This window comes from Erythrobacter sp. QSSC1-22B (assembly GCF_001678665.1).
Lineage (GTDB): Bacteria > Pseudomonadota > Alphaproteobacteria > Sphingomonadales > Sphingomonadaceae > Qipengyuania.
Genome location: NZ_LZRP01000004.1, coordinates 227,521 through 285,191, shown reverse-complemented (window position 1 = coordinate 285,191; position 57,671 = coordinate 227,521). Strand labels below are relative to the sequence as shown.

Here is a 57,671-nt window from a genome sequence, read left to right as displayed (position 1 = left end):
GCGACCGGTCACCCTACGTGGCTCGCCACCCGATCACGTACTTCTGCTCCTCAATGGCAAGCGTCGGCACCGCGCCGCTGTCGTGCAGATCGGCACCGGTCATGCCACAACTTCTGGGTCTCAAGGCCAAGATTTCAATGTGTTCCCGCCGATCGCCTTTGAAAGATTGGAGGTCTTGCGAGATGGCGCATCGGCGCAATATGGCTCCGACGCTATTGCGGGGGTCGTGAACGTAGTTCTGAAAGATGACACCAGCGGCGGCTCGGTTATGGCTCAGGCCGGTAAGTACTATGACGTTGGTGGCGAGACCTATGACGTGCAAGGTCATCTTGCCTTCGGCCTCGGAGAGACCGGCTATTTGAACGTCAGCGGTCAGTACACGCATCAAAACAAGACCTTCCTAGGCGGCAAGAATGTGGGTGCTGAGGCACTTCGGGAAATGGGGGTTGCGGACGTACCGGTTCATACCGCCGGCAATGGCGAACCGTTTTACGAAGCTATCAAGACCGTCTGGAACGCAGGTGTCGGACTGGGCGGAGACTTGGAGGCCTACTCGTTTGGCAACTACCTGAAGTCCGATAGCTCCGTGACCTTCTTCTATCGCCAATCGATGGCTGCTGGCGGGTTGCCAGCGCATTCCACATTCCGTGATTCAGCATTCGACAACACGCCGGCATATCCTGAAACCTTCGATCTGCGTTCGATCTACCCGGGCGGCTTCACCCCGGAATTTGCGGGCGAAACCGAGGATTTCAGCATCGTCGGAGGCCTTCGTGACGATGAAGGTGCTTTCAACTGGGACGTTTCGGCCCGTCTTGGTAACAATCACATTGACTATAGAATCTACAATACGATCAACCCTTCGTTGGGTGCGGCTTCACCGACGAGCTTTGATCCTGGCGGCCTGACGCAGCGAGAGTTCCAGCTCGAGGGGGATGTATCGTACGGGATCCCCAACGGTATCTTCGCGAGCGATATCCTCGTTTTTGGCGGTGCCAGCTATCGCAAGGAGACCTACGAAATTACCGCAGGCGAACCGGCCTCCTACGAGGTGGGCCCTTTGCGCGATCTGCCAGTGGGATCGAACGGCTTCCAAGGCTTCAGTCCCGACATCGCGGGCAGCTTCACCTCAGACAGCTTTGCCTTCTTTGCCGAGACCGACGTTGATCTAACTCAAGCATGGAATATCGGTCTCGCGGGGCGGTACGAAGACTATGAACAGTTCGGTAGCAACTTTAGCTACAAGCTTGCCTCACGGTTTGAGCTGTCGGATCTGCTAGCTGTACGTGGCTCGGTGAGCACGGGCTTCCGCGCCCCGGCTGCTGGTCAGTTGTTCGGCACGAGCCAGACGTCGCAGATCAATGCGCAGAATCAGTTTATTCTGGACGCTGTGCTAATCCCTGGTTCGCCCGCAGCTCAGATTTTCGGCTCACAGCCATTAATACCAGAGACCTCGTTCAACATGTCGGCTGGGATCGTGGTCACAGGGGATAGTGGCTTCACCACGACGCTGGATTTTTACCAGATCGATGTCGATGACCGCCTCCTGTTAACCCCTCCAATCACCACGACGGCTGCGCAGCGCGGGGAACTCGCGGCGATTGGATTTACGAATGGCGCGTCGGTTGAACAAGTGCGCTTCTTTCAAAACCGGTTGGACACGCGAGTACGTGGCTTCGACCTGATCACGACTTATGGTTTCGACTGGGGCCCCGCATTCGAAACCAACGTGAGCCTTGCCGTAAACTACAATGAACAGAAGCTACGCACCGATCCGACTGAATTCTTCGGTGCCGGAACGATAACCGAGTTTGAGCGCGGTCTTCCGCGGTGGCGCGGCAATCTGACCCTTAATAACGAGTTTGGCGACTTCCAGATAATGACGAGGGCAAATTACTATGGCAGCTGGCGACGCCGTAACGGGAACGAATTCCTTGAGCGCGAGCCTGCTGTTTTGTTCGACGCAGAGATTACCTATACTGGACTAGAAGTCGTAGACCTTAGTCTGGGGGCACGGAATCTCTTCAACAAATTTCCGCCTGATCGCGGAGAGGGCTTGAAGCGTGTTGGTCTTATTTACGATAATCACAGCGTATTCGGAGTTAGTGGAGGGTTCTACTACCTCAATGCAAAAATAGATTTTTAATCCTCGCGAAGGTCCAAGGCCCGATCGGTGAGGGGCATGATGTGAAATCATTCGTGCCCTTGCCGATCGGGAAATCCTGTGCGCATTATATCGCCTTTGCCGGGCCAGCAGAGCCGGCGAGTCTCTGCAAGACCGGATCAACGTCTCAGCGCTGTGGAGAAGAACTTGAGCACGGCAAAGAATGAACCGGCGGAATATCTGAGCGAAATCCGCGGGCCACGCCGCCGGCGGACGACGACTTTTCACCTCGGTGAACGCATCCGACAATTGCGGCGTGACCGTAAATTGACGCTCGAGGAAGCAGGCAAGCTCACCGAATTGGCTGCCTCGACCCTTTCAAAGATCGAAAACGACCAAATGTCGCCGACCTTCGACGTTGTCCAGAAGCTCGCGCACGGGTTCGACATCGACATCACCGATCTTTTCGAGAGTGACAATGGAAGCCGACCCGGCAGCCGCCGCAGCGTCACACTCAGCGGTACCGGGCGATTGATGGAGACTCCCGTCTATCACCATCGATTGCTGGCGTCGGAGCTGAGCCATAAAAAGATTCTGCCCTTCATCAGCAAAATTAAGGCGCGCGGTCTCGAAGAATTTTCTGACTGGGCCAGTCATGAAGGCGAAGAGTTCCTCTATGTCCTAGAGGGTGAGGTCTGTTTCCACACCGAACATTATGAGCCGGTCCGGCTGGGTAAGGGCGACAGTATCTACATTGACGCGAGCATGCGTCACGTCTGCTATTCCACGAGCGCAGAAGACGCGATGGTGATGTGGGTGAACACCGGCGAATAGCCTTCTTGCAATAAATTTCCCGATACGCTATTTCTTTGCCCATAGAAAAAACAGGTGAGGGAGATGCGCGATGGATAGACGGGGTTTCATTGGTTCTGGTCTTGCACTGGGGGTCTTGGCGGTTCCTGGGATGGCCGCCGCTGCATCGGAGCAGGGTGGCGCACCGACAGCGCGACCGCTGACCTTCGATGCGATGGGCGAAGTGCGGTTTAACTACTCACCCGAGCTGGTGCGCGAAATGCACGCCAGCGGGCTAGATGCGATCGCCGTGACGCTGTGCGATCCCAAACCTCGCGGGGACGCAGCCTATGACCTAGCAATGGATGCTGTGTTAGCGCACGATCGGCATATTGCTCAGCACCCTGAGCTGTTCCGCAAGGCGACGAGCGTCGCTGATATCGAGCGAGCGCGCGAAGCGGGCCAGATCGCAGTCTACTATCTTCTCCAAAATAGCACCCACTTTGGACCCGATCTCGACAATGTCGATGTTTTCTACAACCTTGGCGTTCGCACCTCCCAGATCACCTACAATCACCAGAACTGGGCTGGTTCCGGGTGCAAGGAATTGGGGTCAAATGGCCTGACCGTCTTTGGTCGCGAATTAGTTGAACGAATGAATGCGCGCGGAATGCTGATCGACCTGTCGCATTCCAACATGCGCACGATGGCCGACACGATCGAATATTCCAAGGTCCCGGTGGTCATTACGCACACTGCTTGCATGGCCGTGCACAGCAACGAGCGAAATACCACCGACGAGAATATGCGGCGCCTTGCGAACAAGGGCGGAGTGGTTGGTATCTGCCAGATCCGCCCGTTTCTCACTGACAAGCGTGAAGGTGCGCTGGCCGACTATTTTCGCCACATCGATCATGCAATCCGTGTGGCGGGTGTCGATCACGTGGCGATAGGTAGCGATCGCGATCACCGCCGGATCGAAATGTCCGACGAGTACATGGCCGAGCTTAAGCGAGAAGAAGGTGCAAATTTCAACCCAGCAGACTGGCCTCTCTTCATTGACGAACTGAATGGTCCGCGCCGTATGGAGGTAGTTTGGGACGGCGTCCGCAAGCTCGGCTATGGCGAGGCGGCGGTAGAGAAGGTGATGGGTGAAAACCTGCGCCGCATATACACCGAGGTGGTCGGATGAGCGCGCGGCTGTGCGCCGCATTCTCCGTACTTGCTTTAACGCTGTCGTCCACGTCGCTCGCACAGAGTCCGGTTCCTGCAGACACAGCTGCGGCTGGGTTTTGCCAACGCACTTTGATCGGCACGCCTTTGCGCACGCCAGACTTCTCGCCTGAACTGCGCGAACGGCTGGACCAGGATATCGCGATTGCAGAAGCCGCGTTGCGGATAGCACCCGATCGCGAGGAGAGTTTCTTCTGGCTGGGACGGAGGCTCGGTTATGCCGGGCGCTTTTGTGACGCTATCGATGTCTTTACGCAGGGTCTCGAACGCTTTCCAGATAGCTACCGTCTGTTGCGATATCGCGGACGACACCTGACGCGAGTCCGTCAGTTCGATTTTGGTCTAGCAGACTACGAGCGCGCAATGGAGCTAATGAGCGGCGAGCCCGACAGCTTCGAACCTGACGGCCTCCCCAACGCACTTGGTTTGACTCTCGGAACCTACAAGTCAAACATCATCTATTATCACGCGCAGACCAGCTTTGCGGTCGGTGATTATGACCGAATGGCGGAAGGTCTTGCTCGTGCATATGCGTTGGTGCCCGCATTCGCACGCGATGACATGCTGCCACCGACGGCATTTTGGACCTATCTTGCCTATCGGAAGATGGGCGAGGATGCGAAGGCGCGCCGTGCGGTGTCTGAAATTCCGGCCGACCTGAACCTTACGGAAAACCAAGAGTACCACCGTGCAGTGAAGCTTTTGCAGGGACGGTTGAAGCCTTCCGACCTCACAGAGGACGATGGCACCTTAGTCAAATTTGCGCTCGCGATGGAACGTCGCTTCACCGGTGAGGAAGCCGAAGCGGTCAGGCTATTGCGTGAGCTCGTGACAGAAAACGAGCAGGGCTTCTGGCCTGCTGAGGTGGAGCTGGCCGACCCACACCGCAAAAGTCGGCGATAGCGCCTTTGCGCCCTTGGGGCGCGGGTGTTTCCGATCTCCGACGATTTTAAACGAAGAGAGATATTGGCGATGAGCATAACTACTGGCGACCAGCCGCAATTCAGGTGGTCCTCGCGCCTCTCCTTTGTGTTCGCAGCAAGCGGCTTCGCGATCGGACTGGGGAATATCTGGCGTTTCCCTTACATGACCGGCGAGAATGGCGGCGCCGCCTTTCTGCTAATTTATCTAGTTTGTGCTTTCGGGATCGGAATGCCGCTTATTATGGCGGAGCTGATGCTTGGGCGACAGGGGAAGCGCGGAATTGTCGGATCGCTGCGCGCGGTAGCCGCGCAGAGTAGAGCAAGTCAGCGTTGGAGCTGGATTGGCGCGTTGGCCTTGCTCGCGACCTTCGCTATCCTTGCTTACTACGTCGTGATCGCAGGTTGGACGCTCGACTATGTGCTGCGGCTGGCTGAAGGCGAGTTCACTGGCGTCGAGCGGGAGGGCTCTACCGCGGTGTTTGCGTCGCTAATGGAAAGCCCATGGCGGATGCTTGCTTGGACTTTGGTCACCGTTGCCGTCACCGGCCTCGTCGTGGCACGCGGCATCAAGGGCGGAATCGAGAAAGTCACGAGCATCATGATGCCGGTGTTCTTCGTCGGACTCATCCTCCTCTCTTTTTACGCGCTGGTATTTGGCGACATGGCGAGCGCGCTCGAGTTTCTCTTCGTACCTGACTTCTCGAAGATCGACAGCACCGTTGTGGCAATGGCAGTGGGCCAAGCGTTCTTCTCGGTCGGTGTAGGGTTTGGTACGATGGTGAGCTTCGGCTCCTATCTGGACGAGGATGTTTCGATTGCCTCGACGGCAGGAATAATTGTTGCTGCAGATACAGCGGTGGCGCTCGTTGCCGGATTGACCATCTTCCCCTTCGTTTTTCAGTATGGACTTGAGGTGACCTCCGGTCCGGGCCTGGTTTTCGAGACGCTCCCCGTGGCCTTTGGCGCAATTCCGGCTGGCCAATTCGTGGGCGTGGTATTCTTCGCGTTGCTGTTCATCGCCGCAATTACGTCCTGCGTTGGGCTTCTCGAACCACTCGCCAAACGGGCAATGAACATGTTTAGCGTTCGCCTGCCGACGGCGGCGATTGTTGTGAGCGCGCTTATCGCTGTAGTCAGCGTGGGAACCGTACTTTCGTTCAATCACTGGGCCGATTTCCACCCACTTAATTCAATCGGCGTCCTAGCCGATGCAACGATCTATGTCGTCCAGGATTATATCGCAGTAAACATCCTCCTCCCATCGGCCGCGTTGCTAATCGCTTTGTTCGTCGGATGGGTTGCCCGGAAAGAAACATGGGAAGAGCAGTTGGCGACGAGCGGGCGTTTTGCTGCTTTGGCGTTCCTACCAATCATGCGCTATGTCGTGCCGCTCGCGATCGGCTCGATCCTAGTTCTCTCTATACTAAGCTGAAATTTGCTGCGTGCCATTCAGTGCCAGTCTAGATCCAAAGCGCAGGTCCAGCGGAGGTCGCATTCCGGCCGATGATCCGACCAAAGCACTTTGGCTAGGAAAAGGTCGTCGCACACAAACTAGCGCCTTTGGGTCGTCCGTGGGTCGCGCCGCGCAAAAGGATCCTCAGATGCATCAACCATCTGAAATATATTATTTTATCTCTCAGCTTACCCTTAATTCGTAATGATGGGGTCAGCAGTTCGAGTCTGCTAAGCGGCACCACCACTTCCAGTAGGATAATCCCAAGCTTCCAGCGGAAGGGCCGTTCGGCTGGTCGCGAGTTTGGGTCCTGTCTGGGGCGCTTTAGGTAGGAAACTTGGCTCCATCCACGCGAAAGCTACGCAAACCATGGCCTCTAAACTTTCTGAAGTTTGCCGCCTTTGAGCGGCAGCTTTTGGGATGCTGGAGTTGGACGCTGAATGACCGATACTGGGGTGGATAGCTTCCGGTCTCTTTTCAGGAGCCCGGCCCAACAAAGCTGTCATTGGGCCAACAGCATCCTCGGCAGCGACTCGCTCTCATCTCTGAGGTTTTCGGAGTCCGGGGAGCCTTGGATCCTCCGCCGAACCATAGGCAACGAAGCCCGGCCTGCAGCGGCAGGCCGGGCTCACGGGTGGTTTGGCTTAGGCCTTAGCGGCGCAGCTGGCCGCGGATCGCCCCGTTGGGATATTGGGCGGTGTGGACGTTGACGTAGAACGCCTGCGGATTGTCCTCGATACGATCTTGGGTCCATTCTGCGCCATCGGTGCAACCCTTGTAGCCGCCCTCATTGGTAGGGCGGAGGGGGAAGACCGGAGGGCCGTTGGTCCCAGCCGCGCCGACATGGATATGCGCAGCCGTTATCGGACCAATTCCGCTGATATCGTTGAGGTCCCAGCAGACCTGCCCGAAGCCGTCCGAGATCGAGATTTCCGCGCGGCCTGCGCCGTCAGGATCGCCGCCGCCGACTTCCTGCGCGCCGGTCAGTGTAGCGTAATAGGTATCAACCGTTTCTTCGGCGATGGTTTCTTCCAGCGTGGCACAGCCAGCCAGCGCGGCACTGCCGACCAAGGTCGCAAGTAATGGGAGCTTGTTCATTTTCATGACGGTTCCTCTCGGTTGTTGCGCTAAACGCGCGTCCCTCTTGGGGGCCCGAACCTTTATTGATGCCTTCGGGTTCCTCGCCTGCCCAAGCGTCTACGATATTTTGCTATTACAAGGAATGATCAGGTCTTTGGAACTTCGAGGGGCGCTCACGATTGGTTAGGTGAAAATATTCACCGTCAATCAGGAGTTTGCTCATGAAGAAGACAGCCGTTACCCTTTCACTTGCTGCCGCACTCGCCTCTACGGCCTGCACGACCTATGGCAACGATTCGTACGACGGCGCAGCCGCAGCCGATGCAATGGCAGGCGACCCCACGATGATTTCGGTCAATGTTGTAGAGACGATCGTCGCCTCGCCGAACCACACCACCCTGCAAAGCCTCGTTAAGAGCGCTGGATTGGTCGAAACCCTCTCAGGCGATGGCCCGTTCACTGTTTTTGCGCCAACCGACGCGGCTTTCGATCGAGTACCGTCGCAAACCGTAAATGCGCTCATGCAAGCATCCAATCGCGAAATGCTGCGCGGCGTTTTGACGTATCATGTCGTTCCGGGGCGCTACTCCGCGCAAGATTTGACGCAGCGCATCCGGAGCGGCGGCGGAACCGCCACGCTTACTTCCGTGCAAGGGACACAGCTAAGGGCGACCCTAGAAGGCAATAACGTGAAGATTACAGACGCAACCGGGGCATCCGCTTATGTAGAAAATGCAGACATCCTGAACTCGAATGGCATTATCCATTCCATCAACGGTGTTCTGATGCCTCGTAGCTGAGCTTCAGCACGATAGCGCAACTCAAGGCCGCGTCTGCAGAGGGCGCGGCCTTTTGGATCCAGGTCGGAGCGCAATCTTGGCATTTCCCGAGTTTCCTCGGCACGAGCCGGACCTATGGCGATTGTCGGCATCCCACTGTCGGCATCCCACCCAGTTTGAGCCATTCCCGGTAGTCGTCCACGATCCCAGGACCGGTCAGGCAGCTTCGGCCCGGATATTCCCAGAAGCCGCATTTCATTTGTTGACCCAGTTGTCGCCGCTCCCTGCGGCGAGTTCGATTCTCGAAACCTGCCATTCGAACCCCACGAACCCTTGAGGCAATGAGTTCCATGACATGTTGCTTCGGAACTTCGCGATCGTTCAAAACTCTATTGAAACTTTTTTGAAGGGAAACTATCTGTTAGCGGCGAGCCGGGCCCCTCTGGCGGACGATGTGTCGAAACGCATCGACCGTGATGTCGGATCGCTCCCTAGAAGGGGGGCTGATCGACTGGTGTTTACGTTTCACACATCAGAACCACCGCTCCCCCTTCGGATTGACATCGAAGGAGGTTTCTATGGAAAAAATTGTGCGACCGCACGGCAGGTTCTCTGTCACGGGCGTTCAGTACGACGCGGAATTGCGGAAGCATTTCACCGGCGTGTTTGCCTATATGGGTGGCAGTCTGGTCTTATCGGCAGCGATCGCTTTTGCCGTGGCGAATATTGCTCCTCTTGCCGCGATGATTTTCGGCACGCCGCTCAAATGGGTGGCCATCTTCGCTCCGTTGGCGCTCGTCATGTTCGCCTCTTTCCGGTTTGAGGAACTCTCGATGGGCGCGCTGCAGAGCCTGTTCTGGGGCTTTGCTGCGCTGATGGGTGTGTCCCTGGCCAGCGCGTTGCTGGTTTTCACGGGCGCAAGCATCGTCCAAGCATTCCTGAGCGCTGCGGTCATCTTTCTGGCGATGGCGCTGTGGGGCTACACGACCAAGCGCGACCTTTCAGGGTGGGGCAGTTTCCTGATGATCGGCCTAATCGGGGTGATCGGTGCATCAATTGTGAACCTGTTTCTGGCATCGGGTAACTTGTCCCTAATAGTATCGATCATCGGCGTGATCGTGTTCACCGGACTGACTGCGTGGGACATGCAGCGCCTTCGGAGCGAATATTTCGCCTATAGCGGGACGAATGCGGTCGCTGGGCAAGCCAGCCTGGGCAAGCTTCAGGTGATGGGAGCTCTCTCCCTCTACCTCAATTTCATCAACTTGTTTCAGATGCTGCTGAGCCTGTTCGGCCAGCGGCAGGAAGGATAAATAATGCGCATTCAGGAAACCGTCGCTTCGATGCTGTGCACGGTTTGCAGGACCGGCCTCTCCATGTCTGATCGTAGCGGTGTGGAGATCGACTTTTGCCCCTCGTGCCGGGGAGTCTGGCTCGACCGCGGCGAGCTAGACAAGATTATCGAACGAACCACTGCACCGCCCGTTCGTGAAACCGGTAGAGCGGCAAGCCCCGATCGGCGCAGTGGTCCCGGCGGGCTGATGGGAATGGCAGCGTCCATGCTTCAGGGCGAAGATGACCGGTACGATCGCAGCCGCGATGACCGATATGATGAACGGCGTCCTCGGAAGAAGAAGTCGCTATTGTCCGAATTTTTCGACTGATTTTGCGGTGGCCGGTTCTCCTGACAAGAGGATCGACCCCTCTTCCGCCAATGCAATCGCCGTGAGCTTGCGCATTCAAGGTCCATCTATGACCATACTATTCCTACTGCTCGACCTATCCATTGTCGCGGCGGCGTTTCTCTCCGGCATGTTCTGGTGGCTGGCCAGCCGGAAACGGCTGCGGCACATATGCCGCAGCGAGATACTCGACCACGCCGATTTCAACCGGATGGTAGTCGCTCACAACCGAACCCAGATTTTGAATGCGCGAGCGGCCGTCGCGACGGCCACCGCCGGGATATTGGCCGCAATTCGCCTGTCCGGAACCATGATTGCCGAGGTTATTATATGACCATTCTCCTTATAATTGTCGGGCTGGTCCTTCTTGCCGTTGGCGGCGATGTCCTTGTGCGAGGGGCTGTCGGCGTCTCAACACGGCTCGGTGTATCGCCCCTGCTTGCCGGATTGACCATTGTCGGGTTCGGCACCTCGACGCCCGAACTCGTTACCAGCCTGTTTGCCGCTTTCGACGGTGCGCCCGGTATTGCGGTGGGCAATATAGTTGGCTCCAACATTGCCAATATTCTGCTTATTCTGGGCGTGTCGGCGCTTATCCTGCCGCTGGCGATTGATCCGGCGGCATTCCGGCGCGACGGGCTCGCGCTGGCGGTGGCGACCTTGGCCTGCCTAGCGGTCGTGCTCCTCGGCTTTCTCAGCCGTCCGGTCGGCTTCGCGCTTCTGGCGCTGCTTGTGGGATATATTGTCTGGGCGTACCGTAGCGAACGCCGCCACCCCGATGCGGAATCGGTTATGCACGAACACGTCGCTGCGGACGTGACTTCACCCGGAATGAGCCTGATCGCCGCCCTTGGCCTGGCTGCCGTCGGGATCATCGGTACGATTATTGGCGCACGTCTGCTGGTCGATGGTGCCATTGAAATCGCGCGCGATTTCGGAGTAACCGAGACCGTGATCGGCTTGACTGTGGTCGCGGTGGGTACATCGCTACCAGAACTGGTTGCGTGCGTCATCGCAGCCTTGCGTCGTCACGCGGATGTTGCGCTGGGCAATATTATCGGTTCGAACATCTACAACGTTCTGGGCATTCTGGGCGTAACGGCGATTGCTCATCCGATCGAAATTCCGCCGGAAATCGCGGCGTTCGACATCTGGGTGCTGCTGGGCACGACGGCGCTGCTCGGGTTGTTCCTGCGGACCGGATGGACCCTCAAACGATGGGAGGGCGGCGTATTCCTGGTACTTTATGCGGGGTATGTCGGGTATCTGACGATTTGAGCCCGGCGAACTTGCCGCTTCCTCCATCGGTCAAGAGACGGCCTGCTGAACCGGCTTACTGTGCCAAGGCTGAGTGTAGCAGCGGGCAATCTCGACATCCGCCTTGATTGGACCTCTTGCTTAAGTGGCATCGGGTACGCCGACGTCCAACCGGCAGCGCCATCGGCCGTCACTCTCCCTCGCATGGAGCGGCAGCTGCATTGACGCTGCCCGCCCTGACCCAATGGTTTTAACCGGCGGTTGTCATTAACCTAACCGCAAAACTCATGTTCCATAGTGCCGATACAGTGCTTTGTTTTTCTTACGTAAATTGGCCTGCTATATGGCCGAGGGCCGATAAGGAACTTGGGATAAGATGACGTAGGAAATGGGAATTTCGGAAAGAGTAATCCTGCCTGGCGACACGGCAGACTCGGAACCAAGGGGGGCGAGGCAGCTCACCACTATCGATGCGTTGCGCGACTTACGCCAGCAATATTCATGCCTGCTCACCAATCTTCCAGGCGTGGTTTACAGATCAGAGGCGGAGGCACCCTGGTTCATAGCCTTCATCAGCAAAAGGGTTCGCGATCTGACCGGCCGCGGCGCAGATGAGTTCGAGAGCGGGCTGGCGTGGGAACGAATCGTCCACCCCGACGACTTAAATCTTCTTAAAGAAAAAGTTGAGGAGGCGAGCAGAGGACCCGGAGATTTCACTGCCGATTACCGCCTGCTGCATGCTGATGGCTCTGTAAGATGGGTTCGAGATCAGGCGCAGGTCGTTCGTAGCGGAAGCTCGAAGCTGTATCTGGAAGGATTTATTCAGGACGTTACGCCAGAGCGAGAGCTTGAACATAGCGCTCGAGCTGCCCAAGACGACGCCCAACAGAGGTTGGAGGCTCTCCAACAAGTGTTGGAGGGCACGAATGACTGCGTTTACTCCTTGGATCGCGACTGGCGGATATCTTATACCAACAGCAAGGCGCGGAGCTATTTCGGGGAAGAAAGCCTCCTCGGGAAGCCCATTATGGAGGTTTTCACGGATGAACGTTCACCCTTTCAGGAGGCATTTGTGCGGGCGATGGACCTACGCGAAGGTAGTGAAATCGGAGGCTTTTTGGAATCCCGCCAAAATTGGTATGAACTTCGGGTGGTCCCAACACCCGGCGGAATAACGGTCTTTTTTAGGGACACGACCGAGCAGCAAGAACTTCGCGAATTGGAGCGGAAGAATGCTGAGCGTTGGAAAGCGTCACTCAATACTATCCCCCAAATGGTCTGGTCGATGGCGGGTGACGCGCGGCAACCGGACTTCTACAATGATCGGTGGTATGAGTTTACAGGGCTGCCCCTCGGTTCCGTTGCGGGACCAAAGTGGATAGACCTTTTTCATCCGGATGATCGCGAAAAAAGTCTTTCTCTCTGGCGGCGGTGCAGGGAAACCGGCGAACCCTATGAAGCTGAGTACCGCCTCCGGGACCGGAACAGTGACTATCGTTGGGTGGCAAGTCGTGGTCGCCCGGAGATTGATTCAGAAGGATCGATTGTGCGATGGTATGGCACCTGTACCGATGTTCATGAGCGACTTCTTGGTCAGCTAGCTCTGCAATCTAGCGAAGCCCAGGCAAACGCGATTTTGAACTCGATCCCGCAGATCATCTGGTGTGCTGATTCTCATGGAAACCTCGACTTCATCAGCGACCAATGGCCGCAGGAAACTGAAGGGAGCGGTCAGGGCTTGTTGGGTGGAAGCTGGTTAGATGTGGTGCATCCCGAAGACCGGTCTCTGGCCAGACTGAGGTGGAAGGAATGCGTCCAAAGCGGTGACGCGTACGAAACCGCATTTCGCTTGAGGCAGCCGTCAGGTGATTATCTCTGGACTCTCGTGAGAGCGCAACCGGAACAAGATGATCGCGGCGGGATCCTCCGCTGGTTCGGGACCTGTACCGACATCCACGAACAGATAATCGCTCAGCAGGCTTTGCAACACAGCGAGCAGTTGAACCGCGGTATTGTGGAGGCAAGCCCTGACTGCATGTCTGTGCTGGATGCCGAGGGAACCGTCCTATACGTCAACTCATCGACGGTGATAGCTTATGGGGTCGATGATGCAAATTCCTTGGTGGGACGGCCGTGGGGCGGGGGCTTCCTCGAGAGGATGCAACGCAAAGCCGCGCGCGCTCTCAAGGTGGCAAGGGGAGGCGGCGTTGGCCGTCTGATCGTTCGAGGAGGCCCCTTCGACGAGCGCTGGTATGACATCGCAGTGGCGCCGATTACCGATGCTGAGGGCGGCCTCGTGAATTTTGTGGTCATCTCGCGCGATTTTACCGAGCGCAAGCGAGCCGAAGAAAAGGCGCAATGGGCCGCGAACCATGACTCTCTGACGAAATTGCCGAATCGCTTTCTTTTTCACAGGCGATTGGAGGAGGAGATCGCAAAGGCGGCGAAAGATGAAGGCAAATTTGCCCTCCTTTTATTCGATCTTGATTACCTCAAGAGCGTCAATGACGGGATGGGGTACGACGCAGGTGACGCGCTTCTGCAGGAGATTGCCGCTCGCCTCTCAAAATCTCTCTACCGTGACGATGTGGTGGCCCGCCTCGGCGGCGATGAATTCGGTGTCCTGCTATCCCGCGTCCAAGACGCTGCATCCGTCGAAAGGATGGTCGATTCTATCAAGAAACACTTAGCCGCACCTTTTGCGCATGGTGGAACACTCATTGATTGCCAAGGAAGCTTGGGAGCTGCAATTTTTCCTTTGCACGGTCGCCAACGGACCGAACTTATGAAGTGCGCAGACGTAGCACTTTACTCAGCAAAAAAGACTGCCAGGGGCCAATTAAAAATCTTTGACCCTTCCATGCGCGATCAGGTGCAGCGGAGGCTTTCCATGTTGAGCCTTGCCAGGAGCGCTCTGCAACGGCGATCCCTCGCGCCACATTACCAGCCAAAGATCAGTCTGGTTAATGGAAGCGTTTGCGGCTTCGAAGCTCTGATGCGTTGGCAGGATAGTAATGGTCGGCTTCAACTCCCCCTCACCATTGCAGCGGCATTCGATGACGTGGAACTTGCTACAAAGATCAGTGATCGGATGATGGAGGCCGTTTTAGAGGACGTGGCCGCATGGCTCGCGCAAGGCGTCGAATTCGGGCATGTTGCGCTGAACGCCGGCTCAGTGGAGTTGCGCAGAGACGACTTCGTTGACGTGTTCCTCAATCGGTTGGCTCAAAGGGAAATACCACCGAACCGAGTTCAGCTCGAAGTGACAGAGACCGTATTTCTCGGTCGCGGCGGTGACCGGATTGCAGAAAGCTTGTCAACGCTGAGTAAAGAGGGTGTGAAGTTGGCCCTCGACGACTTCGGGACCGGTTATGCATCCCTTTCACATCTCAAGCAGTATCCGGTCGATACTATCAAGATTGATCGTTCCTTTGTGCAAGACATCCAGACAGGAGCCGGAGGGCAGGCTATCATAGAAGCGATCATTGGGTTGGGTAAAAATCTCGAGATTGAGGTTGTGGCCGAAGGGATAGAGACTCCCCAACAGCATAAATTTCTACACAGGCTCGGCTGTGAATTCGCGCAAGGTTTTCTATACAGTGCAGCAATTCCAGCAATTAAAGTGCCTGGTTTACTGGATCGGTTTCCCGAGCCGGGGTTGCTGCTGAGCACCTTTGAATCCACTCAAGGTGGCCGCAATAAACATTAATGTAGCTTTGAGCTGCCGACAGTCCGCTAGCTTCCCATTTGTGTGATTCGTCGGCAGATCCCAAGGAGAGGTTCCATCCACCGTCCCGTTGATCGGCGCCAATAAGGCTTTTGCCTTCGTGGTCGCGTGGCAGGCAATCATCTATTGCGCCAGTGCCACCACTTCCCTTGTTGGCGGGAAGTGCTGAGCGACGGTTTCACATCTATGGCGACCTTTGCCAGAAGTTCTGACAGGTTGATCTTTCCGAAACTTTGCACTCCGAAGCGGGTCCTCGTGACCCAGACCACTTCGCCTTTGAGCATAGTGCCGCGATGTTGGATGTGCACAGTGTCGCCGACAGGGGGGACAACCGTAGCCCTCACCATAAATCCAGTCGGAGAGATATTCGCGAGGGTCACGTCGATCCATCGGTCACCATCTGCTATCTTGACCTTCAGCATCGCCATCTGCCGAGGTGCCCGTTCCGTAGGATGCGCCATCAGATTGCGATGCGCTTTTGAGAGTGAAGGACGATTGAACCGCATCAGGTTATCGTTAGATACCTTACGGAAATATCCGCTTGCCACCCAGCTTGAACCGGTCACAGCGGCTTACGCGACGGTTTGGATCGCCTCCCTCGGTGAGAACAACAGCGTGCCCTCGACCCGGTTACGTCCGCCAGTCTTGGCCTTGTAAAGGGCCGTGTCAGCGGCCTGAAGCAAGCCATGCGGCATCTCGATAGTGCCGCCGCTTGCCGCCATGGCAGTGGCCACTCCGACGCTCACCGTTACAACCGAACTGACCGCTGTGTCGGGATGCGGAACTGCCAGAGCTTCCACCGCGAAACGAATTCGTTCACCCGTGGCAAGGGCGCGCTTGTGATCCGTGTGAGGCAGGATGACTGCAAACTCCTCCCCCCCGTAGCGCGCGGTCAACTCACCTTCTTGCTCGGCATGTTCCGCAATGGCGGCAGCTACTGTGCGCAGGCAGTCGTCTCCGGCCTGATGTCCGTTGGCATCGTTGAACGCCTTGAAGCAATCGACATCGATTATGAGGAGCGATAGCGCACCATCCTCTCTGAGTGCCCCACGCCACTCTCTTTCGAAGGCCTCGTCAAACGCGCGGCGATTGGCGATTCCGGTCAAACCGTCCTTACGGGCAAAAGCCTCCAACTGAGCCTCAAGAGCCTTCTTTTCGGAGATGTCTCGCATAGTGAAGACAATATCTGTCGGGCGACCGCTCTTTGGATCGAGCACCGTGCTGCAGTTCGTCTCGACCCAGATGAGGGCGCCGCCGCGCTGCTTTACACGGAACTCAAGCTTCGTTTCTGGAAGCTTTCCTGAGAAGTGACCTTGGACCGCCTGGGCAAGCGCATTCTGGTCTTCTTCGTAGACAAAACCGTTCTCGACGACATTACCGCCCATCGAGTAGATTTCCTTGAGAGAGCAACCAAAGAGTCGTTTAACAGAGGGGGATATGTAGCGGGCCTGCCCGTCCACACCGAAGCGAAAGATGACGTCACCGCAATTCTCGGCAAGGAGACGAAGCGACTCCTGCTCATATGACGTACGGCTTTCCTCCCCGGTCCTATTTTTAAGCTTCCTCAAGAGCGCACTCGCAAATCGAAGTGGGCTTTTCATATTTTCAGTCCTTCTCGGGAACACAGCCTAGAGTAGGGCAGGCGCCTTAATAATTATACCCCGGCTGTTTCGCGGCTGCCTCTGGTGATGGGTGCGCACGAAGGGGGTCACGTTACAAAGAATCGCGGCCAAAACACCGGCAAGATTGGACCCTTCGAAACAATGAAGCGTTGGTCAGTCTCACAATGAAAGGACCAACTATGATCAAGCTCGCTGCCCTCGGGGCACTCGGTTACGCTGGATATAAATACTACCAGAAGAACACTACGCAGAGCTCGCGTAGCGATACCTCGCAGAATGCCGTCGCCGGAGGTCCGCTCAGCGACAAAGCCACGGTCCAAACTGCGACAACTTCGCCGGTAACTAACTGATCGAAAATCGGGATGGGCCAGCCGGAGGAGAGATCCAGTGCTGGCCCGCCACAATGCCTTACTCGATGGGAAAGGCAGGTTTACGCTACGTCCATTGCGTCCGCAAGGCGCTCAACCGTGTAGAGGATTCTCGATGAAGAACGGCTCGAACACGCCCAAGGTTATTGCTGTCATGGTTGTGATGGCAGCGGCCCTAGCCTTCTTGATTGCATGGGCATTCGTGCCCTTCATGGCCGACTAGAGGCGGGGGTTCGGCGTCATCTTACGCTTGGCGGAACTTCCGGTGAGCCGGCCCGAATGGTAGGAGGCCAAGAGGTCTGCTTGAGGTCGAGTGACGCTCTGATATTGAACCAAAGCGCTTTGCCTAGATAAAGTGGCAGCATCGAAATTAACTCACTTTGGGTCCTGCATGGGAAACACCCTTCTGAGACAACTGGACTGCTGTTAAGCTATTGATATATATGATTTAAGCAAAATCTGTCACCCGTATTCGTAATGATGGGGTCAGGTGTTCGAGTCACCTAAGCGGCACCACCCCTTCCAGTAGGATAATAGCAAGCTTCCAGCGGAAGGCCCATTCGGCTGGCCGCGGGTTTGGGTCCTGTTTGGGGCACTTTGGGTATGCAACTGGGCTCCACCCATGCCAAACCTACGCAGGCCACGGGCTCCAAACTCTCTGAAGGATGCTGCCGTTTGAGCGGCAGCTTTTGGGATACTGGAGTTGGAGGCTGCATGGCTGCCTTTGGGGTGGCAAGCTGCCATTCTCTCGCACAGTAGAACGCCGCCAGTCTTTCGACACGAGAAATTGCTAAATAGAGTGGACGGTCTCCGGCGTAGGAGACAGCCACCTTCTGTCGACGTTTAAGGGAGCGCATAGCTCCACCTACGTATCCAAATCCAAGTAGCAGCATCGCCCCAGTGCCCGGTTCACCACGTTTCCACCGGAGGGAGCGTCCACATGCTTACGTGTTGATGGCCCGATAGTGTTTCAACTTGGGACGCTTCACGAGAACAAGGCGGCTTCTAAGATAACTTGTAGTGAAAGTCTTAGAAAATTGTTAAAAGCTTGGTGGGGTCGAGTCGTTCTTGATAATCAGGGTCGTTCTTGAGAATCGGGGGTTTAGACCATGTCTCATTTTTCGAAGAATATGTTGTCAGTTGCAGCCGCGAGCGCCGCATTCGCTATCGCTTCGCCCGCTGCCGCAGCGGTTTTCCCATGCAGCAGCGGTCCGGGCATCGACCTTACGACCGATCAATGTATTGCTCTGGGCAACGATAACCTGGCATCGGTGGAGGCGGCTATCGCCGCAGCGACCGGAACCAACGTAAGTATTCTTGACCTCGTTCTTTACGGTAAGAGCGACGATAATCCCTCGCTGATCAGCTTTTTACCCAACCCTGAACCAGAGGACGGTCAGTTTACAAACTGGACGGTCCTAGACGGCACTTTGATCAACTATGTTACCGTCAAGGCCGCAGGTGACTTCAAGGTTTACCAACTGACCGGCGCAGGAGCCAATACGGGATTTGTTAATACCTTGGGCATGTTGAACCAAGGCGGTAATCAGCCCGATATATCTCATCTCTCGTTCTGGACTTCCGCTACGCCTGCTGTTCCTGAGCCCGGCACGTGGGCCATGATGCTCCTTGGTTTCGGTGCCATCGGCTTCGCAATGCGCCGCCGCAGAGAGGATAAGGTGCGTCTGCGCTACGCCTTCTGAGGCCCTTCACACCTCACTAAAGATTTGAAATAAGGAAAGCGGGGCTTCGGTCGCCGCTTTTCTATTTTAGCTCTTTAATCCAAAGATGCCTTGAATTGGGTCGTTTGCCTACGGGCAGCTTTCGGCACAAAATCCTGACAAGCAGTCAGTCCGCGTCCGGTAAACGCCCGTTTCCCGTGCCCCCCAAGACCTTGCGTGCTGAGCGGCGATTTGGCACGCTAAGGCCATGAAAATGCGTGGTCAGCGATGGCGGTATCGGATCGGCAATCACCTCGTTGATGTCGACAACGGTTTTGCTTGGATCGGCTGGGCGCAAGAGCGGATGGTGGTGAATGGCGAGCCGCTCCACCGCACAGGCGCGTGGTTTTCCTTCCGGCGTTCCTTCAAGGAGCCGTGGCTGACCCCGATCGGCGACGACGAGCTCAGCATCGATATGCGCTCGACACTGACCGGCATCGTCTGCAACGCGACGATCGCCGACGAACAGGTTGAGCCCGAAGCGCTCTACGAAACTGCTTGGTCGGGCGGAAAAGGCAGCTGGCCCGAGGATGAGCAATGGATCGAGACAAAACAGTTCTCGTTCTTCAAGTTCTAGGACCCCGCCGGCCGACAGGAAACGAGACAAATTGGGCCTCGTTTCGGTGTTCCGCTCACGGTTCGGCCCGGTCGCTTCCAGACGATCTGGACGCCGCTACGCGCGCCCACTGTGCCCGAGCCTAAGCCGACCCCTGCCCAGGCAGAGAAGGACGAGTTCTTGCCGACCCGCGTGGTTATGGACAATGCCTTCCGAGCCAGAAGTTGCCTTTCAGCATTCGGCCCTAGTGCCGCCCAAAGGTGCACGGAAAACGAACCGGCGGTTTTGGTGAACGAGAATTTCCATCCCTTGACCGCTTATGGGTCGTGAGCGGCCATTCCGCTTTGCAGGTTCAGCGTAGCGTTTGCTGCCGTTCAGATGGCGACCAAATCGGACGGAAGGCCATCCCTACAACCACGCCATCAGCCGCCGCGTATCAAAAATGGATTCGCCCGACGCTTGGGCCTTGCAGGTCGAAACTCCGCCTCATCCCCTTCGTCACCTTGGGCTCGAAAAGGGGCCCCGCCACCTTTCTGGCGACGGTCGATCAGCGACGGCCCGCCTATGGCTCGTCGCCAAGCGCCAACCACAGCGGACCGTCGAAACGCAACAGGGCCGCGGCCTAAATCCGGCGTGACAATGTAGCGGTGTCGCAATTTCGGCCTGCCGAGCCCCAGACAATTCCGGCGGCGAACGCCGCCCCCTCGAAGGCCGAGGTCAGCGCCTCGCCCATCGGACCGAGACCGATTCCCCCCACCGCCCGGCTGATCACTGTCAACTGGAACTGAGACGAGGGGAAAGCCGCAACGAGGCTCTCCAGGCTTCCGGCCATCATCCGGCCTCCTAGCAGGGCGATCACCAGCCCGGCCCCGGCCCCTAAGAGCGCGGCGATGCCCACAGCGCGGAGCGACCTATGCTTGGCGAGAAAGACCGCCAATCCGACCGTGCCGCCAAGGATGAAACCCTCAGTCGCGCCTGCAAACCCGTCGACTTCGCGGCCAAACAAAAGGCGAAACGCGTCCCCGCCGAGCAGATTGGCGAAGGCTCCTAGCGCGAGGCCCCCGAGCGCGCCGCTGGCAACCCACCAATACCAGCGCGGCGGCTTGACGAAGCGCGACAAAGCCACCCCCGCGCCGATCCCGGCACCCGCCACCCCGGCGCAGCCGACTGATACTAACACCAGCACCAGCAGCAGCGAGATCGCGCCGCCACCGCCGCCAAGTTGGGCCTGGGTGGCGCCGAGCGCGCCATAGCAAAGTCCGACCAGCGCCCCGGCGAGCATTGCGCCGCCGGTAGCCGCCAGCGTGTCGTGAAGAAAGAGCGCGCGCGAGGTGTCCAGATCCTTCTCGAGAGGAAGCGGCGGCGGGGAATGCGGTGGCGGGACTGCCGCCGCGCCGTATGATTTCTCGACGTCCGCAATGAAGCGGTAGCCGTGCTTGGGCACGGTCTGGATGAACCGCGGCGCCACCGCGGTGTCGCCCAGCGTCCGGCGTAGGGTGCGGATGGCTTGGGTCAGCGCTTCGTCGGTCACCGGGATTCCGCGCCAGACCTCCTCCATGAAGCGCTCCTTGGTGACGAGCTCGCCGCTCGCTTTTACGAGCAGGATGAGGGCGTCGAGATAGCGGGCGTTGAGCTCGAGCGGCGCACCGTCGCGCGACAGCTTGCGATCGCCGGGATCAAGCCGAAACGGCCCGAAGTGGATGGCCAAATGGCTCATTTCAGCAATTGCTCACTTTTCGCTCATGCCGCTCACCCCTGGGTCCGGCCACTGATGGCGCTTCGCCAATCGGGAGACAAGACCATGACCATTACCAAAGCCAAACATTCTCGCTCGCTGCTCAACCCCTGGCGCTTGCTGGGTTGGGGAACCATCGCCGGGCTCATTGCACTGCCCGCTATTGCCATGCGGTTCACCGGAGAGGTCGACTGGACATCGGAGGATTTCGTCTTTGCGACCGTAATGCTGGGCGGCGTCGGGTTGGCGTTTGAACTTGCGGTGCGCGCCAGCGGCAGCTGGGCCTACCGCGGCGGGGCGGCGCTGGCGCTAGGCGCTGGACTGATTACCCTCTGGGCCAATGCGGCAGTGGGGATCGTCGGCGACGAGGACCGCCTGATCAATCTGTGGTTCAACCTGATCCCGCTGCTGGCGCTATTCGCCGCGATCGGCGCGCGCTTTTGGGCTAGGGGGATGGCAGTCGCTATGACTGCCACTGCAGCCGCGCAGATCGCTGTGGGGGTGATGGTGCAGCTCAACGGCGAATTTGCGTGGGTGTTCACCCTTGTCCTTGCGGCGGCATGGCTGGCTTCGGCTTGGCTCTTCCGCAAGGCTAGCGCCACGAGTTAGGGGGCCGGCGCTACGCCGGTCTGCGGCTCCACGATCAGACCGGCGGCCATGTGGCAAAATGTCGGCGCATCCGGCAATCATCAGTCTGCGAAGCTAGGAATGCGTTTGCCTTTCGTGCGGCTCGTGAGATGAATGAGGCGACAGCGGTCGCAGCGGTAGGTCCAAAGTTGCAAGCCGGAGCGCCTAAATTAGCGCCGTTTGGCTTTTAATGGCATCGGCCCAGTTTTCCTGACAGCCGGGATTTTGCGACGTTCATGTGCACATCTGCCAAAACCCGCGACTTTGCCGCCTGGGTTCCCGCCTCCGAATGACGGCTTATCGTGCCTTCCAATTGAGCAACAAGCGAAGATATTAGTCGGGTGCCAAGTCCTCGCTGGGGCTACTCATCCGATTCACCGGCCATCATGCGCAGGTTACCCATTTGTCCACTAAACGCGACTTACTCTCGGCACCAACTTTAGGGACTGCTCGAGCTTACCAACGGCCGTACCGTCCCCATGCTTGGAGTCCTCGGGTGATCGTGGTCGCGTTCGTCGTTCCGTAGAGCAAGGAAGGGGTTGGGATCGATGGACGTGCCGGCAATTCGAACCTCATAATGCAGGTGCGGTCCGGTAGAGCGGCCGGTTGAACCTACATATCCAATCACGTCGCCCTTCCGCACACGTTGCCCCTTAGCAGCCCCAAGAAGCGATAGGTGCGCGTAGCGGGTTTCCATGTGGCCACCGTGACTGATCTTTACCAGCAAACCGTAATTCCCGGCCCACTCAGCTTGGGTGATCGTCCCATCTGCGGTTGCACGGACGGGAGTGCCGACTTCAGCGGTTAGGTCTACTCCGTGATGCTGGCTCCAAGTCCCGAGGATTGGGTGCAAACGGACGCCGTAGTTGCTACTGAGCCGAACGCCCGCAATGGGCATACCTGAGGGAGTCGAAATGGCGGGCCTGCTACGCTCAAGTGAAGGCGCCTCTGCCTCGCTCACAAGCGCGGGTTCGGCACTCAGAGCGTCCCGAGCTGCTGTAATCTTCTGGGCCAGGTCGTCCGCTTGCAGGGAACCGGACTTCGCATCTGCTGCAAGTGGTCCAGGGTCAGGCAAAGCTGCCGAGGAAGTCTGAGACGGGGAGGCGAAGGCAGTGCTCGGGCCCAGTGCGCCAGCGAGGCCGACGCATAAGACTGCTACGAGAAGCGGTGCGCGAAACAGTGCCACAGTTCTATTCCGAAGCACGCTGATCACGTTCTCCCGCCTTGTTCTCAGGAGGGGGCACAGTTCCGCGCGGTGGAACGAGCTTGGGAGGAGGCCCAGTCCGGGGCGGATCACCGATGTAGAGCGGACCAGCCGTCCGGGGTGATGGCGCAGGCTCGATAGGCTGTATCTGAAGGGGCAGCATTCTCACCCGCTCCAGTTTCATAGTCGGCGCCGCCTTGGGGACTGGGGTGAAGGGGCGGGGCGATAGTCGCACCGGCGCAGTTGCGCGCTCTGCTGATGCCAAGCTGCCTGCAACGGAACGCGCCACTAACGTTTGGTCTGAAGCAGTTGGAGGTGGACTCAGGTTCGTAGTCAAACCGTGCGAGCTCATGTTCGTCTGCGACGTTAGCGCTTGACGATCTTCCCCGGCTTTAATGGGAGCTCCCACCTGAGGAGGTGTCCCGGCCCTCGGAGAGGAACCTGCGGTGGGGGGCGATCCCGGCTCTGGCAAAGGTTTGGCTTCTAAAGGCTCTTTATCGAGCGAAAGCCAGGCCCCTACAGCCGAGGATTCTTTTTTCGCAGTCGAAGTTTGGCCGCTCACCTCTCCCGCAAGGCTTCCGACCAAGACAGTCGCCGCAACACATAAAACCGCTCCTCGCCTCGTGGAGGCGAAAGATAAAAGCGAGCAAAGCATCACTTCTTTGGCGCACAAGCAAGAAGTTGCCAAAGACGCACTATCCCGCAGTTCGCTTTGCCAATATTGTTGCGCTCTCATGATCTGTCCCTGCTCACGCCGCCTCAGTAGCACAGTTGCGGGTACGTATCCGCGCAATGTCGAATTGACTCGTATCGGCGCATCACCGCTGCGCGCCCGCGGGCGGCCTCCTGTAAGGATATTTCCTCGATCGATAGCCGGTAAATTGTGAGCGATAGCTGAAGGGAAAAAGATCTCGCAGAATAATTTAGCTCATCTTTTTCTTCAGTTTTCCAACCTTAATGGCATTGCTTGATTATCCATTGAACGGATCGCCATCATGGATTCCGACATCGGCCGGCGTGACAAGACGCGCAAAACTCTCTCACTCCCTGGCAAGATTAGAATGGGTCGCGGCATTCCGCAGCGCGTAGCAATAACCGACCTCTCCGAAGGAGGCTGCCGTGTTATCCAGGCAAATATCAGAATCAAAGCGGACTCCAACGTATCCATTCGCGTTGGTAACCTTGATCCGATTTACGCCTCCGTCCGCTGGACTCAGAATGGTGCAATAGGCCTCGAGTTCCAACAACCGCTCTGTGGATCCCTCGTTGAGAATATGAGGGCCATCCTTGCGGGAGCTGAAGTTAGGATGGAACGGCGCGCCTGGATGCGCTCAGAATAATCGGGCTAGCTTGACCGGGATTTCCCTGACGCTCCGCACCTTTGCGTTGACAAGTCGGTGTGGGTGGGGCGCCGAAAGCATCGGTGGGATCAGGATGTGACGCCCCGGTTAAGCTTCTGACTTGAAAATGTTAATGCTCCGTTGCGGGGGCGCGATCGCGGTCAAAAAGCCCACACCGAGGCAGGGGGCTCAAGGTTGATAAGAAGGGAGTACAGCGGTCGGGAACGTCTCTTTGGGCAAAAAGAGAAGCGCACCCTCGACACGGTTACGGCCCCCGGTCTTGGCCTTGTAAAGGGCCACGTCAGCAGCCCGAAGCAAGCCATGCGGCATTTCGATGGTGCCGCCGCTTGCCGCCATTGCGGTGGCCACCCCGACGCTGACCGTTACAACCGAGCTTATCGCGGTGTCGAGATGGGGAACGGCCAGAGCTTCCACCGCGGACCGAATTAGTTCGCCCGTAGCAAGGGCGCGCTTGTGATCGGTGTGAGGCAGGATGACTGCAAACTCCTCGCCCCCGTAGCGCGCGGTCAACTCACCTTCTTGGTCAGTCTGGTCCGCAATGGCGGCGGAGGCACCTAAGCGGCACCACTTCTGGTCAAAGATTGGAACACTCCCCTCAGACCGGGGGAGACCCTTTGCAAGTCCGCGTTCCAGCACAGACCTCGGTCCGCTGATCGTGGCGCGCTCTTTTGAAATCATGGCTATGGGAACGAGCTTTCGCAGATAAGCGGTTCTCAGCGTACTATCCTCACCACCAAGCTCCACGCGCGGTGCGACGCCCGAGGCCTCCCGCTCTCCTTCGTGCTGACGCCAAGCCAGGCGCCCGATGTGCAAGGCTTTGCGCCGCTGTTCCGCATGATCGAAGGCCGGATAGGGGCATTCCTCGCCGATCGCGCCTATGATGCCGATGCCATCCGCTACAAGAAAACCAAAGAAACCTGCCTCGGCATCGTAGCTTACGCTTCAATCAAACTCTGGACGCCCTTTTTCCACGAAGCCTAGTGCTAAAACGAAGGTGTGCTTCAATTGGGCGTCACCGTGCCTGGTCCCTGTGCATGGAAAATTTCGCTTGGGAAGCAGTGGCCCGTGATCGGCGGGACCATTTTCAGGTGGCCACAATTCCACCCGCCGGCACCGAACCAATTGCTAACGTGTCAGCGGGATTGGTTAATGTCGGCTCTGCGCCCCAACCGCCGCCGCTTCGCTTGACCTCGTAGCTTTTCGCGTCGGCCTCGCGGAGGAGTGCGTCCAGCGACGCCGTGCTGACGGGGGCAACACTAAAACCAAGGCTGAGCCCCACCCTGATCGGCTGGTGGGTGCCTACTTCATAGGGCTCTGTCAGTTGATGATGAATGTTCCCTGCCAGAATTCCGGGGTCGGACTGACTGTCGAATCCTGATTGCAGGACCACGAACTCGTCACCGCCGACCCGGGCGACAGCATCGTTATGATCGACAAGCTGATGCAGCCTTTCGGATAGAGCCTTCAGAAGCCGATCCCCTGTCGCGTGGCCAAACTGGTCGTTGATCGCCTTGAAACCATCCAGGTCGAAGGCGTGGACCGCTATCAAGTCGTCCGTATGACGCGGCAATGCGTCGAATGCCTCGCGTAATCCCAGGCGGTTACAGAGCGACGTTAGTGGATCGAGCCGCGCCAGATTTGTCATTTGCAGGCGCATCGTGATGAGGCGGCTGGCGTTTCCGTAGCTATGCCAGATCGTCTCCACAGCGATTAGGAGAAACAGCGCGAAGACCGCGCCGATCAGGAGCCTGGCGTCCTGGATAAACACCAACGCAGAGGCAATTGCCGGCAACGCGGCGAGTGTCACCGCGCCCACCGCGATCAACGGGCGCACTGATATGCGGGTCGCAACGCCCGCGCAGTATCCAAATAGCAAGGCGGTTCCAACCACTTGCAGGTGGAGCGCGGGCAGAGAGAACAAGAGCGCGCTGAGTGCGCCGATAGGGGCCGCCATGCACCATGTGGCTACAGCGTGACCCACTTCGAACCGTTTGGTGGTTGCAAGCGAGAGCGATCGAACGTCCATGGCCCGACGATGAAAGAGGATTAGAAGGAGCTTGAGAGCCGAGGCAAGGCCTCCGACGACCGTGGTGCCGAGGGCAACTGCGGCGCCAGTCTCGCTGTAGGCATAAAGACCGATGCCGGAAAAGACCGCCCAGATCGCCGCTGTGGGCAGCATATTATCGGACAAAGCCGATACCAAGGCCTTGTAAACATTGATCGGTTCAGTTTGACGATGCATCAGTCTTAAAATCATTATTGCACAGGTCGTTTTGATACCACGTGAGCTGTTTACGGAACCTTTATCCGCCGGCCTGATGCCGTGCGGTTCGCTTTGAGACAGGTCGCTTTGGGCACCTTCGATGAAAAGTCGATTCCATAGCCGTTGCGCTGTGTTGTGATCGGTTAGATCTTAAGCAAGGGTTCCGAGTCTCCGCGTGGAATATATCGGTTTTACGCGAACTTCTTCGTACTGAGCGCTTCGCTGCCCGTGTTTTGAAAGCGCATGGCGTTGATCCGGCATGAGGTCTGGGCTGGGCTGAAAAGAAAGCCCTGGCCCAGATTGCAGCCCAGCTGGACCAGAAGGCTGCGCTGCTCTTCGGTCTCGACACCCTCGGCTATCACCTCAATGCCCAGATTGCTGGCCATATTGATAAGAGCTTGAACGATCATTCTCGATTGGTGTTCGCCATGCATCGACTGGATGAAGCTGCTGTCGATTTTCACCTTGTCGATCGGAAAGTCTCGAAGGTGTGAAAGCGACGAAAATCCGGTGCCAAAATCGTCGAGCGCCACGCGCACGCCCGCCGTGCTCAGGTCAGAAAGAACCTTTTGCACCGTGGCCGTGTCGTTCACCATCAGCATGGTTTCGGTGACCTCAAGCAGGATTTTTTCCGCGCCAACTCCAGCCTGGTCCAACCTCTGCAAAAACTTCGTCGCAAAATCCCTGCTCAACAGATCGGCTTCGGTCGCATTGATACTGATATAGCGCAACTCCGGCTGGGCCGCTTCAATCTGGGCCAACTCGCCGCAAATGCAGTCCAGCATGCGGTCTCCGATCTCGCGGGAGAGGATCGGATCCAGAATTGCCGGGAGAACTTCGGATGCGGTAATCTGCTCACCGGTCGAACTGCTCAGCCTCATGAGGGCTTCAAGCCCGACCAACCGATTTGTCCCCAAATCGATGATGGGCTGATACCCTGCGAAAACACGATGAAGATCCAGAGCTTCGCGGACTTTCGCAATCGCAGCCTGGCGATGATGATTGGCTCGCTCCATCTCGGGGACGTATTTGTGAACCCGACCCGGCTCACGGTCCTTTCCGTGGTAAAGCGCCAGATCGGCCTGGCGAATGATCTCTCTGGCATTCGATCGCTCGTCGATTTCCACCAGGCCGCACGTTGCGCTGACGCCGATCTTGCGCCCCGATATTTCAAACTGGCGCTCGACGGCGGCGAGGATTTCATCGCCGAGTTCGCGGGCGCCCTCCAGATCGATGGCGGGTGTCGCCAGGATCACGAACTCGTCGCCACCCCATCTGGCGACGATGGCACCGGTGGGAAGCGCGCCCACGATTCGACGGCTGATTTCCTCCAGAACGACATCGCCAACCAGATGACCAAAGGTATCGTTGATATCCTTGAAGCCATCCAGATCGAGCATGATCAAGAACGCATGTGAGTCCGAATTCTTGGTCTCGCGAAGGGTCTGCTGAAGAAACCGATCGAAGGCATTGCGATTGTACAGATCGGTAAGGGCATCGCGATCGGCCGCGCGCTGCAGGGCCAGGTTCGCATGGAACGATTCCGTGATATCCTGGACAACGCCGATCACCCGCGCCGGACTGTGTTTGTCGGCCTCGAGACGGTCGCCCATGACTTTCACGCGTTTCGTTGTGCCATCGGCGGCATTCACGCCCGCTTCGAAGACGAAAGTGCCCTTCTGCTCGAGCAACAATGTGGCCCCTGCCACTTTCTCCTGATCCTCGGCGGCGTAGTAGGCAAAGCTTTCCTGCAGCGAGGCCGGCGGATTTTCGGGCGAACCGAAAATCGCAAAGGCCTCGTCCGACCAGGTCAGTGCCTGGCTCTCAAGATCCAGTTCCCACGAACCGATCTTCGCAATCTTTTCCGCCTGCTTGAATATGCGATGGGATCGTCTCAGCCAGCTGCTTCGCGCGCTGAGGCGAGAGTTGAGATACGATGCACCCACCGCTTGCGAGTGGGCACCGATCAAATCCTCGACTGTCGCCGCGAGGAGTTCGAGTTTTGCGATATCACGCTCTTCGAAGCGACCGACGCGATGGTCGGCGACGCACAGTGTGCCGATCAATGCGCCATCGGGACTTTTGATGAGTGCCCCGAGATAGGAGCGTATCGCTGGTGCTTCGAGGACCAGCGGATTGTCGCAGAACCGTTCGTCTTCGAGCGCATTGGGGACAAGCAAATGGCATCCGGACGCAACCGCATAATTGCAGAACGATCCTTTGCGCGGCGTTTCGCTCTCATCGATACCGACGGACGAGAGGAACCACTGACGGTGTTCATCGACAAGCGAGATGAGGGCGATGGAGCAATCGAAAATATCGGCACAATGGGCCGTGATGCGATCGAACGAGGCTTGGCGAGGGGTGTCTAGAATGTGAAGGTCGTTGAGCGAATTCAAGCGCTTGAGATCGTCGGCAATGGCAGGCTTCATGAATGCAACCCCCTCTTGAATCAATCCGGCCCATCAGCTCGAACGCCCACCTTCGAACTGGCGACAACCCCGTGCCCGGCCCGAGCTTTGACGAACCATCCGCCGCTCAGGCCGTCCGGGTATCATTGAACCCCGCGACGCTGCTGCAGCCGTTTATTTCCGGAGTTGCGGGACACATGGTCCTTAACATAAATCTATAAAATTTCGCTAAGTTTAGTCTTTTGCCGCCGTGGGCGTATCCCCGACGCAGCGGGTGCAGAACATCCTGTCGCTGCCGGGCTTTTCGTTGCCGGGCTTTGATCCAAACGACGAACGATTTAAAGTCACCCAACTGGGGCAAAACTCCCGACAACCAACGAAGAGCGGGCGCACCTGATGGCCGATCAGGTCAGAGTGGTTGGTCGAACGCACGGAAATGGTTGGCATTTCGAGGAAAGTTGACCGAACAGTTCGGCTAGGCAACAAGCTAACCGGACGGTAGGTGTCGGAGGACACTGTGGGCGGGTAGGGAGAATTTAAATTGGCTGGTGCGTCCCCCAAAGCGGCTGAAGTCGATATCCCTCTCGAGCGGGACGGTTTCAGCCGCAGCCTCATTCGCGAACTGGCTGGAACGCTCGAGGAGGTCGTCGGGATTGACGACGCTGCGGGCTATATCAGCGTGGTGGGAACCGCGATCGGAGAACAGCTCGACGCTTCCTACAAGGGTGCCCTCGCGGTCGATCGGCTATCGCGTGAGCAGGTGGCGGAGGTGCTCGTAGACCTCAAGAGGCGTATCCAAGGTGATTTCTTCATCATCGAAGAGACCGAAGACAGGCTCGTTCTCGGTAACCGTGCATGCCCTTTTGGCGACAAAGTGCTCGATCGTCCGTCGTTGTGCATGATGACGTCCAATGTCTTTGGCCACATCGCGGGGCAGAACCTGGGCTATGCGGCCGTCGATCTGGAGGAAACGATCGCTGAGGGTGACCCGGGTTGCAGAGTGGTCGTCTATCTGCGCCCGACCGCATCGATACCCGATTCTGCCCGCGAATATTTCCAGCGCTGATGGCCATGATCGGATCGCAAGTCGCCGGATTGCTGGAAGCGCTGCACGAACCAACGATGTTGATCGATCGTAGCGGTACGATCGTTCACGCCAATCGTGCGCTAAAGCGACTTCTCGGTGCGGAAGTCGCGGAGCGCGCGCTGTCCGATTTCGTGGAGGATGATGCCGGCAACTTCGGTCGCTATCTCGAGCGCTGTCTGGGGTCGGGCGATCCCCTGATCGGTAGCGCCAATCTGCGGACAGAGGGCCACATCCAGAAATTGCAGTGCAAAGGAAATGCCGTTCGTTTCGGCGACGACAATCTTGTTTTCCTCAGGCTGCTGGATTCGGGCGCCCCGCGCTTCGCCGCGCTCACCGAAACGCTCGTCGAGCTCAGGGAAGAGTTGAAAAACCGTAGGCGCTCGGAGGCGATGCTGGAAGAGTCGGTGCGCGAGCGTGAGCTTCTGCTCCGCGAGCTCGAGCACCGTGTAAAAAACAATATGCAGATGCTCTCGGCATTGCTCAGCGGCGCCGAACGGGAGGCAAGCTCGCCGGAGGCCAAGTCGGCGCTCAGGGATGCGTCGCTGAAATTCGGAGCGGTGAGGACGGTTCAGCAGCTATTGTATCGCTCTGACGATCTTGAGGCGATTGGCTCCCAGCCAATGGTCAGGACCCTGATCGAAGCTGTTAGAGCGCTTTCGGTGGAGCCGATGGAAACAGAGGTCAACATCGAGCCGATCGACCTGCCGATCCAGTCGGCAGTGCCGATCGGTCTGATTCTCAATGAGCTTTTGACGAACGCGGTGAAGCACGGTCAGCCAGCCTCGGGTACTCAGAGGCTAAGGGTGGATTTCGTTCGCCACGAAGACAAAATTCAGCTCGCCGTCCAAGATAATGGAGTTGGTTTCGATCCACAGGTTTCGCACAAGAGAGCTTCTGGTATTGGGTTGGTTCGTGGCCTTCTTCGCCAGCTTGGCGGATCGCTTGAAGTGGAACGGGGCGGCGGAAGTCGCTGCATAGCGACCTTTCCAGCTCCCCATGTACCCTAATGAGATACAGCGTATGATCCTCACCCAAATCATTCACCACGCGATGGCCATTCCACCCGGCACCGGCACGGGGAGTGAATTCAGCCCCGATCGCGGTTCAATGTCAGGTGTCAAAGCACGAATTCTGATCGTGGAAGACGAGTTTCTGGTGGCGATGACCATCGAAGAGACACTCCTCGAAGCGGGACATGACATTGTGGGAGTGGTCGCGACCGGTGAGGAAGCTTTGCAGGCAGGGGTGTCATTGCGGCCGGATCTGGTTTTGATGGATATACGGCTCGCTGGGCAGATGAGCGGAATAGATGCAGCCCTGAAATTGCGTGCGAAGGGCATCCCGAGCCTTTTCGCCACGTCTCATTCCGATCCGGGGACGCGCATCTCGAGTGAGAAAGCGAGCCCGATAGGATGGCTGGCGAAGCCATTCTCCGAAGCGGAAGTCGTCACTGCAGTCGAGGATGCCCTGGCCCGCCTGAGGCAGCATTAATTTTCCGCTTCATGATGAAATCCCTGTCGTTCGGCGACTGCGGACAACGCGCTGCCAAGACCGCTTGCGCTGCGGCTCATGGCCGAAAAAGCGCAGGAGTTGAAAAATCAGGTCATACTCGGGATGGCGCGAAAGGCGGATATCAAGGCAGCGTATCCAGACAGCAAGGCCGTTGCTATCGGTTTCGGCTTGGGGATTATTGCGAACCGCAGCGCTACTCTTCCGAGGTTGCCACCGGAGTGTCGCGGTGCGGGGCTTCGTAGGTCGCCCAGTCGCCCTTGCCGGGGGATTTCGGCGGTAGGCCAGCCGGGCCTTCGATGCCGTCGGCATCTTTCAGCCGGACACCGTGAAGGTGGACCTTGGCGATCATGTTCGCCGAGATCGGGGCGGTGATGAACAGAAAGATCGAGACCAGCAGTTCCTGCGCCGACCAGACGCCCTGCGCGAGCTGGAAATAGGCGACCGAACCCAGCAGGATGCCTCCCAGGCCGAGCGTCGTCGCCTTGGTGGGGCCGTGCAGCCGCTCCATCAGTGTGGGCAGGCGGACGAGGCCCCAACTGCCGACCAGCGCGAAGATGGCGCCGATCACGATGAGCAGGCTGGTCAGGATTTCAGCGAGAAGACCGGGCTGGATCATTCGATGATGTCCCCGCGCAGCTGGAACTTGCAATAGGCGACGGTCCCGATGAAGCCCACCATCGCCAGCAGCAGCGCCGCCTCGAAGGAGACGGCGTTGTTGGTCGCGATGCCCGTCAGGACGATCAGCGCGATGGCGTTGATGACCATGGTGTCCAGCGCGACGATACGGTCGCCCACGGTGGGGCCGCGCAGCAGGCGCCACAAATTTAGCGCGAAGGCCAGCACGAGGCAGGCGAAGCCGAACATCACCGCATAGCCGATCATGCGAACACCTTTTTCAGACGCGCTTCGTAGCGCTGTTTGATCCGGGCGATCTCCGCCTCGGGATCGGCTGCATCGAGCGCATGGACCAGCAGATATTTGCCGCAGGCGGAAACATCGGTCGAGACCGTTCCCGGGGTGAGGCTGATCGTGCCGGCGAAGACCGTAATCGCTTCGGGGGTGTCGAGCTCTAGCGGGATGACCAGCCATTGCGGGTGCAGGTCGCGGTTACGCCGGAACAGGATGATCGCGGCAACCTCGAAATTGGCGATTACCACGTCCCACAGCACTAGCAGGACGTAGGGGATCCCGTAGCGAAAGCGGACATCGGGTCGCCGCGGCCAGAACGGCGCGGTGAAGAGCGGGAGCAGCACGCCGATGATAATGCCGATCAGCAGCGCGCCGAAGGACAGGCTGTTCGCCATCAGGAGCCAAACCAGAGCGAGCAGCACCGAAAGGCCGGGATGGGGGATCACGCGGCGCATCTCATCCGTCTCCCAATACGGCGCGTGCGGTCGCCGACGCGTCGAGAACCTGCGCGGCGGCGGAGTTGGCAAAGCCGGTGGCCGGTCCAGCGCCCGCCGACAGCGCAACCAGCAGGATGAGTGCGATGACCGGGGCTGCCATGTCGGAGCGTGCCGGATGCGAAGGCTCGGCGCCATCCGAGACCGGGCCTTCCTTCCAGAAGATCGCGCTGCCCGCGCGGGCGAAACCGATCACGCCCGCCAGCGTAGTCAACAGGATCGCGCCCCAGGCCCAGCCCCAACTGGCGGTGTCGGCGACCGATTCCATGATCAGCAGCTTGCCGATGAAGCCCGATAGTGGCGGCAATCCGACAGTGGCAATCGTCGCAGCGAGGAACAGCAGCCCGACCGTCTGACGCTGGCAGAACGCCGGACCCGAACTGATCGTATCGGCGAAGCTGGCGCGGCGGCGCGCCACGACATCGGCGATCAGGAACAGCGCAGCCCCGGCGAGCGTCGAGTGGATCAGATAATAGAGCGCCGCACCCAGCGTATCGACCTGCCAGGCCGCCACGGCGATCATCAGCGTGCCGGTCGATCCGATGATCGCGTAGGCGGCCTGTTCGGACAGGCGACGGGCGACGAACACCCCGGCGAAGCCCACCACCGCGGTGAGGATCGCGGCGGGCAGGAGATACGGCGCCGGGGCCCATGCGGCCGAACCCGCATCGTCGCCCAGCACCTGTGGCACCACCCGGATCAGCGAATAGACCCCGACCTTGGTCATGATCGCGAACAGCGCGGCGACTGCGGGCGTGGCGACCGCATAGGTGCGCGGCAGCCAGAGATGCAGCGGGACCAGCGCTGCCTTGAGCGCGAAGACGCTGACCAGCAGCAGCGCTGCGACGCGCAGCAGCCATTGATCGTCGGGCCCGATCGCTGCGATGCGCAGCCCCATCTGCGCCATGTTGAGCGTACCGGTCAGCGAATAGAGCAGCCCCAGCGCGATCAGGAACAGCGAGGAGCCGATGATGTTCACCACCACATATTGCACCCCGGCCTTGAGCCGCGCCGAGCCCTGTCCGTGGACCATCAGGCCATAGGAGGCGATCAGCAGCACTTCGAAGAACACGAACAGGTTGAACAGGTCGCCAGTCAGGAACGCGCCGTTGAGCCCGAGCAGCTGGAATTGCAGCAGCGGATGGAAATGCCAGCCGTCGCGATCGGCTTTGGTGACCACAGCGTGGAGCAGCGCTAGCAGCGCCAGCACCGCCGCCAGCACCAGCATGATGGCGGCGAGGCGATCGGTCACCAACACGATGCCGAAGGGGGCCTCCCAGCCGCCCAGCTCGTAGGTCCGGACGATCCCGTCGCGCGACTGGATCATTAGGCCGATGGCTGCCGCCAGCATGGCTAAGCACGAGACGAAGGATATCGTGATGCCGAGACGGCGTCTTCGCCGCATGACCAGCAGCGCCAAGGGTGCCGCCAGCGCGGGGATCACGATTGGCGCGATGGCAAAATGCATGGCGAGATTCACGAGGGTTCGTCCTCCGCATCATCGCAGGGCACGCCATCGACCTGATCGCTACCGGTTTCGAGGAAGCTGCGCAGCATCAGGATCACCGCCAGCGCGGTCATGCCGAAGGTGATGACGATCGCGGTCAAAACCAGCGCCTGCGGCAGCGGATCGGCGTATTCGGTCACCGTCTTCGACCAGATCGGCGCCCGGTTCACGACCAGCCGGCCCGAGGCGAACAGGAACAGGTTCACCGCGTAGGAAAACAGCGTCAGCCCGAGCACGACCTGGAACGTCCGCCCGCGCAAGCTCAGATAGATTCCGCCAGCGACCAATACGCCGATGGCGCTGGCGACAAGGAATTCGAGGGTGATCACGATTCCTTGTCCTCCAGCTCGGCTTCATGGGCGGCGTGCGCGCGGGCAGCCCGTTTCGCGATATGGCTGAGTTGCGCCAGCGCCAGCATGACCGCGCCCAGCACTACCGAAAACACGCCAAGGTCGAACAGCATTGCCGTCGCGAGCTCTAACTCGCCGACCAGCGGCAGGGTGAAATAGTCGAACGCAGTGGAGAGGAAATTCGCCCCGAAGAGCAGCGAGCCGAGCCCCGTGAAAACCGCGATCAGGACGCCGAAACCGATCAGCATGTGTTCTCCGATCCGGCGGCGCGAATCGGTCCAGTCGAAGCCCGAGGCGAGATATTGCAGCAGGAAGGCGATCGCCACCACCAGCCCGGCGATAAAACCGCCGCCGGGCTCGTTGTGGCCGCGCAGGAAGATGAAAATGCCCGCCACCAGCACCAGCGGCAGCAGGATGCGGGTGGACATCACGAACATCACCGGATGGCTCTCGGGCGAATGCGGCATGTCCTCCTGCCACGAGCGCAACCGCGCCCCGGCGGCACCGCGCGAGGTTGTGTCGAGCAGCGCGTAGATCACGAGGCCGGCGATCCCGAGAACGATGATCTCGCCCATCGTGTCGAAAGCGCGGAAATCCACCAGCGTGACATTGACGACATTGGTGCCACCGCCGCCGCTGTAACTGTTGTCGAGATGGAAGGCGGAGATCGGATCGTTGGGATTGCGCGTGAGCATGGCCCAGGCCGCACCGCCCACTCCCAGCCCGCCAAGCACCGACAGTACTCCGTCGCGCCAGCGCCGTTTCGGGCTGGAGAGCAATTTCGGTCGTTTGGGCAGCAGGTTGAGCGCTAGCAGGAGAAGCAGGATAGTCACCACCTCGACCGAAATCTGCGTCAGCGCGAGATCGGGCGCCGAGAAGCGGACGAAGGCCAGCGCGATCACGATTCCGATCACGCTGATATAGATCAGCGCGCGAAACCGCTGGCGCTCTTCCACCAGCACGGCGAGCGTTGCCGCGACCAGCAGCAGCCAGGCGACGACGGCGATGGGCGGCGCCTGCTGGAGTTCGCGCGGACCCGTAAACCCGCCACTGCCGTTGCTGGCGCCTTCGACGACCAGCAGCACGATCACCGTGAACACCGCGAAGACCATCCGCTGGAGCGAGGGGGCGTGCACTGCCACGACCAGCCTGCGCACCGCCAGATCGGTGGCGGTCAGCGCGCGTTCGAACAGCGCCTTCGCATCGGCGTGGCGCATGGCGGCGTAGCTGCGCAGCAGCGCGGCATGGCGCCACAGCAGAGCTGCGCCGACCAGCACGGCGAGCGCGCTCATCCCCAGCGCGAGATTGAACCCGTGCCACAACGACAGGTCGAGTTCGGGCGCGGGCGCACCGATAACCGCGCCGGCGACCGAAGCCACCAGCGTTCCGGCGATCAACATCGGCGCGAGGCCCAGCAGCACGGCGATCGACATCAGGATGAGCGGAGCCGCCAGCATTCCGGTGCCAGGATCGTGCGCGCGGGCATGCGCCTCGGCATCGCGCGGCTGGCCGAAGAACAGATGCGCCGCGAAGCGCAGCGAATAGCCGACCGAGAGCGTCGCCGCGATCGTCGCCACCACCGGAACCAGCCACGGCAGGCCGAACAGCGAGATGTTGAGCGCTTCGTAGAGCATCATTTCCTTGGAGATGAAGCCACCCAGCGGCGGGATCCCCGCCATCGCCAGCGCCGCCACCGTACCGACGAGCGCGGTTACCGGCATGACCTTGGCGAGCGCGCCGAGGTGGCGGATATCGCGGGTCCCGGCTTCATGGTCGACGATCCCCGCGGTCATGAACAGCGCCGCCTTGAACGCGGCATGGTTGAGGATGTGCAGCACCGCCGCGATCGCCGCGGCCTCGAGCGAGAAGCCCAGCAGCATCACCAGCAGCCCGAGCTGGCTGATCGTCGAATAGGCGAGGATGGCTTTGAGGTCGTGCCGGAACAGCGCCACCCAGGCACCGAACAGCATGGTGAACAGTCCGACGCTGGTCACGACCACGGTGTAGAGCTCGGTCCCCGCCAGCACCGGCCAGAGGCGAGCCAGTAGGAACACGCCCGCCTTCACCATCGTCGCCGAGTGCAGATAGGCGCTGACCGGGGTTGGGGCAGCCATCGCGTGCGGGAGCCAGAAGTGGAACGGGAACTGCGCCGATTTGGTGAAGCAGCCGATCAGGATCAGCCCGAGGATCACCGGGTAGAGCGGCGATGCCTGAACGACATCCGCACTTTGCAGGATGGTCATCAGGTCGAAGGAGCCGGCCACCACGCCCAGCAGGATCATGCCCGCGATCAGCACCAGCCCGCCGCCGCCGGTGATCGCCAGCGCCATCCGCGCGCCCTGCCGGGCCTCGGGCTTGTCGCGCCAGAAGCCGATCAGCAGGAAGGAGGACAGGCTGGTCAGTTCCCAGAACACCAGCAGCAACAGCACATTGCCCGAAAGCACGATCCCGAGCATCGAACCCTGGAACAGCATCAGCGAGGCGAAGAAGCGTCCGGTCGCCTCGCCCTGCGCCAGATAGTAATGCGCAAAGATCATCACCAGCAGGCCGATCCCGAGGATCAACCCTGCGAACATCAGGCCCAGCGGGTCCATCATCAGCGAGAAGTCGAGCCCCAGCGCGGGGACCCAGGCGGCCGACACCGCGACGCTTTCGCCAGCCAGAACCTGATTTGCAAGCGACAGCGCGAGCGCCAGGCCCAGGGCGCTGGCGCCGGCGGCGATGCCGGCATGGATCGCCTTGCCGCGGTCGGCAAGCACGGCGATCAGGAGGGCGGCGACGAAGGGCAGGCCGGCAAGGATAAAGAGCGTCAGGGAAATCGGCATCGTCGGTACGAATTCATCCTTCGGGCGCACAGCTTTCGTGCGCCCCATAACCATAACGGGCCGCGCAATGCCACCGGATTTGGGATTTTCGCACCGGTCGCGGGCTGCGACACGCCCTTGATTGCACCGGGCGCATGGGCATATATACCCCTATACGGTATTTGTGTCCGTCCGATCCGGGCACCCGTTTGCGAGGAAATTCAGTGAAACCCGACAATACGCTGATCGTCAACCGGTTGCGCCGGATCGAGGGCCAGGTGCGCGGCGTCGCGCAAATGGTCGAGGACGATCGCTATTGCATCGATATCCTGACGCAGGTCCAGGCGGTCAAGGCCGCGCTCGGCCGCGCCGAAAGCGAGATCCTCAAGCGCCATGCCGCCTGCTGCGTCTCCGAAGCGATCGCCAGCGGCGATGCGTCGGAGCAGAAGGTCAAGTTCGACGAACTCATCGACCTGTTCGAACGGGCGAAACGATAGGCCCGGTCTTGTCGCCATCCCGCCAATCCATCGAGGAATTGACCATGCTTGCCACCATCCGATCCGCCGTATTCCGCCGCAGCCTTGCCGGTGCGCTCATGGCCGGCGGCACGCTCGTCTCCTGCAGCGCTCAGGCGGCCAGTTTCACCATGTACCGCGACGCCTCCTGCGGTTGCTGCAGCGCCTGGGCCGATCATGTCGAGCACGGCGATGAACACAGCGTCGAGACGGTCAACCACCCGGACATGCGCGCGGTCAAGGCCGAGCACGGCGTGCCCGCCCGGCTCCAGTCGTGTCACACCGCGGTGGTCGAGGGCTATGTGATCGAGGGCCATGTCCCCACCGCGGATATCGAGCGGTTGCTGGCCGAGCGTCCTGCGGGCGTTACCGGGCTGGCGGTTCCCGGAATGCCGGTCGGTTCGCCGGGAATGGAGCATGGCGATCATCGCCAGGCCTATCAGGTCGTCGCCTTCGGCCCTGACGGCATGCGGGTCTGGGCGAGCTATCCCGCGCAACCCGCTGCCGGATCGTGAGCACCGCGAAAACCGCCAGCGTCCATCGCATGGTCATGCCCGACCATGTTTGCCCCTATGGCCTCAAGACCATCGACCTGCTCGAGCGCGAGGGCTTTACGGTCGAGGATCACCATCTGACGACGCGCGGCGAGACCGACGCTTTCAAGGAAGAGCACGGGGTCGCGACCACGCCGCAGACCTTCATCGATGGCCGGCGGATCGGCGGCTATGACGATCTGCGCGCGCATTTCGGCAAATCCGTCGCGCAGGAGGGTGAGACCAGTTACCAGCCGGTGATCGCGATCTTCGGCGTGGCGTTCCTGATCGGGCTCGCGATCAGCTGGTATGTGTTCGACACCATTTTCACGATTGCGGCGGTGGAGTGGTTCGTCAGCCTCTCGATGTGCTTCCTCGCGGTCCAGAAGCTCCAGGATTTGCGCAGCTTCTCGACCATGTTCCTCAATTACGACCTGCTGGCGCGGCGCTGGGTTCGCTACGGCTATATCTATCCCTTCGGCGAGGCGCTGGCGGGCGTGCTGATGGTCGCGCATGCGCTGCCGATCGTCTCGGTGCCGGTCGCGCTGTTCATCGGCAGCGTCGGTGCGGTCAGCGTGTTCAAGGCGGTCTATATCGATAAGCGCGAGCTCAAATGCGCCTGCGTCGGCGGCAATTCCAACGTGCCTCTGGGGTTCGTTTCTCTTACGGAGAACCTGTTCATGATCGGAATGGGGCTGTGGATGGGCGCCAGGGCGCTGGGCTGGATCGCGGCCTAGCGCGGCAGACGAGGTTAAGGCGAGGCAAACAGGAGGACTCAACCATGACGACACAAAGCAAGGATCACCCGAACGGCGGAGGCGGGTCGAACTACTGGCGCTTCATGGCGATGGTCTCGACCTCGACCGTGATCATGTTCGGCCTGATGTACGCCAACACCTATGTCGTCGATCATGTCTTCTGGAGCGAGACGCGCTTCTGGATGATGTTCATGATGGGCGCGATGATGATGGCGGTGATGCTGCTTTTCATGTGGGGGATGTACAAGGACCGGACCAAGAACCTCGTTATCCTCGGCGTCGCTGCGGTCGTCTTCGTCCTGGCTGTGTGGCTGATGCGCAGCCAGACGACCATCGACGATACCGATTACATGTCGGCGATGATCCCGCATCATTCGATCGCGATCATGACCAGCGAACGGGCGAATATCGACGATCCCCGGGTTCGCGAACTGGCCGACGAGATCATCGCCGCGCAACGTCGCGAGATCGCCGAGATGAAGGCGCTGATCGCGGATATCGAAGCGAACGGCGTTCAGCGCGCGCCAGAATAGCGCGACAAGCCTCCTCACCGGCTCCGTGCCGTCAGCCGCCGTGGCCGTAGGACCGGACCGCGCTGTGGCCGAACAGTTCGAACACATCCTCGCCCGCCATGGGTTTTCCGAACAGGAACCCCTGGATGTACTGGCAGCCCTCACGCTTGAGGATGTCGAATTGTTCGTCGAGCTCGACCCCTTCCGCGAGCGTGTCCATTCCCAGCGCGTCGGCCAGCGTGGTGATCGCGCGGATCACGGCGTGGGCGTTGCCGCCCTGGCCGAGGTCCTTCACGAAGCTGCGGTCGATCTTGACCTTGTCGAAGGGGAAGGAGCGCAGATAGCTCAGCGAGGAATAGCCGGTTCCGAAATCGTCCAGCGCGATCCGCACGCCGAGACTGCGCAGATTGTGGAGCGTGGAAAGCGTGCGCTCGATATCGACGATGAAGATGCTCTCGGTGATCTCCAGCTCGAGCCGGCTGGGCGCCAGCCCGCTGGTCGCCAGCGCCTGCAGGATGGTCTGCGCCAGATTGGGCGCTGCGAACTGTTTGGGCGAGATATTGACCGCGACCGAGACCTCGCCGGGCCATTGCGCGGCCTGGCGGCAGGCTTCGCGCAGCACCCAGTCGCCGATCGGAATGATCAGCCCGGTTTCCTCGGCCAGCGGAATGAAATCCATCGGGCCGATCAGCCCGCGCTCGGGATGCGGCCAGCGAATTAGCGCCTCGAAGCCTTTCAGCTCTTCCTCGGCCATGTCGTAGAGCGGCTGGAAGTTCAGCACGAAGCCGCCCTCGCGGATCGCGGTGCGCATATCGAGTTCGGTCTGACGCCGCTTGCGTGCGAGTTCGTCGAGTTCGGGCTCGAAGAAGTGATAGGTCGATTTGCCTTCGCTCTTGGCCCGATAGAGCGCCAGATCGGCGTTTTTCATAAGCGTGGAGGCATCCCTGCCATCGCCGGGTGCCATCGCGATGCCGAGGCTGGCAGTGCATTCGGCCTGTTGCCCGTCGATAGTGACCTGGCGTTCGAAGCAGGCGCTGATGCGCTCGGCCACTGCTGCCAGGCTCGATGCTCCGGGGGGGATCGCCAGCATGAGGACGAATTCGTCGCCGCCCAGCCGCGCGATCAAGGCTTCGGGCAGGCAGGCCTCCAGATGCGCGGCAATATCGCGCAGCAGGGCGTCGCCGGCCGGGTGGCCCAAAGTGTCGTTGACCAGCTTGAAATCGTCGAGATCGACATAGACGACCATCACCCGATCGCCGTCCTTGAGCCGCGGCAGCGCCTGGTCGAGCTGCTCGAGAAAGAACTTGCGGTTGGGCAGCCCGGTGAGGTCGTCGTGTAGTCCGACATGCATGATCTTGCGCTCGCGCTCCTCGATCGCGGCGACCATCACATTGAAGCTGGTAGCGAGCCTTCCGATCTCGTCGTCGGAGCCGGTGGCCAGATCGACATCGCGACCCTCGGCAATCAGGCGGGTGGCCTCGTCGAGCTTTTGCAGCGGGCCGGTGACCGTGCGCGCAACGCGCCAGCTCAAGCCCACGACCAGCACGATCCCGCCCAATGCCAGCGCGGCAAGGAGATATTGCAGCGAAGAATATTGCGCGAGCGAGCGGCTCAGCGAGTGGCGCAGCACCAGTCGCGGTTCGAGCCCCTCCTGCAGTGCCGGAACGCTCGACACCTGGTAGAGAAAGCGCTCGTCTGCGGTCCGCTCGAACACCTCGCCATTGGTGGCAAGCCGCATCCATTCGGGCAGGTCGCCCGCGAGTTCGACCCGCGCATCGAGCTCGATTGCGGCGAGCTGGACGAGGCGGTCGAGTTCGGCGCGGTCGAGCGGCTGGGCGAGCACCAGCCAGCCGGTGAGGTCCGGCGACATGATCGGCGATGCGGCGGCGAGCGACAATTGCCCGCCGACACGGATGATGCCGCGCTGGCGTCCTTCGTCGAGCGCGGACCACATGGCCTCGGTCGATCCGATCCGGGCATCGCCTGCGGCGACAAGGCTGCCATCGAGCCCGACGACAAAAGCGGCATCGCTCCGTGAGCGCGACTTGAGGCTTTCCAGTGCACTGCCGATGGTGGCGCCGTCTCCGGTGGCAACGGCCTCGCGAAACCCGAAATCGCGCGCCAGCACATCCGCCGAGCCGCGCATCTGGCTGGCGCGCAGCGTCAGGATCTCGTCGAACACCCGCGCATTGGCCGCCATGTCGCGCGCGGCGCTGTTTTCGCCGAAGCGCGACAGTCCTTGATCGGCGATCAAAGCGGTGGCGGCCAGCACCAGCGCGAACAGGCCGGCATAGAGCACCGCGATGCGCAGCTTGAGCGAGCCGAAACGCAGGGCGTCGATGCGGAACGGCATTGCGATCACCGCAGGCGCACTCCCAGCCTGCGCGATTGAGCTCCGGCGGCGATCGTGACGCCCTTGCTGGTTTCATTGCCCGGCGCGCGCAGACGCGGGTGCCAAACGGTCAGATTGGCGGTCCCGGCCGGAATGTTGCCGAGCGCGACATAGCCATTCGCATCGGTCTTGCCCGCAAAGGGCGTGTCGGTGACGCGGATGTAGCCGCGCATGGCATCGTGGATGTTGCAACCCAGCGCGACGGTGCCGGCGATGGGGAAATTCTGCGTGCGCGTCTGGTCGCGTCCATAGAGGTCGATTGTAAACCGCGCGGGCTTCGAGAAGCTGTAGACCGAATGGCGCACCCGATCGAGATTGGGGAAGGCGACCGTGCTGCCCCTGGCGATGACCAGCGTGCCGGGCACGAATTGCTGGTCCTTCTGCGCCATCGCCATGCGCCACGGGAACCGGATCGGGCCCGCGGGGCTGCGCGAGGACGCCAGTTCGACCACCGCATCGCGCACCGGCATGCCGCGCTCGTCGACGATCTGGACCCGCAGCGAATTGCCCGGCGCGGCCTGCGCGGCAATGGCCAAGCCCGAACCCACGAGAATCGCAACGAGAAGAGAACGCAGGCGTGTCATGCTCGAAGCACCTAGCTGCCACCCGTTAAGAACTTCTCCACCGATGCTTAGCCCGTAATTAACCCCGAGCGGCTAGCTCATCCGCCATGCGAACCCCATGCGTTGCGACCGGCCTGATGCTGGCAATACTCTCCGCCCAGCCTGCCCATGCCGACGATCTCGAATGGTTCGAGGGCGGCAAGCTCGTGCTTACCAATGGCGTGACCACCATCGAAGGCACCAGCGGGGGCGGCATCGCCACTTGGGCGACGATTGCCGGTCTGGAGATGGACAATGGCGTGGGCGTTTCGGGCCATGCCACGATCATCGAACTCCCCGATTACGGCTGGCAGAGCCACGGTGTTGCTGTCGGCATCGCCAACCGCGTGGAGCTGTCCTACGCCCGCCAGAATTTCGACACCCGCGATGTCGGCACCGCGCTGGGGCTGGGCGAGGGCTATGTTCTCAACCAGGACATCTTCGCCGCCAAGCTGCGGCTGCTGGGCGACGTCGTCTATGGCGACCCGCTGCTGCCGCAGGTCAGCCTCGGCGTCGAATACAAGCGCAGCCTCGATGGCGATGTCGCCGCTGCGGTCGGCGCGGCGAGGGCCGAGGGGCTGGATTACACGCTCAGCGCCACCAAGCTGTTCCTGTCGCGCAGCGTGCTGGTCAACGCCACCGCGCGGCTGACCGAGGCGAACCAGAACGGGCTGCTCGGTTTCGGCAGTGCGGCAGGGGCAGGCCATTCGCTGCAGTTCGAAGGCTCGCTCGGCTACCAGCTGTCGCGCCGCGCGGTGATCGGCGCTGAAGTCCGCACCAAGCCCGACAATCTCGGGCTCGGCGAGGACGACTGGTTCGACCTGTTCGCCGCCTATGCGGTCACCGACAACATCACCGTGACCGCCGCCTATGTCGATCTCGGCTCGATCGCCACTTTCGAAGACCAGCGCGGGGCCTTCCTGTCCGCGCAGGTCGCCTTCTAGGATTTGTCCATGCTCGCCACCGCTGCCGCCGCCATCGCGTTGATCTTCCTCCAGCAGGCGCCAGCCGAGGATATCGACTGGGACGCCGAGTTCGGTGTCGAGGAGCGCGAGCGCGATCCCGCAACCGGGGAATTCCCCGTCGATCCCTACGAAAAAAGCAATGCAAATGCCGGGGCCGAACCCTTCGCCAATGGCAGGCTGGCGGCGGCATTCGGCGGGCGGGAGGGCATCCGCCGGATCGCCGAACGCACGGTCGAGCTGAGCGAAGCCGATCCGCGGATCGCGGAAATCTTCGTCGCGCATGACACGGTGCGGCTCAAGCGCACGCTGTCCGAACAGTTCTGCTATCTGCTGGGCGCGGGCTGCGACTACACGGGGCGCGATATGCGCGCCACGCATGACGGGCTGGGCATCCGCACCGCGGACCTCAACGCGCTGGTCGAAAATCTCCAGCAGGCGATGCGGGAGGCAGGGGTGCCCTTCGCTGCCCAGAACCGCCTGCTGTCCAAGCTCGCGCCGATGTCGGGCGACGTGGTCGAGCGCTGACCCCGACTTTGCGTCCGCTGGCTTGCGCCGATCCGGTCAGAAGCCGACCGAGCGTAGCCGGGCGTTGCGCGACAAACCCTCGATGGCGCGGATCATCGGCCCCTGCAGTTCAATCTCGCGACCCGCAAGATGTGCGGCGTCCTTGCCCAGCAGGATTTCATAGCTCCCCGGCTCGATGATCACTCGCCCGTCCGCGTGAATGTCGCCCAGCTCTTCCAGCCCCAGTTCGAACTGCACGCGCCGGTTTTCGCCTGCGGCAAGCGCGACCCGCCGGAAACAGCGCAGCTGGGTTTCGGCACACGCCTCCCACGCGGGAGAGCGCAGATAGAGCAGCACGGTTTCGATACAGTCGTGCTCGCCGCAATTGTGCAGGCTGGTCCCCGCGATCAAGCGATCGGTACCGAATTCGACGGCCATGTCGCTGTAGGTGACGGGCGAATAGCCCAGGCCGTGGCCGAACGGCAGGCTCGCGGTCCGGTCGTCGGCCAAAAGCGCGAGCGGCATGCGGCCCGAAGGATTGACCTGCCCGACCAGCACTTCACCCAATGCGGTTTCGCAGCCTTCGTATCCGGTCCAGGCCAGCAGGCGAGCCGGGATCTGCTGCGCGAGATCGCCCAGATCGACCGGCAGCCGGGTCAATTCTATCAGCGCGAAACACCGATTTGCGTTGAACAGGGCCCGCATCAGAGCATTGGCAGCCGCGCCCAGCCCAAGCATCGGCTTTCCGTCGATCGGTTCGCAATCGCTATCGCGGAGCGCCAGCAGGACGGTGTCGCTGCGAGTCGCCGCGTCGCAGGCAATGCCGATGGCGAGCCCGTCGGCAGCGATCGGCGCGAAGGGAATCGCGCAGTCCTCGCTCCGCAATGCCAATCCGGAAACCGCGCTGTGCTCGATTCCGAATTCGCCAAGCGCCTTGCGCAGTCCGACCGTCGATTCGGTGCACGTCCCGACCACCAGCACTCGACCCAAATCGCGTGACAACGGCAGCAGCTCGTCCTCGTTGCGCAACAGCACCATGGATTTGCGCGCGAGGTCCTCGATCGCCGCGCGGCCCGCGAAGATCGCGTTGGTAGACCGCTTCGCCGTTGCCCCCAGCTTCAGATAGGGGTCGCGGAACAGGCCGAGGTCGCTTTTTGCCCCGAGTACCCTGCGGACGGCCTCGTCGATCATGGTTTGCGAAAGATAGCCCTCGCTCATGCCGCTGGCGAGCTCTTGCCGATCGGTTTCATGCGACTGCGCGGCGCCGAGTCGCGCGAGCCGCCGCCATGCTCCCAGATCGATGCCAGCATAGGCAAGGTGGATATCCGAAACCGAACCATCCTCCAACTCCCCAGGGATCGCGGGCAGTTCCTCGATTCCGGCGGGATCGCTCTTGCGCAGGATCACGCGGATCAACCGTTCGCTCGCTTCCCGCTCCGGACCCGCCGGCGGCAGGGGGCCGTAGCACAACAGGCAGAGGACATTCTCCAGCTCGGATGGCGAATTGCCCTGCAGGCCTTCGATCATCGCACGTGCGATCTGTTCGACCAGATGGCGCGAGGTTCCGAAACTGGATGCGGGATCCCAAGGGGCACTGGACAGATGGTGGACGGCAGGCGTGGCCACAAGATTCCAGCCCCGATGGATTCCCTCGGCGGCGACCGAACGTGCGACGCTTGCGATCGCCTTGTCGTCCCAGCTTGCCGCCATGGCCAGAGGCTGCGGCCAGAGCCCTTGCGTGGCCGAGCCACCCTTGCTGGAAAACAACAGCGGAATGCCGAAGCGCGACTGTTCGACTGCCATGGTCTGCAGCTCGAGCGCCTCCTCGCGGTCCCCGACACCCTCGATCGCCGTCACCTGGCCGGCCCTCAACGCGGCAAGGACCTCCTCGGTGATTGAGCCGGAACTCGTGCGGTTGCCTTGGGCAAGCCGGACGACGCGCAGCTGGCCGAGTTTCTCCTCCAGCGTCATGTAGCTGAGCATATCCTCGACCAGACGCGCGCGACCGGTCCTGTCGATCCCGGGCGCCGTCATTGAGCCTGCGCTCCGGGCGATGGAAAGCTGGTGCAGCCGTGAGCCGCGTAGCGGGGGCCGGTTGCCCGGCGATTGATGAGTGGTGCTGCCATAGTGCTCCTTTGGCGCAAGTCGCTGGCCGTCGACGCAAGGGTCGGGGCATGAAAATCGTTGCGGGCCACCAGAGCGCGACCGAGGCCAGCTCCGAGAGTCGGTGAAAGAAGTTAATTTCGGGTTTGGTAGGCGCCGTCTGCGGAGCGCTCGCGCACGCTCCACACTTCCATCTTGCGACGCGTCTGGGCCTTTGGCCGTGAACGGCCACTGTATGCCGAAGTCAGCTTGGGGAAACGCGTTTCCGCAGATTGGGGCCCGGGAATGCGCCCACCGGTATGGCTCCCTTCGGTACGAGAAGCCCATTTACACAATTGTCGATACCTTTATATGCTTACGGCAATGGCTATCGAAACGACCTTCAGGGCCTTGGCCGACAACACCCGCCTGCGCATCCTGCGGCTGGTCGGCTCGATGGAGCTCGCGGTCGGGGAGATCGCGCAGGTGCTCGGCCAGAGCCAGCCGCGCGTGTCGCGCCACATCGGCATTCTCGCCAGCGCGGGCCTCGCCGAACGGCGCCGCGAAGGCAGCTGGGTGTTCCTCCGCGCGGCGGCTGCGGGCGATCACGCCACGCCGCTGCGGCAAGCGATCGCCGCCATGCTCGAATGCGCCGAGCAGGAAGATTCCGATTTCGCCCGCGCCTGCGTGCAGGATCGCCAGCGTCTGGCGGCCATCCGCTCCACGCGTGAACAGCAGGCGGCGGCCTATTTCGCCGCGCATGCGCATGATTGGGACGAATTGCGCCGGATGCACACCTCGGACGAGCAGGTCGAGACCGCGCTCGCGCAGGCGCTCGACACCCAAGGCCTTGGGCGCCTGCTCGATATCGGCACCGGAACCGGGCGGATGGCTGAGCTGTTCGCCCGCTCGGCGGATCATATCGTCGCGCTCGACAAGAGCCTGGCGATGCTGCGGGTCGCGCGTGCCAAGCTCCAGCACCTGCCGACCGACCACGTCGAACTGGTGCAGGGCGATTTTGCCGGCTTGCCATTTGCCGACGCGGTGTTCGACACCGTGCTGTTTCACCAGGTGCTACATTTCGCCCCCGATCCCGCTGCGGCTCTGGCTGAGGCGGGGCGGGTGCTCAGGCCCGGGGGGCGCGTCGCGATCGTCGATTTCGCGGCGCATCAACGTGAGGAGCTGCGCGAGAAGCACGCTCATGCACGGCTTGGTTTTCGCGACGATCAGATGGCAGGATTTCTGGTCGATGCGGGCTTTGTGGCGAGCGACCCCCAAGCGCTCGAGGGCGGCGAGCTGGTTGTAAAAATCTGGGTCTGCGCCCGGCTGGACGCGCATCCGGCCCGTTCTGATAACGCCCGATCCGACAACGAACGGAAGGTAGCCTCGTGAGCCCCACTCTCGACCAGATGCAGGAAGCGCGCACCGCGCTCGACGCGCCGCTGTTCTCCGGCCTGCCCGGCGATATCGATGTGAGTTTCGAATTCTTCCCGCCCAAATCGGAGAAGATGGAAGCGCAGTTGTGGGCCTCGATCAAGGAGCTCGCACCGCTCGATCCCAGCTTCGTCTCGGTAACCTATGGCGCGGGCGGCACCACCCGCGAGCGCACCCATCGCACCGTCGCGCGGATCATCGAGGAAGCCGGTCTGCCCGCCGCGGCGCATCTCACCTGCGTCGATGCCAGCAAGGCCGAAATCCGCGAGATCGCCGAGCAATATTGGGAAGCGGGCGTGCGCCACATCGTCGCGCTTCGCGGCGATCCACCCGATCAGGCGCGCAAATTCGCCCCGCACCCGGAAGGCTTCGCCAGCGCCGCCGAACTGGTCGCCGGCCTGCGCGAAGTGGCCGATTTCGAAATCTCGGTCGCCGCCTACCCCGAGACGCATCCCGAGGCCGACTGCCCCGCCAGCGATCTCGACAATCTCAAGCGCAAGCTCGACGCCGGGGCGACGCGCGCGATCACGCAGTTCTTCTTCTCGCCCGACACCTTCTTCCGCTTCCGCGATGCCGCGCAAGCCCACGGTATCGACGCGCCGATCGTGCCCGGCATCCTCCCGGTGACCAATGTCGCGCGCGCCCGCGAGTTCGCTGGATTGTGCGGCGCGGCGATTCCCGACTGGATGGACGGGCTGTTCGAAGGGCTCGACAGCCGTCCCGCTGCGCGTCAGCTGGTGGCCTCGACCCTCGCCGCCGAGTTGTGCCGTCGGCTCTATGCGGGCGGGGTGCGCGAATACCATTTCTACACGCTCAACCGCGCCGATCTCAGCTTCGCGATCTGCCACATGCTGGGCCTGCGGCCCGAAGGAGACTCGTGATGGGCGCTCGCGAACTGTTGCAGGCGGAGGCAGCCAAGCGCATCCTGATTACCGATGGGGCGTTCGGCACCGAAATCCAGAACTGGAAACTGGACGAGGCGGCCTATGCCGGCAATCTTGGCCTGTCGCACGACCAGAAGGGCAACAACGATATCCTCGTGATTACCAAGCCGGAGGTGATCGAGTCGATCCACCGCGCCTATTTCGAAGCGGGCGCCGACATTGCCGAAACCAACACCTTTTCCGCCAATCGGATCAGCCAGGCGGATTACGGGGCCGAACATCTCGTGCGCGAGATAAACGTGGAATCGGCCCGGCTGGCGCGCAGCATCGCGGATGAGTTCGCAGCGAAGGATGGCCGACCCCGTTTTGTCGCCGGCGCGCTGGGGCCCACGAACAAGACCCTGTCGCTGTCGCCCGAGGTCAACGATCCGGGGTATCGCGAGATCGAGTTCGATTTCCTCAAGGACGTGTACCGCGAACAGATCGATGCCCTGGTCGAAGGCGGGGTCGATTTCATCCTGATCGAAACGGTCTTCGACACGCTCAATGCCAAGGCAGCGGTGATGGCGGCGATGGAGGCGGCGACCGACCTGGGACGCGATCTGCCGATCATGATGTCGATGACGCTGACCGATCTTTCGGGACGCAATCTTTCCGGACACACCGTCGAGGCGTTCTGGCATGCGATCCGTCATGCGAAGCCGGTAACGATCGGGCTCAATTGCTCGTTCGGAGCGCAGCAGTTGCGGCCGCATGTGAAGACGTTGAGCGCGATCTGCGATACGCTGATCATGGTCTATCCCAACGCCGGTTTGCCGAACGAACTCGGCGAATACGACGAATTGCCGCATACCACCGCAGAACTGGTCGGCGAATGGGCGGATCAGGGCCAGGTCAATGTGCTGGGCGGATGCTGCGGATCGACGCCCGATCATATCAGGGCGATCGCCGACGCAGTGCGGGACGTCCCGCCAAGAGCAATTCCCACGCCGGAGGTGCGGACACGTCTTGCCGGCCTCGAACCGTTCACGATGGCTGCGTAGGCGCGTTTTGTCGTTCTCCGAATTCGCAGCCGCTTCGCCCGCTAACGAAGGCAAACCCAATCGTGTCGCTCGATAAAGCCGCCTCCTCGACCAGTTTCGTCAATATTGGCGAGCGAACCAATGTCACCGGGTCCGCCCGGTTCAAGAAGCTGGTCATGGCCGGCGACTATGCCGCCGCCGTCGAAGTGGCTCTCCAGCAGGTCGAAGCCGGTGCGCAGGTGCTCGACGTCAACATGGACGAGGGCCTGCTCGACGCGCACGAGGCGATGACGACGTTTCTCAAGCTGATCCAGGCCGAACCGGACATCGCGCGGATCCCTGTCATGGTCGACAGTTCGAAATGGGACGTGATCGAGGCGGGGCTGAAATGCGTCAGCGGCAAGCCGATCGTGAATTCCATCAGTATGAAGGAAGGCGAGGAGCAGTTCCTCGATCACGCGCGCAAATGCATGAACTACGGCGCCGCCGTGGTGGTGATGGCGTTCGACGAGGTCGGACAGGCCGACACGAAGGAACGCAAGGTCGAAATTTGCGAGCGCGCCTACAAGCTGCTGGTCGGGATCGGCTTCCCGCCCGAGGATATCATCTTCGATCCCAACGTCTTCGCCGTGGCAACGGGGATCGAGGAGCACAATAATTACGGCGTCGATTTCATCGAGGCTTGCCGCGAGATCAAGGCGCGGTGTCCCCATGTCCATATCTCGGGCGGACTGTCCAACCTGTCCTTCTCGTTCCGGGGCAACGATACGGTCCGCAAGGCGATGCATTCCGTGTTCCTGTACCACGCCATTCCGGCGGGTATGGACATGGCCATCGTCAACGCCGGCCAGCTCGACGTCTACGACCAGATCGAAACCGAATTGCGGACGGCCTGTGAAGATGTGATCATGAACCGCGATCCCGATGCGGGCGAGCGGCTGGTGGCGCTGGCCGAGCGGTTTCGCGGTACCGATCCAGTGGCGGAAAAACAGGCTGCGGAATGGCGCAGCTACCCCGTCGCCAAGCGGCTCGAACATGCTCTCGTCAAAGGGATCGATGCGCATGTCGTGGACGATACCGAGGAAATGCGCGCCGCCACCGAAGCGGCCGGCGGGCGCCCGATCGAGGTAATCGAGGGCCCGCTCATGGACGGGATGAACGTGGTCGGCGATCTGTTCGGCAGCGGCAAGATGTTCCTGCCGCAGGTCGTCAAATCCGCGCGCGTGATGAAGAAGGCGGTCGCCCACCTGATCCCTTTCATCGAGGCGGAGAAGGATCTCCTCCCCGAAAGCCAGCGCAAGGCCAAGGGCAAGATCGTGATGGCGACCGTGAAGGGCGACGTCCACGATATCGGCAAGAACATCGTCGGCGTGGTGTTGCAGTGCAACGGCTACGACGTGATCGATCTGGGCGTCATGGTGCCATGGTCGCAAATCCTGCAAGCGGCGAACGAGAACCAGGCGGACATGATCGGATTGTCGGGCCTGATCACCCCCTCGCTGGACGAGATGGTAACCGTGGCTGAAGAAATGGCGCGTGCACAAATGACCATGCCGCTGCTGATCGGCGGGGCGACCACCAGCAAGGTCCATACCGCACTACGGATCGATCCCGCCTACCTCGGCCCGGTGATCCACGTTCTGGATGCCAGCCGCGCCGTCGGTGTGGCGAGCCGCCTGCTGTCGGACACGCAACGCGATAGCTTTGTTGATGACACCGCCGACGAATATGTCCGGGTCCGCGATGCCCGCGCGGGCAGGGTGCCCAGCGAACTGCTCGCCCTCGCCGATGCGCGGGCGCGCGCCTTTCCCGCAGATTTCGCCGACAAGCCGGCCGCGCCGCTGCAGCCGGGGCTCCATGTCTTCGAGGACTGGTCGCTCGCAGAATTGCGCGATTATATCGACTGGACGCCGTTCTTCCGCGCCTGGGAATTGCACGGCAATTATCCCGCCATTCTTGAGGACGATGTGGTCGGCGAAAGCGCGCGCAGCCTGTTCGCCGATGCACAGGCGATGCTCGACCGCATCGTCGAGGAAAAATGGCTCACCGCGCGCGGGGTCTGCGGGTTGTGGCCCTGCCACCGCGAGGGGGACGACATCACGCTCGACCTGCCCGATGGCGGCGATCCGGTCGTCCTCCCCTTCCTGCGCCAGCAGGTGAAGAAGAGCCGCGACCGCGCCAATTTCTGCCTCGCCGATTTCATCGACCCGGCGGGCGACTGGATGGGCGGTTTTGCGGTCGGCATCCACGGGCTGGACGAGCATTCCGCCCGTTTCCAGGCCGACAAGGACGATTATTCGGACATCCTGCTCAAGGCGCTCGCCGATCGTTTTGCCGAAGCTCTGGCCGAGCGGCTGCACCAGCATGTCCGCACCGATCTGTGGGGCTATGCACCCGGAGAGCAGCTCACTAATCTGGCGCTGATCAAGGAACAGTACCGCGGCATCCGCCCCGCGCCGGGCTATCCCGCCTGCCCCGATCACAGCCTCAAACCCGCGTTGTTCGAACTGCTCGATGCCGAAAAGAACGTCGGGCTCGAGCTGACCGAGAGCTTCGCCATGTTCCCCACCGCGGCGGTCAGCGGGTTCTATTTCGCGCATCCCGAGGCGGCCTACTTCGGCGTCGCCCGCATCGGCCGCGACCAGCTCGAGGATTATGCAGCGCGGCGCGGGGTCGAAATTTCCACCGCCGAGCGCTGGCTGCGCCCCAATCTCGATTGACCGGCGGGGCGCAATCGCGCAGGGCGGTGCGGTCGGCGGCAGGAGCGATTCTGCTGCGGGCACGCGCGGGAGAGATCGCGGGGCCGGGCAGGCCCCCGGCGCCGAAGGAGCAACCGCCCCGGAAACTCTCAGGCCAACGGACCGCGCGGGCCTCTTCGACACTCTGGAAAGCGTCGCTCCTTCAAGGGGCGGCCACCGAAGGGGTAAGCCCGTCCATTCACGGGCCAGTCTCTCAGGTCACCCGACAGAGGGGGCATGGATTGGAACGCGCCCAGCCCGGGCGCGAATATGCATGCTGTCGGGACGATTGATGAGCGAAGCCGAAGACCTTTCCGCCGAAGACCTTCCGGACGAAACCCCGGCCAAGCTGCCGCTCGATGCCTGGCATCGCGGCAAGGGCGCGCGCATGGTGCCCTTCGCGGGCTATGAAATGCCGATCCAGTACGAAGGCATCGTCATCGAGCACGACTGGACGCGCGAACAGGCCGCGCTGTTCGATGTCAGCCATATGGGCCAGCTGCTGGTTTCGGGCGAACGCGCGGCGGATGAGCTGGAAAAGCTGCTCCCCGGAGCGATCGCCACGCTCAAGCCGGGCCGCGTGCGCTATTCGCTGCTGCTCAATGAGGACGGCGGCATTCTCGACGATCTGATGGTGACCAATGTCACCCCCTGGATCGATGGCGACGAGGAAGCGGGCACGGAGGGCCACTGGGGCGAACCGACCTACTACCTCGTGGTCAATGGCGCGATGAAATGGGACGATATCGCCCATTTGCGCGAACATCTCGACGACGATGTGACGCTTACCCATCTCGATGACCAGGCGCTGATCGCGCTGCAGGGCCCCAATGCCGCGACCGCGCTCAACCGCGTGATGCGCGGGGTGCCCGAACGGCTCGTGTTCATGCAGGCGCTCGACTATCAGTTTGGCGAATGGCCGCTGCGGATCACCCGCGCGGGCTACACCGGCGAGGACGGTTTCGAGATCTCCGTGCCCGCCGAATTCGTTGAATCGCTCGCCGATCGCCTCTGCGCCGAGATCGAGGTCCGTCCCGCCGGGCTGGGCGCGCGCGACAGCCTGCGGCTCGAGGCCGGGCTGCCGCTCTACGGGCACGACCTCACCGCCGAGATCGATCCGGTCACCGCCGATCTGACTTTCGCGCTCACCAAGAGCCGCCGCGAACAGGGCGGCTGGATGGGCCACGCCGGCTGCGCCGCAAAGCTGACCGAAGGCTGCGCCAATACGCGCGTCGGGCTGGTGCTCGAAGGGCGGCTGCCCGCCCGCGAAGGCGCGCCGGTCTATTCGGGCGGCACCGAGATCGGCCGCGTCACCAGCGGCGGGTTCTCGCCCACGCTCGGCCATCCGATCGCGATGGCCTATCTCTCCGCCGATTTCACCGAGGTAGGCACCGAGGTCGAAGTCGAGGTTCGCAAGAAGCGGCTACCCGCAAAGGTCGCCGCTTTGCCTTTCGTCCCCCACCGCTACTACCGAGGGAAGTGACCCGATGGCCCGCTACTTCACCGATGAACACGAATGGATCGATGTCGAAGGCGATACCGCCACGGTCGGCATCACCGATTACGCGCAGGAACAGCTTGGCGACATCGTCTTCGTCGAACTGCCCGATGTCGGCGCCCAGCTGGCCAAGGGCAAGGACGCCGCAGTGGTCGAGAGCGTCAAGGCGGCAAGCGACGTCTACGCTCCGATCAGCGGCGAGGTGATCGAGGCAAACGATGCGCTCGACGACGATCCGGCGCTGGTCAATTCCAACCCCGAGGAAGAAGGCTGGTTCTTCAAGCTGACCATCGCCGACAAGGCCGAGCTCGACGGGCTGATGGACGCCAAAGCCTACAAGAGCTTCTGCGACGAATTGTGACATATTCCCCCTCCCGTTCGCCGGAGGGGAAAAGGAATTCCCATGCGCTACCTGCCCCTGACCCCCACCGACCGTTCGACCATGCTCGCAACCATCGGTGCCGACAGCGTCGATGCGCTGTTTGCCGATGTGCCTGCCGAAGCGCAGCTCGACGGGCCGATCCACGGCCTGCCGCATCACGCGAGCGAGATGGCGGTCGAGAAACACATGCGGCGGCTGGCGCAGCGCAATCTCGCGGCGGGGGATGCGGCGTTCTTCCTCGGGGCGGGGGCCTACCGCCACCATGTCCCCGCGACCGTCGATCACATCATCCAGCGCGGCGAGTTCCTGACCGCCTACACGCCCTACCAGCCCGAAATCGCGCAGGGCACGCTGCAGATGCTGTTCGAGTTCCAGACGCAGGTCGCGCGGCTCTATGGCTGCGCGGTGGCGAACGCCTCGATGTACGACGGCTCGACCGCCTGCTGGGAAGCGGTGGCAATGGCGGCGCGCGTGACCAGGCGCAATCGGGTCGTGCTCTCGGGCGCGCTGCACCCGCATTACGCCGAGGTCGTACGGACCATGGCCAAGTTCACAGCCGATACCATCGCCGATGCCCCGCCCGCCTTCCAGGCGCGGCCCGACGATGACGGGCTGATCGCGCGGATCGACAAGGAAACCTCCTGCGTCGTGGTGCAATATCCCGACATCCTCGGGCGGCTCCCCGATCTCGAGCGGATCGCCGAGGCAGCGCATGCCGAGGGCGCGCTGCTGGTGGTGGTCAACACCGAGCCGGTGGCGCTGGGCGCGCTCAAATCGCCGGGCGAATGCGGCGCGGATATCGTCGTCGGCGAAGGCCAGTCAATCGGGGTCGGGCTGCAGTTCGGCGGGCCCTATCTGGGCCTGTTCGCGGTCCGCGACCCCAAGCATGTCCGCCAGATGCCCGGGCGGCTGTGCGGCGAGACGCAGGATGCCGAGGGCAAGCGCGGCTTCGTGCTCACGCTCTCGACCCGCGAACAGCATATCCGCCGCGAGAAGGCGACCAGCAACATCTGCACCAACAGCGGGCTCTGCGCGCTGGCCTTCAGCGTCCACATGACGTTGCTGGGCGAGAAAGGTCTGAGGCAGTTGGCGCTGGAGAACCACCGCCTTGCTTGCCTAGCCGCCGAGCGGCTCGCCAAGGTTCCGGGCGTCGCGGTGCTCAACGAGAGCTTCTTTAATGAATTCACCGTGACGCTGGGCCGCGATGCCCGCGACGTGGTCCGCAGGCTGGCCGATCGCGGCGTACTCGCGGGCGTCTCGCTTGGGAGGCTCTATCCGCAGGCGAGCGCGCTGGCCGAAGGCCTGCTGGTGGCGGTCACCGAGACCACCACCGAGGAAGACATCGACACGCTCTGCGCCGCTCTCACGGAGATCCTGGCATGAACGCCCCCAATGCCTCGGGCTGGAAGCCCGGCACCCCCGTCACTGTCGACCACGCCATGGATGGCCCGCCAACGGTCACCGGCAACCGCGCGCTGATGCTCGAGGAACCGCTGATCTTCGAAATCGGGAACAGCGAGACGACCGGTGTCGATTTCTCTTCTCCACCACCTGAAGGAGAGGGGCTCCCGAACCGCCTCGGTGGGTTCGAGCGCTCGGAACCGATCAACCTGCCCGGCCTGTCCGAGCCCGAGACGGTGCGCCACTACACCCGGCTCAGCCGCCAGAACTACGCCATCGACCTCGGGCTGTTCCCGCTCGGCTCGTGCACGATGAAGCACAATCCGCGGCTCAACGAGAAGGTCGCGCGGCTGCCCGGTTTCGCCGACTGCCACCCGCTCGCGCCGATCCAGACCGTGCAGGGCGCGCTGGGCGTGATCCACGAGCTGAGCGAGTGGCTCAAAGCGCTGACCGGAATGCCCGCGGTGGCGATGAGCCCCAAGGCCGGCGCGCATGGCGAGCTGTGCGGCATCCTCGCGATCCGCGCCGCGCTCGAGGCGCGCGGCGATGTCCGCAAGGTCGTGCTGTGCCCCGAGAGCGCGCATGGCACCAACCCCGCCACCGCCGCCTTCGCCGGCTACGAGGTCGAGGACATCCCCGCGAATGCCGATGGCCGCGTGGACTTCGAGGCGCTCGAAGCGCGGCTCGGCCCCGACATCGCGGCGGTGATGATCACCAATCCCAACACCTGCGGGTTGTTCGAGCGCGATTTCAAGCGAATCGCCGATGCGGTCCATGCCGCGGGCGGGCTGGTCTATTGCGACGGCGCCAATTTCAACGCCATCGTCGGCCGGGTGCGCCCGGGCGATCTCGGCGTCGATGCGATGCACATCAATCTGCACAAGACTTTCTCCACCCCCCATGGCGGCGGCGGCCCCGGTTCGGGGCCGGTGGTTTTCTCCGAAGCGCTCGCACCCTTCGCGCCGCTGCCCTTCGTCGAAAAGCTCGATGACGGCAGCTTCCACCTGGTGGAGGAAGAAACCGCGCAGGAGCATCACGCCAGCACCTTCGGGCGGATGACCGCCTTCCACGGCCAGATGGGGATGTTCACCCGCGCGCTCGCCTATATCCTCAGCCATGGTGCCGACGGGTTGAAGCAGGTTGCCGAGGATGCGGTGCTCAACGCCAATTACATCCTGCGCAGCCTCGAGGACGTGCTTGCCGCGCCCTTTGCGCACAGCGGGCACTGCATGCACGAGGCATTGTTTGGCGATGAAGGCTTCGGCGGGGGGCTGTCGACGCTCGATCTCGCCAAGGGGCTGATCGACGAGGGCTTCCATCCGATGACGATGTATTTCCCGCTGGTGGTTCACGGTGCGATGCTGGTCGAACCGACCGAGACCGAAAGCAAGGCCTCGCTCGACCAGTTCATCGCCGCGCTGCGCAGTGTCGCGGAGCGCGCGAAGGCGGGCGACGAAACGCTCAAATCCGCGCCGCATTACGCGCCGCGGCGGAGGCTCGACGAGACGCAGGCAGCGCGCAAGCCGGTGCTGGCGTGGCAGGACCCGCCCGCGACCTCGTCCGCCCCGGCGGGCACACCGTCACGGAGCGAACGCGGCGGGCGCTAAGCCGGAGCGCTAGCGCGGCGGTTCGTCGTTGGCCTTCACCGTGATCCGGATCTGCTGGAGCGAGATGATCGCTACCCAGAAGCCGAGGACCGAGAGCGCGCTGGAGCCGAGCACGGTGAAGGCCGCGCCCTTGAGCCCGTTCCAGCCCATCGCGACATCGAGCAGCAGCAGCGAAAGCAGCGTTGGGCCGGCGCGGACCAGGAAGGCGGTGCCCGCGCGCCCGGCGCTGACCAGAAGCGATTCCAGGCTCGCCCCGACCAGCTCGATGGCGCCCGCGATGG

General features: G+C 61.2%; 51 protein-coding genes and 1 riboswitch (2 of these 52 only partly in view). Of the genes, 33 read left to right on the top strand and 18 right to left on the bottom strand.

What is annotated here, in order from left to right; genetic code table 11:
• The 5 genes from A9995_RS08990 to A9995_RS08970 all read left to right on the top strand — a co-directional run.
• Positions 1-2,146, top strand: partial view of a TonB-dependent siderophore receptor gene (locus A9995_RS08990; RefSeq protein WP_168157370.1) — the 3' portion only. Its footprint begins 329 nt before the window's first position; the window shows 2,146 of its 2,475 coding nt (coding positions 330-2,475); its start codon lies off the left edge, out of view; the stop codon is at positions 2,144-2,146.
• A 165-nt stretch (positions 2,147-2,311) separates the two neighbouring features.
• Entirely contained in the window at positions 2,312-2,938 is a 627-nt protein-coding gene (locus A9995_RS08985) for a helix-turn-helix domain-containing protein (protein ID WP_168157369.1), read from the top strand.
• 70 nt (positions 2,939-3,008) lie between these two features.
• The gene (locus tag A9995_RS08980; protein ID WP_082992599.1) at positions 3,009-4,088 is read left to right on the top strand and encodes a dipeptidase; all 1,080 of its coding nucleotides are present in this window, start codon (positions 3,009-3,011) and stop codon (positions 4,086-4,088) included.
• Positions 4,085-5,032: a hypothetical protein gene (locus tag A9995_RS08975; RefSeq protein WP_145916879.1), complete on the top strand. Its 948-nt coding sequence runs from the start codon at positions 4,085-4,087 to the stop codon at positions 5,030-5,032. Before A9995_RS08980 ends, A9995_RS08975 begins: the two co-directional genes overlap by 4 nt.
• A 69-nt stretch (positions 5,033-5,101) precedes the next feature.
• A complete protein-coding gene (locus tag A9995_RS08970; RefSeq protein WP_082992598.1) occupies positions 5,102-6,484 on the top strand; it encodes a sodium-dependent transporter in 1,383 nt (460 codons plus the stop codon).
• 672 nt (positions 6,485-7,156) lie between these two features.
• Here the strand turns inward: A9995_RS08970 and A9995_RS08965 are convergent.
• Entirely contained in the window at positions 7,157-7,609 is a 453-nt protein-coding gene (locus tag A9995_RS08965; RefSeq protein ID WP_067611718.1) for a CHRD domain-containing protein, read from the bottom strand.
• A gap of 197 nt (positions 7,610-7,806) precedes the next feature.
• Here A9995_RS08965 and A9995_RS08960 point away from each other — a divergent pair, with 197 nt between their 5' ends.
• From A9995_RS08960 to A9995_RS08940, 6 genes are all read left to right on the top strand, one after another.
• Positions 7,807-8,385: a fasciclin domain-containing protein gene (locus A9995_RS08960; RefSeq protein WP_067611864.1), complete on the top strand. Its 579-nt coding sequence runs from the start codon at positions 7,807-7,809 to the stop codon at positions 8,383-8,385.
• 557 nt (positions 8,386-8,942) lie between these two features.
• On the top strand, positions 8,943-9,677 hold the full coding sequence (locus tag A9995_RS08955; protein ID WP_067611715.1) for a Bax inhibitor-1/YccA family protein: 735 nt from the start codon (positions 8,943-8,945) through the stop codon (positions 9,675-9,677).
• A 3-nt stretch (positions 9,678-9,680) separates the two neighbouring features.
• Positions 9,681-10,028 (top strand): zf-TFIIB domain-containing protein, encoded by a 348-nt coding sequence (locus tag A9995_RS16015; protein ID WP_082992597.1) that lies wholly within the window; start codon positions 9,681-9,683, stop codon positions 10,026-10,028.
• Positions 9,940-10,380, top strand: a complete 441-nt coding sequence (locus A9995_RS17365) for a hypothetical protein (protein ID WP_233998149.1) — start codon at positions 9,940-9,942, stop codon at positions 10,378-10,380. Before A9995_RS16015 ends, A9995_RS17365 begins: the two co-directional genes overlap by 89 nt.
• On the top strand, positions 10,377-11,324 hold the full coding sequence (locus tag A9995_RS08945; protein WP_067611709.1) for a calcium/sodium antiporter: 948 nt from the start codon (positions 10,377-10,379) through the stop codon (positions 11,322-11,324). The genes A9995_RS17365 and A9995_RS08945 overlap by 4 nt, the downstream gene beginning before the upstream one ends.
• 367 nt (positions 11,325-11,691) lie before the next feature.
• A complete protein-coding gene (locus A9995_RS08940) occupies positions 11,692-15,012 on the top strand; it encodes an EAL domain-containing protein (protein ID WP_067611706.1) in 3,321 nt (1,106 codons plus the stop codon).
• A gap of 137 nt (positions 15,013-15,149) precedes the next feature.
• Here the strand turns inward: A9995_RS08940 and A9995_RS08935 are convergent, their stop codons facing one another.
• Positions 15,150-15,536: a PilZ domain-containing protein gene (locus A9995_RS08935; RefSeq protein ID WP_082992596.1), complete on the bottom strand. Its 387-nt coding sequence runs from the start codon at positions 15,534-15,536 to the stop codon at positions 15,150-15,152.
• A 66-nt stretch (positions 15,537-15,602) separates the two neighbouring features.
• Entirely contained in the window at positions 15,603-16,631 is a 1,029-nt protein-coding gene (locus A9995_RS08930) for a sensor domain-containing diguanylate cyclase (protein WP_067611699.1), read from the bottom strand.
• Between the two features lie 1,498 nt (positions 16,632-18,129).
• On the opposite strand from A9995_RS08930, the gene A9995_RS17360 reads away from it, so the two are divergent.
• A complete protein-coding gene (locus A9995_RS17360) occupies positions 18,130-18,723 on the top strand; it encodes a PEPxxWA-CTERM sorting domain-containing protein (RefSeq protein WP_233998144.1) in 594 nt (197 codons plus the stop codon).
• Positions 18,724-18,955: 232 nt separating this feature from the next.
• Positions 18,956-19,318: a hypothetical protein gene (locus tag A9995_RS08920; RefSeq protein ID WP_168157368.1), complete on the top strand. Its 363-nt coding sequence runs from the start codon at positions 18,956-18,958 to the stop codon at positions 19,316-19,318.
• Positions 19,319-19,919: 601 nt separating this feature from the next.
• Here A9995_RS08920 and A9995_RS08915 read toward each other — a convergent pair.
• Positions 19,920-21,014 (bottom strand): transcriptional regulator, encoded by a 1,095-nt coding sequence (locus A9995_RS08915; protein ID WP_067611689.1) that lies wholly within the window; start codon positions 21,012-21,014, stop codon positions 19,920-19,922.
• A gap of 84 nt (positions 21,015-21,098) precedes the next feature.
• On the opposite strand from A9995_RS08915, the gene A9995_RS08910 reads away from it, so the two are divergent.
• Positions 21,099-21,641: a hypothetical protein gene (locus A9995_RS08910; RefSeq protein WP_067611861.1), complete on the top strand. Its 543-nt coding sequence runs from the start codon at positions 21,099-21,101 to the stop codon at positions 21,639-21,641.
• 457 nt (positions 21,642-22,098) lie between these two features.
• On the opposite strand, the gene A9995_RS17630 is transcribed toward A9995_RS08910, so the two are convergent.
• Positions 22,099-22,557 (bottom strand): M23 family metallopeptidase, encoded by a 459-nt coding sequence (locus A9995_RS17630; RefSeq protein WP_082992594.1) that lies wholly within the window; start codon positions 22,555-22,557, stop codon positions 22,099-22,101.
• 1,301 nt (positions 22,558-23,858) lie between these two features.
• Between A9995_RS17630 and A9995_RS17625 the strand changes: the two genes are divergently transcribed.
• On the top strand, positions 23,859-24,203 hold the full coding sequence (locus tag A9995_RS17625) for a PilZ domain-containing protein (protein WP_067611686.1): 345 nt from the start codon (positions 23,859-23,861) through the stop codon (positions 24,201-24,203).
• Positions 24,204-24,392: 189 nt separating this feature from the next.
• Here the strand turns inward: A9995_RS17625 and A9995_RS17055 are convergent, their stop codons facing one another.
• Positions 24,393-24,902, bottom strand: coding sequence for a diguanylate cyclase domain-containing protein (locus tag A9995_RS17055; RefSeq protein WP_067611682.1), 510 nt, complete (start codon positions 24,900-24,902; stop codon positions 24,393-24,395).
• A 24-nt stretch (positions 24,903-24,926) separates the two neighbouring features.
• Between A9995_RS17055 and A9995_RS08895 the strand changes: the two genes are divergently transcribed.
• Positions 24,927-25,205 (top strand): transposase, encoded by a 279-nt coding sequence (locus A9995_RS08895; protein ID WP_082992593.1) that lies wholly within the window; start codon positions 24,927-24,929, stop codon positions 25,203-25,205.
• Between the two features lie 103 nt (positions 25,206-25,308).
• Here the strand turns inward: A9995_RS08895 and A9995_RS08890 are convergent, their stop codons facing one another.
• Positions 25,309-26,481 carry a diguanylate cyclase domain-containing protein gene (locus A9995_RS08890; protein ID WP_082992592.1) on the bottom strand — a complete coding sequence of 391 codons (1,173 nt, stop codon included), beginning with the start codon at positions 26,479-26,481 and terminating at the stop codon, positions 25,309-25,311.
• Between the two features lie 197 nt (positions 26,482-26,678).
• Positions 26,679-28,919: a GGDEF domain-containing protein gene (locus tag A9995_RS08885; protein ID WP_067611673.1), complete on the bottom strand. Its 2,241-nt coding sequence runs from the start codon at positions 28,917-28,919 to the stop codon at positions 26,679-26,681.
• Positions 28,920-29,439: 520 nt separating this feature from the next.
• On the opposite strand from A9995_RS08885, the gene A9995_RS08880 reads away from it, so the two are divergent.
• The 3 genes from A9995_RS08880 to A9995_RS08870 are packed head-to-tail and all read left to right on the top strand — an operon-like array spanning position 29,440 to position 31,476.
• Entirely contained in the window at positions 29,440-29,964 is a 525-nt protein-coding gene (locus A9995_RS08880) for a methanogen output domain 1-containing protein (RefSeq protein WP_067611670.1), read from the top strand.
• The gene (locus A9995_RS08875; RefSeq protein WP_067611667.1) at positions 29,964-30,992 is read left to right on the top strand and encodes a sensor histidine kinase; all 1,029 of its coding nucleotides are present in this window, start codon (positions 29,964-29,966) and stop codon (positions 30,990-30,992) included. The genes A9995_RS08880 and A9995_RS08875 overlap by 1 nt, the downstream gene beginning before the upstream one ends.
• Positions 30,993-31,005: 13 nt before the next feature.
• Positions 31,006-31,476, top strand: coding sequence for a response regulator (locus tag A9995_RS08870; RefSeq protein WP_168157366.1), 471 nt, complete (start codon positions 31,006-31,008; stop codon positions 31,474-31,476).
• Between the two features lie 214 nt (positions 31,477-31,690).
• On the opposite strand, the gene A9995_RS08865 is transcribed toward A9995_RS08870, so the two are convergent.
• Genes A9995_RS08865 through A9995_RS08840 form a run of 6 tightly spaced genes read right to left on the bottom strand, consistent with a single transcriptional unit; the run spans position 31,691 to position 37,582 of the window.
• Positions 31,691-32,113 (bottom strand): Na+/H+ antiporter subunit G, encoded by a 423-nt coding sequence (locus A9995_RS08865; protein WP_067611661.1) that lies wholly within the window; start codon positions 32,111-32,113, stop codon positions 31,691-31,693.
• Positions 32,110-32,379, bottom strand: coding sequence for a K+/H+ antiporter subunit F (locus A9995_RS08860; RefSeq protein WP_067611658.1), 270 nt, complete (start codon positions 32,377-32,379; stop codon positions 32,110-32,112). Before A9995_RS08860 ends, A9995_RS08865 begins: the two co-directional genes overlap by 4 nt.
• Entirely contained in the window at positions 32,376-32,861 is a 486-nt protein-coding gene (locus A9995_RS08855) for a Na+/H+ antiporter subunit E (RefSeq protein ID WP_067611655.1), read from the bottom strand. Before A9995_RS08855 ends, A9995_RS08860 begins: the two co-directional genes overlap by 4 nt.
• A gap of 1 nt (position 32,862) precedes the next feature.
• Positions 32,863-34,380, bottom strand: coding sequence for a monovalent cation/H+ antiporter subunit D (locus tag A9995_RS08850; RefSeq protein WP_145916875.1), 1,518 nt, complete (start codon positions 34,378-34,380; stop codon positions 32,863-32,865).
• Positions 34,377-34,733 carry a Na+/H+ antiporter subunit C gene (locus A9995_RS08845; RefSeq protein WP_067611858.1) on the bottom strand — a complete coding sequence of 119 codons (357 nt, stop codon included), beginning with the start codon at positions 34,731-34,733 and terminating at the stop codon, positions 34,377-34,379. The genes A9995_RS08850 and A9995_RS08845 overlap by 4 nt, the downstream gene beginning before the upstream one ends.
• Positions 34,733-37,582, bottom strand: a complete 2,850-nt coding sequence (locus tag A9995_RS08840; protein ID WP_067611855.1) for a monovalent cation/H+ antiporter subunit A — start codon at positions 37,580-37,582, stop codon at positions 34,733-34,735. Before A9995_RS08840 ends, A9995_RS08845 begins: the two co-directional genes overlap by 1 nt.
• Positions 37,583-37,785: 203 nt before the next feature.
• Between A9995_RS08840 and A9995_RS08835 the strand changes: the two genes are divergently transcribed.
• From A9995_RS08835 to A9995_RS08820, 4 genes are all read left to right on the top strand, one after another.
• Positions 37,786-38,058 (top strand): metal-sensitive transcriptional regulator, encoded by a 273-nt coding sequence (locus A9995_RS08835; RefSeq protein ID WP_067611649.1) that lies wholly within the window; start codon positions 37,786-37,788, stop codon positions 38,056-38,058.
• 44 nt (positions 38,059-38,102) lie between these two features.
• Positions 38,103-38,591, top strand: coding sequence for a DUF411 domain-containing protein (locus A9995_RS08830; protein WP_067611646.1), 489 nt, complete (start codon positions 38,103-38,105; stop codon positions 38,589-38,591).
• Between the two features lie 29 nt (positions 38,592-38,620).
• On the top strand, positions 38,621-39,346 hold the full coding sequence (locus tag A9995_RS08825; protein WP_067611852.1) for a MauE/DoxX family redox-associated membrane protein: 726 nt from the start codon (positions 38,621-38,623) through the stop codon (positions 39,344-39,346).
• 110 nt (positions 39,347-39,456) lie between these two features.
• Positions 39,457-39,900 carry a DUF305 domain-containing protein gene (locus tag A9995_RS08820; RefSeq protein WP_067611849.1) on the top strand — a complete coding sequence of 148 codons (444 nt, stop codon included), beginning with the start codon at positions 39,457-39,459 and terminating at the stop codon, positions 39,898-39,900.
• A 31-nt stretch (positions 39,901-39,931) separates the two neighbouring features.
• On the opposite strand, the gene A9995_RS08815 is transcribed toward A9995_RS08820, so the two are convergent.
• On the bottom strand, positions 39,932-42,232 hold the full coding sequence (locus A9995_RS08815; RefSeq protein ID WP_082992590.1) for a bifunctional diguanylate cyclase/phosphodiesterase: 2,301 nt from the start codon (positions 42,230-42,232) through the stop codon (positions 39,932-39,934).
• A gap of 5 nt (positions 42,233-42,237) precedes the next feature.
• Complete coding sequence (locus A9995_RS08810) at positions 42,238-42,855, bottom strand: plastocyanin/azurin family domain protein (protein WP_067611643.1); 618 nt, start codon at positions 42,853-42,855, stop codon at positions 42,238-42,240.
• An 86-nt stretch (positions 42,856-42,941) separates the two neighbouring features.
• Here A9995_RS08810 and A9995_RS08805 point away from each other — a divergent pair, with 86 nt between their 5' ends.
• Both A9995_RS08805 and A9995_RS08800 read left to right on the top strand, forming a co-directional pair.
• A complete protein-coding gene (locus tag A9995_RS08805) occupies positions 42,942-43,817 on the top strand; it encodes a DUF3034 family protein (protein WP_067611640.1) in 876 nt (291 codons plus the stop codon).
• Between the two features lie 9 nt (positions 43,818-43,826).
• Positions 43,827-44,363 (top strand): group 1 truncated hemoglobin, encoded by a 537-nt coding sequence (locus tag A9995_RS08800; protein ID WP_082992589.1) that lies wholly within the window; start codon positions 43,827-43,829, stop codon positions 44,361-44,363.
• A 36-nt stretch (positions 44,364-44,399) separates the two neighbouring features.
• Here the strand turns inward: A9995_RS08800 and A9995_RS08795 are convergent, their stop codons facing one another.
• On the bottom strand, positions 44,400-46,376 hold the full coding sequence (locus A9995_RS08795) for a glycoside hydrolase family 3 N-terminal domain-containing protein (RefSeq protein ID WP_067611634.1): 1,977 nt from the start codon (positions 46,374-46,376) through the stop codon (positions 44,400-44,402).
• Between the two features lie 432 nt (positions 46,377-46,808).
• Here A9995_RS08795 and A9995_RS08790 point away from each other — a divergent pair, with 432 nt between their 5' ends.
• The 8 genes from A9995_RS08790 to gcvPB all read left to right on the top strand — a co-directional run bounded on the left by A9995_RS08790 (position 46,809) and on the right by gcvPB (position 57,390).
• On the top strand, positions 46,809-47,816 hold the full coding sequence (locus A9995_RS08790) for a metalloregulator ArsR/SmtB family transcription factor (protein WP_067611631.1): 1,008 nt from the start codon (positions 46,809-46,811) through the stop codon (positions 47,814-47,816).
• 17 nt (positions 47,817-47,833) lie between these two features.
• Entirely contained in the window at positions 47,834-48,739 is a 906-nt protein-coding gene (metF, locus tag A9995_RS08785; protein ID WP_067611840.1) for a methylenetetrahydrofolate reductase [NAD(P)H], read from the top strand.
• Positions 48,739-49,785, top strand: a complete 1,047-nt coding sequence (locus tag A9995_RS08780) for a homocysteine S-methyltransferase family protein (RefSeq protein ID WP_067611628.1) — start codon at positions 48,739-48,741, stop codon at positions 49,783-49,785. The genes metF and A9995_RS08780 overlap by 1 nt, the downstream gene beginning before the upstream one ends.
• Positions 49,786-49,847: 62 nt before the next feature.
• Entirely contained in the window at positions 49,848-52,484 is a 2,637-nt protein-coding gene (metH, locus tag A9995_RS08775; RefSeq protein WP_067611625.1) for a methionine synthase, read from the top strand.
• A 153-nt stretch (positions 52,485-52,637) separates the two neighbouring features.
• A riboswitch (glycine riboswitch) is annotated at positions 52,638-52,742 on the top strand.
• A 52-nt stretch (positions 52,743-52,794) separates the two neighbouring features.
• Positions 52,795-53,985: a glycine cleavage system aminomethyltransferase GcvT gene (gene gcvT / locus A9995_RS08770; RefSeq protein WP_082992607.1), complete on the top strand. Its 1,191-nt coding sequence runs from the start codon at positions 52,795-52,797 to the stop codon at positions 53,983-53,985.
• A gap of 4 nt (positions 53,986-53,989) precedes the next feature.
• Complete coding sequence (gene gcvH / locus A9995_RS08765; RefSeq protein ID WP_067611621.1) at positions 53,990-54,361, top strand: glycine cleavage system protein GcvH; 372 nt, start codon at positions 53,990-53,992, stop codon at positions 54,359-54,361.
• Between the two features lie 42 nt (positions 54,362-54,403).
• The gene (gcvPA, locus tag A9995_RS08760) at positions 54,404-55,765 is read left to right on the top strand and encodes an aminomethyl-transferring glycine dehydrogenase subunit GcvPA (protein ID WP_067611612.1); all 1,362 of its coding nucleotides are present in this window, start codon (positions 54,404-54,406) and stop codon (positions 55,763-55,765) included.
• Entirely contained in the window at positions 55,762-57,390 is a 1,629-nt protein-coding gene (gene gcvPB / locus A9995_RS08755; protein ID WP_067611609.1) for an aminomethyl-transferring glycine dehydrogenase subunit GcvPB, read from the top strand. The genes gcvPA and gcvPB overlap by 4 nt, the downstream gene beginning before the upstream one ends.
• A gap of 9 nt (positions 57,391-57,399) precedes the next feature.
• On the opposite strand, the gene A9995_RS08750 is transcribed toward gcvPB, so the two are convergent.
• Positions 57,400-57,671, bottom strand: the 3' portion of a protein-coding gene (locus A9995_RS08750; protein WP_067611606.1) for a lipopolysaccharide biosynthesis protein. 994 nt of this gene lie beyond the right edge of the window; the window shows 272 of its 1,266 coding nt (coding positions 995-1,266); its start codon lies beyond the right edge, outside the window; it ends in the stop codon at positions 57,400-57,402.

Coding starts and splice junctions, on each gene's coding strand:
- A9995_RS17360 (WP_233998144.1), top strand. CDS start 18,130: ATGTCTCATTTTTCGAAGAATATGTTGTCAGTTGCAGCCGCGAGCGCC.
- gcvPA (WP_067611612.1), top strand. CDS start 54,404: ATGCGCTACCTGCCCCTGACCCCCACCGACCGTTCGACCATGCTCGCA.
- A9995_RS08930 (WP_067611699.1), bottom strand. CDS start 16,631: ATGAAAAGCCCACTTCGATTTGCGAGTGCGCTCTTGAGGAAGCTTAAA.
- A9995_RS08910 (WP_067611861.1), top strand. CDS start 21,099: ATGACCATTACCAAAGCCAAACATTCTCGCTCGCTGCTCAACCCCTGG.
- A9995_RS08965 (WP_067611718.1), bottom strand. CDS start 7,609: ATGAAAATGAACAAGCTCCCATTACTTGCGACCTTGGTCGGCAGTGCC.
- A9995_RS08870 (WP_168157366.1), top strand. CDS start 31,006: ATGATCCTCACCCAAATCATTCACCACGCGATGGCCATTCCACCCGGC.
- A9995_RS08830 (WP_067611646.1), top strand. CDS start 38,103: ATGCTTGCCACCATCCGATCCGCCGTATTCCGCCGCAGCCTTGCCGGT.
- metF (WP_067611840.1), top strand. CDS start 47,834: ATGCAGGAAGCGCGCACCGCGCTCGACGCGCCGCTGTTCTCCGGCCTG.
- A9995_RS08820 (WP_067611849.1), top strand. CDS start 39,457: ATGGTCTCGACCTCGACCGTGATCATGTTCGGCCTGATGTACGCCAAC.
- A9995_RS08940 (WP_067611706.1), top strand. CDS start 11,692: ATGGGAATTTCGGAAAGAGTAATCCTGCCTGGCGACACGGCAGACTCG.
- A9995_RS17055 (WP_067611682.1), bottom strand. CDS start 24,902: ATGATTTCAAAAGAGCGCGCCACGATCAGCGGACCGAGGTCTGTGCTG.
- A9995_RS08795 (WP_067611634.1), bottom strand. CDS start 46,376: ATGACGGCGCCCGGGATCGACAGGACCGGTCGCGCGCGTCTGGTCGAG.
- A9995_RS08890 (WP_082992592.1), bottom strand. CDS start 26,481: ATGATTTTAAGACTGATGCATCGTCAAACTGAACCGATCAATGTTTAC.
- A9995_RS08865 (WP_067611661.1), bottom strand. CDS start 32,113: ATGATCCAGCCCGGTCTTCTCGCTGAAATCCTGACCAGCCTGCTCATC.
- A9995_RS17630 (WP_082992594.1), bottom strand. CDS start 22,557: ATGCCCATTGCGGGCGTTCGGCTCAGTAGCAACTACGGCGTCCGTTTG.
- A9995_RS08780 (WP_067611628.1), top strand. CDS start 48,739: ATGGGCGCTCGCGAACTGTTGCAGGCGGAGGCAGCCAAGCGCATCCTG.
- A9995_RS08960 (WP_067611864.1), top strand. CDS start 7,807: ATGAAGAAGACAGCCGTTACCCTTTCACTTGCTGCCGCACTCGCCTCT.
- A9995_RS08840 (WP_067611855.1), bottom strand. CDS start 37,582: ATGCCGATTTCCCTGACGCTCTTTATCCTTGCCGGCCTGCCCTTCGTC.
- A9995_RS08970 (WP_082992598.1), top strand. CDS start 5,102: ATGAGCATAACTACTGGCGACCAGCCGCAATTCAGGTGGTCCTCGCGC.
- A9995_RS08955 (WP_067611715.1), top strand. CDS start 8,943: ATGGAAAAAATTGTGCGACCGCACGGCAGGTTCTCTGTCACGGGCGTT.
- A9995_RS08885 (WP_067611673.1), bottom strand. CDS start 28,919: ATGAAGCCTGCCATTGCCGACGATCTCAAGCGCTTGAATTCGCTCAAC.
- A9995_RS08875 (WP_067611667.1), top strand. CDS start 29,964: ATGGCCATGATCGGATCGCAAGTCGCCGGATTGCTGGAAGCGCTGCAC.
- A9995_RS17365 (WP_233998149.1), top strand. CDS start 9,940: ATGACCGGTACGATCGCAGCCGCGATGACCGATATGATGAACGGCGTC.
- gcvPB (WP_067611609.1), top strand. CDS start 55,762: ATGAACGCCCCCAATGCCTCGGGCTGGAAGCCCGGCACCCCCGTCACT.
- A9995_RS08945 (WP_067611709.1), top strand. CDS start 10,377: ATGACCATTCTCCTTATAATTGTCGGGCTGGTCCTTCTTGCCGTTGGC.
- gcvT (WP_082992607.1), top strand. CDS start 52,795: ATGAGCGAAGCCGAAGACCTTTCCGCCGAAGACCTTCCGGACGAAACC.
- A9995_RS17625 (WP_067611686.1), top strand. CDS start 23,859: ATGGATTCCGACATCGGCCGGCGTGACAAGACGCGCAAAACTCTCTCA.
- A9995_RS08855 (WP_067611655.1), bottom strand. CDS start 32,861: ATGCGCCGCGTGATCCCCCATCCCGGCCTTTCGGTGCTGCTCGCTCTG.
- A9995_RS08935 (WP_082992596.1), bottom strand. CDS start 15,536: ATGCGGTTCAATCGTCCTTCACTCTCAAAAGCGCATCGCAATCTGATG.
- A9995_RS08825 (WP_067611852.1), top strand. CDS start 38,621: ATGGTCATGCCCGACCATGTTTGCCCCTATGGCCTCAAGACCATCGAC.
- A9995_RS08805 (WP_067611640.1), top strand. CDS start 42,942: ATGCGAACCCCATGCGTTGCGACCGGCCTGATGCTGGCAATACTCTCC.
- A9995_RS08975 (WP_145916879.1), top strand. CDS start 4,085: ATGAGCGCGCGGCTGTGCGCCGCATTCTCCGTACTTGCTTTAACGCTG.
- A9995_RS16015 (WP_082992597.1), top strand. CDS start 9,681: ATGCGCATTCAGGAAACCGTCGCTTCGATGCTGTGCACGGTTTGCAGG.
- A9995_RS08800 (WP_082992589.1), top strand. CDS start 43,827: ATGCTCGCCACCGCTGCCGCCGCCATCGCGTTGATCTTCCTCCAGCAG.
- A9995_RS08790 (WP_067611631.1), top strand. CDS start 46,809: ATGGCTATCGAAACGACCTTCAGGGCCTTGGCCGACAACACCCGCCTG.
- A9995_RS08915 (WP_067611689.1), bottom strand. CDS start 21,014: ATGAGCCATTTGGCCATCCACTTCGGGCCGTTTCGGCTTGATCCCGGC.
- A9995_RS08810 (WP_067611643.1), bottom strand. CDS start 42,855: ATGACACGCCTGCGTTCTCTTCTCGTTGCGATTCTCGTGGGTTCGGGC.
- A9995_RS08980 (WP_082992599.1), top strand. CDS start 3,009: ATGGATAGACGGGGTTTCATTGGTTCTGGTCTTGCACTGGGGGTCTTG.
- A9995_RS08920 (WP_168157368.1), top strand. CDS start 18,956: ATGCGTGGTCAGCGATGGCGGTATCGGATCGGCAATCACCTCGTTGAT.
- gcvH (WP_067611621.1), top strand. CDS start 53,990: ATGGCCCGCTACTTCACCGATGAACACGAATGGATCGATGTCGAAGGC.
- A9995_RS08815 (WP_082992590.1), bottom strand. CDS start 42,232: ATGCCGTTCCGCATCGACGCCCTGCGTTTCGGCTCGCTCAAGCTGCGC.
- A9995_RS08860 (WP_067611658.1), bottom strand. CDS start 32,379: ATGATCGGCTATGCGGTGATGTTCGGCTTCGCCTGCCTCGTGCTGGCC.